This is a genomic window from Scopulibacillus daqui, from assembly GCF_016908855.1.
GTDB classification, from domain to species: domain Bacteria; phylum Bacillota; class Bacilli; order Bacillales; family Sporolactobacillaceae; genus Scopulibacillus_A; species Scopulibacillus_A daqui.
Genome location: NZ_JAFBER010000009.1, coordinates 57672 through 106037 on the forward strand (window position 1 = coordinate 57672; position 48366 = coordinate 106037).

The following is a 48366-nucleotide window of genomic DNA, read 5'->3' on the forward strand; positions in this document are numbered from 1 at the left end:
ACAAATGGAAAGACATTGTATTTTATTCAGCTCCTAAATTCCGGCAGTTGCAGTTTTCGCAGCATTTCTTTATACTAGACGTATGAACGGCATCTGGAAAAATGTTCATCCAGAAAAATATCCTTTAAAGTTGGTGGCGTGATGCCTGTATTTAAAATCCCTTTACATAACATATATTATAAAGAAAATGCCGACCATAAATACAAGGTCGGTTTTATTTTTGCCTTAAGGAAAATTAAATGAGGTGAATCAATCATGCTTTCGCAACAATCCAAACTGCTCGCCGCTTGGATTAGTCTTATCAGCAACTTTATATTAACCGTTTTGAAAATCGTTGTCGGAGCCATTTTTCACAGTACAGCACTTATTGCTGACGGTGTACATAACGGCGGTGACGTGATCGCCTCTATTGCAACTCTCAGTTCCATGAAGCTCTCTCATCAGCCGGCGGATAAAGAACATCCGTACGGCCATGGCAAAGCCGAAGACATTGCCTCAGGGATCATAGCGATCATTTTAGGCATTGCTGCTTTATTTCTTATATACGAATCGGTATTGGCCTTGTTTGAACCAGCTATTATTATAAGCCTTTGGGCTCTGATTGCTGCTTTTGTTTCGCTCGTTTGGAAGTATATCTTATATATTTATACAATCAAAATCGGCAAAAGAGATAAAAGCAAAAGCCTGATAGCTACAGCTTATGATCATCTTGCCGATGTCTATGCTTCGCTTGCTGCGGTTATCGGGCTCGGCATCGCTTGGATCGGCGACATGTTCAATATTTCATTAGCGTCATATGGCGATCCGATTGCCGGCATCATTGTCTCTATACTCATTTTAAAAGTTGCCTTTAACATGGGTGTAGAGTCGGTTAATGTACTTATGGAAAGCAATGTATCCCAAGAGAAACAAGATGAATTCAGCGACATTATTTTGTCATTTTCAGAAGTTAAACGCATTGACCGGCTCAGAGCCAGAGAACACGGCAATTATATTTTAGTAGATGTCAGAATTAGCGTACCCGGGAATATGACCATCCAAGAAGGCCATGATGTTACAAAGAAAATTAAAAATACAATCATGGAAAAAAATCAAGATGTCGAAGAAGTATTAATTCATTTGAACCCATGGTATCCAGAAAATCGAGCAAATAGATAGGACTGTTAACTCGCCTCTTAGCTCATAAAAAGAGGTAAATAAAAAACACAGCAGTAACAATACCGCTGTGTTTTTGAATACCTTACTCAGTTGTGTAAGGCAAGAGTGCCATTTGACGAGCGCGCTTGATTGCACGAGTCAATTGACGTTGGTACTTAGCGCTTGTACCCGTTACACGGCGTGGCAAAATTTTACCGCGCTCTGAAATGAATCGTTTCAAAAGGTCAACGTCTTTATAGTCAATATAAGTGATGTTATTCACTGTAAAGTAACAAACTTTACGACGTTTACCGCGTCCGCGACGTGCCATCTTTCCATTCCTCCTTTATTGTTTTTTTCCGTTCAAAATCAACTTATTAAAATGGTAAATCATCATCTGATATATCGATTGGTTTACCATCGTTCGCAAATGGATCATCATCAAACGGGTTTTTATAGTCCTGATTTTGATTATTGTTTTCTTTTGGAGGCATTGGTTGAAAGTCATTTCCGAAGTTATTGTTTTTAGAACTAGCACCCTTTGGCTCCAAAAATTGCACACTGTCAGCGACAACTTCTGTAACGTATACCCGACGGCCGTCATTATTTTCATAACTTCTCGTTTGCAAGCGGCCGTCCACACCCGCTAAACTTCCTTTGCTCAAGTAATTGGCTGCATTTTCAGCTTGTCTGCGCCACACGACAACTTGAATAAAATCAGCATCGCGCTCGCCCTGTTGATTTGTAAAAGGACGATTGACAGCAATGGTGAAATTAGCTACGGCAACACCATTCGGCGTATATCTAAGCTCAGGGTCCTTCGTCAACCGGCCAACCAATACCACTCGATTAATCATCAGAACCTCTCCCCATTAAATAAAAATTATTCGCGCTCATCTTTAATAACCATGAAACGCAGAACATCGTCATTGATTTTCACAAGACGATCAAATTCGTTAATAGCTTCAGCTCCAGCAGTAACATAAAGGACAGTATAAACGCCATTGTTGTAATCGTTGATTTCATAAGCAAGGCGGCGCTTGCCCATTTCCTCTACTTTATTGATTTCAGCACCGTTGTCAGTTAAGATTCCGGCTAGCTTTTCTTTTACTGCTTTCTCGCCTTCTTCATCAAGATCTGGACGAAGAATGTACATGATTTCGTATTTACGCACGTTAGTCACCTCCCTTTGGTCTAAACGGCTCCGATATGGAGCAGAGAGCAAGTCATCTTACTCACAGATAAATATTATAGCAAATCCCAAATGGTTCTACAAGTTTAGACCGCAAATTATACATTAAATCTAAAGTGGATAATATCTCCATCTTGGACAACGTAATCTTTTCCTTCGAGCCTTAACTTCCCTTTTTCCTTAGCACCAGCAAGCGAGCCGGCAGCAACCAAATCTTCATAAGAAACGACTTCAGCACGAATAAATCCCCGTTCAAAATCTGTATGAATAATGCCTGCTGCTTCCGGCGCTTTCATGCCTTGGCGGAAAGTCCAAGCTCGTACTTCTTTTTCGCCGGCTGTAAAATAAGTTGCAAGTCCTAGAAGGTGATAAGCTTTTTCTATCAGCTGATCAAGTCCGGAGCGTTCAATGCCGAGTTCTTCTAAAAAAGCCTTTTTTTCTTCGCCGTCTAATTCGGCAATTTCTGATTCAATTTTCGCTGAAATAACAACGACTTCTGAACCGTCCTTCTCAGCAAATGCTTTTACTTGTTTAACAAACTGGTTGTCTTCTGATGAAAGAACATCTTCTTCTGATACGTTGGCTACATACAATACAGGTTTTTGAGTTAACAGATTTAAATGTTTAACGGCATGCAGCTCGTCTTCTGTTAATTCAACACTGCGGGCTGTTTGTTCATTTTCGAACGCTTCCTTTAATTTCGAGAGTGCAGAAAACTCAACAACAGCTTCTTTATCTTTTTGTTTGGCTAACTTTTCAACACGATCTATTCTCTTATTAACAGATTCTAAATCAGCTAAAATTAATTCTAGATTAATGGTTTCGATATCATCAATAGGATCAACTTTACCAGAAACATGGGTAATATTTTTATCTTCAAAACATCTAACAACATGTGAAATGGCATCAACCTGACGAATATTGGCTAAAAATTGGTTTCCCAGCCCCTCACCTTTGCTGGCGCCTTTAACTAATCCGGCAATATCTGTGAATTCAAATGTTGTTGGAATGGTTTGCTTGGGCTGATACATCTCTGTCAGCTTATCCAGGCGGCTGTCAGGTACATTGACGATGCCGACGTTTGGATCTATTGTACAGAATGGATAGTTTGCTGACTCCGCACCAGCTTGAGTAATAGCATTAAATAAAGTTGATTTACCTACATTAGGCAAACCAACGATGCCCGTTGTTAACGCCATGGTCAACACTCCTTTATATCATCGCGAATAACAGTCCAACCCAATTATATGGATAGAATGAATAAAAAACAAGTTACAACTTAGCCGGGTATTTACAGAACAAAAAAGAGGGCTGATCACCCTCTTTTTGAGAAATATCTTGGCGGTTCGCTATTTCCCGGGAAATTTCGACTTCTATCATATTCCAAGAAGTCCACAGCCCATTTAGTGAAGAACCTTCAATTACTGCTCGTCTTCAATGACCCTTTTTAATTTTTTCTTGAATTGACTTCTTGGAATGAGAACACTGTGGCCACAGCCTTGACATTTAATTCTAATATCAGCACCCATTCGAATAATCTTCCATCTGTTTGTTCCACACGGGTGCGGCTTTTTCATTTCAACAATGTCATTTAAATCAAACGAAATCTCTTTTTGACTCATATAAGCTCACCCCAATAATATACGTGTTCAAAAATAGGCTGCATTAAAATTTAATTTTACTATCCAAGAAGGATTTGAGTTCACTAATCGGCATGCGGATTTGCTCCATTGTGTCTCTTTCGCGAACTGTTACTTGGCCGTCTTCTTTTGAATCAAAATCGTAAGTGATGCAGAAAGGTGTGCCTATTTCATCTTGTCTGCGGTATCTCTTGCCGATTGAACCCGTTTCATCATAATCGACCATGTAATCTTTTGAAAGGTCTTCAAAGACATGCTGTGCTTCGTCTTTTAACTTTTTAGATAACGGAAGAATAGCCGCTTTGTATGGTGCAAGTACCGGATGTAAATGAAGAACATTGCGGCTGTCATTTTCGCCGATTTCTTCCTGTTCAAAAGCATCGATTAAGAACGCTAGTGTAACGCGGTCTGCCCCTAATGCCGGTTCAATACAATAAGGGATATAACGTTCATTTGTTTGCTGATCAATGTAATTCATATCTTCGCCGGAAACTTCCATGTGGCGTTTTAAGTCAAAGTCGGTTCTTGAAGCGATTCCCCACAACTCTCCCCAACCAAATGGGAATTTATACTCAAAGTCTGTCGTTGCATTGCTATAATGCGACAATTCTTCTTCAGAATGGTCTCTTAACCTTAACATATCTTCTTTCATACCAAGAGAAAGCAGCCAACTTCTACAATAGGCTTTCCAATAATTAAACCATTCCATTTCTTCGCCAGGTTTGCAGAAAAACTCTAATTCCATTTGTTCAAATTCCCTTGTTCTAAACGTAAAGTTGCCTGGTGTAATTTCATTGCGGAATGATTTGCCGATTTGTGCGATACCGAAAGGAAGCTTTTTCCTCATCGTTCTTTGTACATTTTTGAAATTGACAAAAATGCCTTGCGCTGTTTCAGGGCGCATATAAATTTCATCCGTACTCGTTTCGGTAACACCTTGATATGTTTTAAACATCAGATTAAATTGGCGGATTGATGTAAAATCATGAGCGCCGCAATCAGGGCAATTAATATGATGCTCTTCAATCAGTTCTTCCATCTTTTCAAAAGGCAGGCCGTCAACAGGTTGATCGAGCTTGCCGTCCAACTGGCTTTCAATGAGTTTATCGGCACGGTGGCGGCTTTTGCATTGCTTACAATCAATCATAGGATCATTGAAGTTAGTAAGGTGACCGGATGCTTCCCATGTTTTAGGATTCATTAAAATAGCCGAGTCTAATCCGACATTATATGGAGATTCTTGGACAAACTTTTTCCACCAAGCTTTTTTTACATTATTTTTCAATTCAACACCCAGCGGTCCGTAATCCCACGTATTAGCTAAACCGCCGTAAATCTCAGAACCTGGAAAGATAAAACCTCTTTGTTTTGCAAGGTTTACAATTTGATCCATTGTCACTGACATTAAAATCACTCCTAATCATTTAGAAAAAATTGTCTTGCCGCCGACGCTTTACAGTAAAAGCGAGTGAAGCGCCGGCTTGAATAAACCCTTTTTACTGCTTTGAGCACCTTCCCTGAGTGTTTTCTCCGCGCAGGAGCGCCCTTCTATACTTTTTGCCAAAAGAAACGAAACTCAAAAGTATAAAATAAGCTCCCGCCCCAAGGCGCTCAGCCTAGGGACGAGAGCTTTTGCTCACGCGGTTCCACCCTAATTGATACACAAAAGTGTACCCTCTTTTTATTGGCGCAGTTCAAGAACGCCCTTCTCTAAAGTCTTGTCTAGGCTTCCACCATCCCTAGTCGCTTAAAAACAAGTTTACTTTAGATACTCTTTTCCGTCATCACTGCATCGTTATCGCTGCTTTTTTTGGATGCGTTAAGTCATTGGTATTGGCGATAAGGGCCGATTAATATAAAGTTCCTTACGCCTTCCTGCCTGCTAAAGTTTTTTCATTATAAAATGTATTATAAAACAAATTGCTAGAAATAATCAATTCCATTGTTATATTTTTAAGCGCATTCTATAAGTTATTTCTTACATTATTTAAAACGTTGGCAAACCGGCTTTTGATGCAGGTCATAAAAACACCAAGAAGCTTATACAGATTTAAAAAAATAAATCGGGTATAGAATTATAACTGCGGTAAACCGCCAATCGGTATAATCGGAAACATTCAATCATATGACTAAAGACAGCCGAGTCTCTCTCCAGCATTTGCAATTTCGCATGTATAGAAAACCAAGGAATTCCGTATAATATAAATATTATGACTAAGGGGAGAAACCTATGAATCTAAAACAAAAGCTTGCCGCATTAAAAAAATCTGATAACAAAATTCATTATAATGATTTTCCTTCACACGTTAAACTCATAAAAAATATCGAATCTCTTTTGCCTGATAGCGATGATCTGACTATTGTCGTTGTTTGTATCGGAACAGACCGTTCCACAGGCGATTCATTGGGGCCTCTTATCGGCACAAAATTAATCGAATTAAATGAGCATCAATATCCTGTGTATGGCACGTTAGAACAGCCGATTCACGCCATCAATTTGGACGAAAAACTGAAGGAAATTAATCATGCTTACCGCAAACCATTTATTATTGCTATTGATGCCTGTCTAGGCAAATACAATAATATTGGGACAATTTCAATTGGCGAAGGCCCTGTATTGCCCGGTGCAGGGGTCAACAAAAAACTCTCACCCGTAGGAGATATGCATATTACAGGAATAGTAAATGTTAGCGGTTATATGGAGTATTTCGTTTTGCAAAATACTAGATTAAGTCTTGTTATGAATATGGCAAAGGTTATTTCCGAATGCCTTCATCTTGCTATCTCCAGGCACATCAATAAATACACTAAAAGCGTTCATTTTAAAGGACACTTACCGATTAAAAAACATGAAGATAAAAGAACACCCAGCTAAAATTAAAAGACACCCATATATACATCATACATGGGTGCCGTTAAGAGAGGTGCCAGTAATAAACAGAAATTACAATCAATGCACAAATAATAATACTTGGTAAGAAATTGGCAGTTTTTACTTTAGTGATATTTAGAAGATTTAAACCAATAGCTATAATAAGTATCCCGCCGGTTGCTGTGATTTCGTCAATAAAACGACCCATTAATGGATCGGGAATAGCTTTTGCTATGTAAGTTGCAAATACAGCAATAAGTCCTTCATATATAAATACGGAAATCGATGAAAAAATGACGCCTATTCCTAACGTTGTTGCAAAAATCAGTGCCAAGAATCCATCCAAAACGGCTTTAGTGAACAAGAGACTATGATCGCCCCTTAATCCGCTGTTTAAGGCACCTACAATTGACATCGCTCCAACTACAAAAACTAGCGTACTAGTGACAAAGGCCTTTGCAATATTTCCATCTTTACTTGTCCCGACTTTTTGTTCAAGGAAATACCCGAAACGGTTTAACAGTCTTTCTAAATCAAGCCATTCGCCAATGAGGCCGCCAAGCACTATACTCCCTATTACATACATAGAATTTTGGGTCTTTAGACCCATTTGTATGCCCAGCAAGATAATGATCAGAGCCATTCCTTGAGTCACTGTTTGCTTTATCTTTTCCGGAATCCTTTTCAATAGATGTCCTAAAATAGAACCTAATATAATAGCTAATGTATTTACGATTGTTCCTAATAACACCATCATTCAAAAACCCTACTTTAAACCCCTGCTTTTTGAACTGTCGGGATACACACATACAGGCATTTGGACCCATAGAGAGTATGAAGCTGGCCATCTAAAGGCTGAAAGACAATTTATGGCCAAGTTTTTAGATACGCCCTTTACCTTTGGTGCTGTCCTTCGAGTATTTCAATTAATCTATTTAAATCATCTTCTGAGTAATATTCAATTTCTATTTTTCCCTTATCTTTATTTTTTACGGGTTTAATGGCAACGGATGTGCCGAACCTTTCCCTCAATAAAGAGATTTTTTGCTTTAATTCAGGATTAAGACTTACTTTATCCTTTTTCGATGTTTCACGTGCAGCATTTTGATTTAACTTTTGAATCAGCTGTTCTAATTGCCTAACATTCATTTGTTCTTTAATAATTTTATCTACTAACGCAGGCAGCTTCTTTTTATTTTTTAATCCTAGCAGCGCTCTGCCATGTCCCATTGATAATTTCCCATCAGCAATTAATGATTGCAGCGGTTGGGACAGTTGCAATAATCGAATATGGTTCGTAATATGAGGACGGCTTTTTCCTAATTTTTTAGCCAATTCCTCTTGAGTAATGTCTAATTCATCCATCAGTTTTTTATATGCTAAAGCTTCATCGATCGGATTCAGATCTTCCCTTTGAAGATTTTCGATGAGAGCAACTTCCATCATTTGCTTATCTGTAAAATCTTTGACCACCGCCGGGACTTCATTTAATTTTGCCTCAATAGCAGCTCGATATCTTCTTTCGCCGGCGACTATATCATAGCCTTTAATGCTTTTTCGAACAATAAGCGGTTGGATAATGCCATATTGCTCGATAGATGTTTTTAACTCATTAATCGTATCATCATCAAATTTTTTTCTCGGCTGATAAGGATTAGGCCGTAAATCCTTTATCTTTATGTGTTGAACAGTATCTTTGTCATCGACGACATTAGCGGGAAAAAAAGCATTTATGCCCTTGCCTAAGCCCCTACTCATCCATCATCACTTCCTTTGCCAATTCAAGATATACTTCAGCACCTCTTGACTTTGGATCGTAGATGATAATTGGTTTCCCGTAGCTTGGTGCTTCACCCAGCCTTACATTACGGGGAATAATAGTTTGATAGACTCTGTCTTGGAAATATTTCTTAACTTCTTCAATCACTTGAAGTCCAAGATTTGTTCTGGCATCCAGCATCGTCAAAAGCACACCTTCAATCTGAAGATGACTATTTAAATGCTTTTGGACTAACCGAACATTATTTAATAATTGACTTAAACCTTCGAGTGCATAATATTCGCATTGAACAGGAATCATTACTGCATCAGATGCCGTTAATGCATTGATGGTTAATAATCCAAGTGAAGGCGGACAATCAATAATAATATAATCATATTGATCACTAATTTTTTCAAGCGCACGACTAAGCCTTACTTCTCTAGATATAGTTGGTACAAGTTCTATTTCCGCACCCGCTAACTGAATTGTCGAAGGTATAATTTCGAGATTTTCAATTAAGGTTGGCCTGATAACATCTTCAGGATTAACATCTTCTATTAGAACATCATAAATGCATTCATCTATATCACCTTTGTCAATACCAACACCGCTGGTCGCGTTTCCTTGGGGGTCCATATCAACAAGTAAAGCTCTTTTTCCAAGGTATGCCAAACAAGCGCTCAAATTAACCGATGTTGTTGTCTTGCCAACACCGCCTTTTTGATTCGCAATGGCTAATATTTTACCCACTGCACAATGTCACCTGCCTTTATATTGCCCTTAAACTGTATAGTTAAGGAGACGGTTCATAAGAACTCTGTTCATTTCTTGCTGCTAAACGTTTTCTGGCAGCGCCTCATTATTTTTTAGGAATTCTTATAGTGAATTGATAATAATCTCCCATATCTTGTTCATCAGTGTCTACATTTAATCCGCTGTCTTCAACCATACCGACCGATTGCCTTATCGTGTTAACCGCTATTCTCATATCTTTGCTTAGTGACAAGCGTTTCTTTCTTTTAGGTTTGGCTGATTGATCTTCTTTTAACTTTTTGACTCTTTCTTCCGTTTGTTTAACATTAAGCTGCTTTTCGATAATTTCTTTAAGCAGTTTCTCTTGTTTTTCCTGATCTTTTAAACCAATTAAGGCACGGGCATGCCTTTCGGTAATTTGTTTGTCTAAAAGCGCATTTTGAACCATGTCCGGCAACTTCAATAACCTTAATTTATTTGCAATTGTTGACTGTCCTTTGCCAAGTTTTACGGCAAGACTCTCCTGTGTAAGTCCATGTATATCCATCAATTTAGCATAGGCCATCGCTTCTTCAATGGCTGTTAATTCTTCCCGCTGCAAGTTTTCAATAAGTGCAACAGCGGCCGTTTGAGCATCATCAAATTCTTTTATAATGGCAGGAACAGTTTTCCAGCCAAGAGAAGTTACTGCCCGCCAGCGCCGTTCGCCGGCAATGATTTCATATTTATCATCAATTTTTCTTAATACAATTGGTTGTATAATCCCATGTGTTTGAATAGTTTGTGCCAATTCTTCAATTTTTTCTTTATTAAAAACAGTTCTCGGCTGAAAACGATTGGGAATAATATCTTTTATATCAATTTCTTGAACATGTTCATGCTCAAGTTCATCAATAGCCTCGTCTCTTTCCCCTTGACCAAATATTTTGGAAAAAGGATGTTTCATAAATGTCACCACCCTTTTTGGTGTTTCCCCAATAATAATTTCGCTCTTTAAACAGTAAATCCTTCATTATACAGCCTGTTTCACGTGAAACCTGTTAAGCGGTAAACCCGGGCACAACAGTGAAGTCACCCATAAGCTAACCCTTTTTACGCCCGGAAAACACCGCTTCTTGCTTGACATTATAATGGGATTTTGCTCGGCGTTCCAGGCTTTCTTGGATATTTTTTAGGTGTCTTTTGCACTTTATCTATAAAAATAAGATGACGATGGCTTTGTTCCTCTGGTAAAAGCAAGGCTTGGACATCTTTTATCTTTCCGCCCAGAATGTCTATTGCCTTCTTTGAATCTTCGATTTCTTCTTCAGCGCTTGCTCCTTTTAAAGCAATAAATGTACCATTAATTTTCGTAAGCGGCAAGCAATATTCGCTAAGAACCGACAATTTGGCAACCGCTCTTGCAGTTACAATATCAAAGCTCTCGCGAATTTCGGGCTTTTTAGCAAACGTCTCTGCTCTATCATGATACAGTTTTATGTCACTTAAAGAAAGTTCTTTGGCTAAAGCCTCTAAAAAGGTCAGCCGTTTTTTAAGCGCATCGACAATGGCAATCTTAAGATTGGGAAATAAAATTTTTAATGGAATGCTTGGAAAACCGGCACCTGAACCAACATCACATAAGGTTAATTCGGGGGTTAGGTCAAAATAAAAACTTGGTGTGAGAGAGTCAAAGAAATGCTTTATGTATACTTGTTCCCGATCGGTTATTGCGGTTAGATTCATTTTTTCATTCCATTCAACTAAACATTCATAATACTTTTGGAATTGATTAATTTGATGAGGAGAAAGGGTTATTCCCTTCTCCTCTAAAATTTTAATAAACTTATTCATCGCTTCCTCCATTACTATTCAGCAACCTTAGCCAATTTTCCTTGTTCTAAATAAACAAGCAAAATCGAAATATCGCTTGGATTTACACCTGAAACTCGTGAAGCCTGCCCTACAGATAACGGTTTGACTTGACTAAGCTTTTGTTTAGCTTCTGTTGCAAGACCGTTAATAGCGGAGTAATCAAGATCTGAAGGGATCTTTTTATTTTCCATTTTGCGCATTCTCTCAACTTGTTGCAATTGCTTGCTTATATAGCCTTCATATTTCGTTTGGATATCAACTTGTTCGGCCGCTTCTTCACTGATTTCTTCGGGCGGTTCAGGAATAAATTTTAAAATATCATAATAAGTGAGCTCTGGACGTTTTAATAGATGATCGGCTTTAACGGGTTCCTTTAATTCGTTTGCTCCCTTTTCTTTAAGAAGAGCTTGCACTTCTTCTGTTGGCTTAATAGATATTTTCGACAAACGTTCACGTTCTTTTTTAATCATTTCTTTCTTTTTAGTGAACTTTTGATATCTTTCCTCAGAAATTAAGCCGATATGATACCCGATATCAGTCAATCTTAAGTCAGCATTATCATGACGAAGCAATAGACGATATTCGGCGCGTGATGTTAACAGACGATAAGGTTCATTGGTTCCTTTAGTTACAAGGTCGTCAATGAGCACACCGATATAAGCTTGGGAACGATCAAGAATAACCGGTTCTTTTCCTAATACAGCGCAAGCCGCATTAATGCCGGCCATAATGCCTTGTGCAGCCGCTTCTTCGTAACCTGAAGTGCCGTTAATTTGACCGGCAGTATATAAACCTTTAACCTTTTTGGTTTCAAGCGTTGGCCAAAGCTGTGTCGGAACAATGGCATCATATTCAATGGCGTAACCGGCACGAAGCATTTCAGCCTTTTCAAGACCAGGCACTGTTTTTAGCATTTCCCGCTGCACATCTTCCGGCAGACTTGTTGACAAGCCTTGCACATAAACTTCTTCTGTATTTCGGCCTTCCGGTTCCAAGAAAATTTGATGGCGCGGCTTATCATTAAAACGAACGATTTTATCTTCAATAGATGGACAATATCTAGGGCCTGTGCCTTTAATCATACCTGAATACATCGGTGAACGATGTAAATTACTATTAATGATTTCGTGCGTTTTTTCTCCTGTATAAGTCAGCCAGCATGGAATCTGATCTGTAATGAATTCCGTTGTTTCATAAGAAAACGCACGCGGCTCTTCATCTCCCGGCTGAATTTCCGTTTTGGAATAATCGATGGAACGGCTGTTAACACGAGGCGGTGTTCCTGTTTTAAAACGAACAATATCAAAGCCAAGTTCTTGTAAATGGTAAGACAAATTAATAGATGGCTGCATATTGTTCGGTCCGCTTTCGTAAGAGAGATCACCGATAATAATCTTGCCTCTCAAAAATGTGCCTGTCGTAATAATCACTTTTTTGGCGCGATATTCAGCATTAGTTTTTGTTATAACACCTTTACATACGCCGTCTTCAACAATTAGCCGTTCAACCATTCCTTGTTGAAGAGTGAGATTTTCCGTTTGTTCAAGCGTTTTTTTCATTTCTTGTTGATACAATACTTTGTCAGCCTGTGCTCGCAAAGCTCTGACGGCAGGCCCTTTTCCTGTATTCAACATGCGCATTTGAATGTGGGTTTTATCGATATTTCTTCCCATTTCTCCGCCTAGTGCGTCAATTTCCCGAACAACGACGCCTTTTGCCGGGCCGCCGACTGATGGATTACATGGCATAAAAGCAATAGCGTCCAAATTAAGCGTCAGCATGAGCGTCTTTGCGCCCATTCTTGCTGAAGCCAAACCTGCTTCAACGCCGGCATGACCGGCGCCGATAACGATAACATCATATTCGCCAGCTTTATATGTTTTCATCGCTTAAACCTCCTTTAAAGGATATTTTCAAAAAATAAGGGCTTCCCGCCCTTCATGTGTGTTGGTTTTTACTTTCCTAAACAAAATTGTGAAAACAACTGATCAATTAAACTTTCGGATACCGTATCTCCGACAATTTCACCAAGAATTTCCCATGTTCTGCGGACATCAATCTGTGCCATATCGACAGGAACGCCAAGGGACATACTGTTTATCGCGTCGTTAATCGCCTCTTTGGCTTGATTTAATAAAGTAATATGACGAATATTGGAAACATAAGTGATATCCTGCGTTTCTATGCCTTGTTCAAAAAACAAAGAGGCAATAGCTTGTTCCAAATCATTAACGCCTTCTTCTTTCAATAAAGATGTTGTGATAATAGGACGGCCATCAGCAAGTTTCTTTACATCATTAAGGGAAATGTTTTGTTCAAGATCCGTTTTATTGACAATAATAATGGCATCCATGCCTTCTATTGCTTTGAAAAGTTTGCGGTCTTCTTCAGTTAAGGCTTCATTATAATTCAGCAACAGAAGAATAAGATCGGCCTCTTTTAATACTTTTCGGGACCGCTCGACACCGATCCGCTCAACAATATCTTCGGTTTCCCTTATTCCTGCAGTATCTACTAAACGCAAAGGAACACCGCGAATATTAACGTATTCTTCGATGACGTCTCTTGTTGTTCCCGGAATATCAGTGACAATTGCTTTGTTCTCATGCACTAAACTGTTTAATAGCGACGACTTGCCAACGTTAGGCCTGCCTATAATAACGGTTGACAATCCTTCTCTTAATATTTTCCCTTGCTTTGCAGTCACTAATAACTCCTCAATTTTATCACGGACCATCTTTGCTTTTTCAAGTAAAATTCCGTTAGTTATTTCCTCTGCATCATATTCAGGATAATCTATATTAACTTCTACCGAAGCAATAATCTCCAATAACGTTTGCCGCAAGCTTTGCACCAGCTTTGACAAGCGGCCTTCCATTTGTCCCATTGCCACAGTCATCGCGCGGTCAGTTTTTGACCGGATAAGATCCATAACGGCTTCTGCTTGGGACAAATCAATCCGCCCATTCAAAAAGGCCCTTTTAGTAAATTCACCGGGTTCTGCAAGCCTTGCTCCGTTTCTTAACGTCAATTCAAGTACCTTATTAACCGACATAACCCCGCCATGGCAGTTAATTTCGACAACATCTTCACGAGTAAATGTTTTTGGAGCCCTCATGACAGATACCATGACCTCTTCAATAACCGCACCGTTCTCAGGATTGATCATCTTCCCGTAATGGATTGTATGCGTTTCGACCTCTTTAAGCTTGCTTTTACCCTTATATATTTTATCAGCAATCTCAATGGCATCGGGACCGCTTAATCTAATGATCGCAATAGCTCCCTCTCCCATTGGTGTTGATATTGCTGCTATTGTATCTATATCCATATGTCTCACCTCTTTCTAGCCTCGGTGAATCATCTATTCATGATGTTCATAAGTCTTGGAAAGTTATCCTGTATATTAAACATTCTCTATCAAACATTGTTATCCACATTTTTGTTCCCTAACAATATAGGATACCATAAATTTTACTGTGGATAAAGCATTTCCTTTTCTTTGCTTGTGGATAACTTTATTTATAACATAATTCACTTAAGTTATCCACAACCTTTTTTTGAATGTCGGTTTTTATACTCACTCAGCTAACCTGTTATAACGATTGCCAAATTTATATCTCCTTAATCGCAAAAAAAAAGCACACGCCTTAGCAGCGTGTGCTTTTCAGTCAGTTATTTATGATTTAGGGAAAACAATGACATAACGTTGAGGTTCTTCACCTTCAGACCTTGTCGTGACATGGTCGATATTTTGCAGGGCAGTATGAATAATTTTTCTCTCATAAGACGGCATCGGATCAAGCTTCACCGGACGGTTGAATGTCTTTACTCTTTCAGCTGTCCGATTCGCCAGCCGTTCAAGAGATTCTTTGCGCTTCAAACGATAATTTTCAACATCTAAAGTTAATTTTACTTTATGATCAGAGTGTTTGTTAATCATTAGATTCGCCAAAAGTTGAATGGCGTTAAGCGTTTGTCCTCTTTTTCCTATAATTAAGGCAGCGTCTTGTGACATCAATTGACATTCGACATTTCTTTCATCTTGGCTAATGACTTTAATATCACAAGAAATGCCCATTTTCGACATCATATTCTCTATATACTCAATGGTTTTATCTATAGGCTGGTATCTTAGCGTCACTTTAACGAGAGCCGGTTTAACCCCGATGACACCCAACAAACCCCTTTTCGGTTCCTCTAATACATCAATGATCACATTTTCTTTAGTTGTTTTTAAAGACTCTAACGCGGTCTGCACCGCCTCTTCTATCGTTTTACCCTGCGTGGTGACTTCCCTCACTTTTTCGCTCCCCCTGCTTCTTTTTCCTTATTTTTTTTCGTTAATCTGGAGCTGTATAAAATGTAGGTTTGGAAAATCATCCAGACGTTTCCGACAAACCAGTAAAGAGCTAAGGCAGATGGGAAGTAAATGGCCATACCGCCAATAATAATTGGATAGATATATGTCATCATTGCCATTTGCGGGTTGGTATTTCCAGTTTTACCGAGCAAAACTTTTTGCTGGATAAATGTAGCTGCAGCCACAACAATCGGCAAGATAAAGTAAGGGTCTGGATGACCTAAGCTAAACCAAAGAAAATTAGAATGTTTAATAGCCGTTGTTCGCATAATCGCATGATAAAGCGCTATGAGAACCGGCATTTGAATAATTAACGGCAAACATCCCGCTAACGGATTAATATTATGTTCTTGGAAAAGCTTCATTTGTTCTTGCTGCAATTTCTGCTGGGTCTTCTGATCTTTAGAACTATACTTTTCTTTTAATTTCGCTATCTTAGGCTGAAGTTCCTGCATAGCAATAGAATTTTTTGTTTGCTTGATCATTAACGGCATTAAAACAAGACGGACAATTAACGTCACAATAATGATCGCCAGTCCATAACTGCCGCTGAAAAAATTTGCTATGGACGTTATAAACCATGATAACGGCCATACAAAATATTCATTCCATATCCCCGTACTGTGAGCATTGATAGGCTGATTCATATCATTACACCCTGACAGTACGGCTATAAGGAGTAATAATAATGCCGTCACAGTTATTTTTCTTCGCACACCTTTACCTCCTTGATCGTCATTGAAACTATGATCAACGGTATCGTTTTGTTCGTTCATTTCTGTCAGGAACAGGGTCGAAACCTCCTGGGTGAAACGGATGACATTTTAATATTCTTTTTATCGTTAAGTATCCTCCTTTTAATATGCCGAAACGCGTGATTGCTTCAACCCCGTATTGGGAACATGTAGGCAGAAAGCGGCAAGTTGGCGGCGTTAAAGGAGAAATGAACCTTTGGTAAAAACGGATAAGCCCAACAAACAGCCACTTCAATCTATCACCTTCTATGACGCGATATAACGCCGGCACGTTTTAATACATGCTGGATACTCTTTAGAGACTCGCGATACCCCATATCGGCTGTCGGTTTTCTTGCAATAATAACAAAATCGCAGCCTGCTGGGAGCCTGTCCTCTAAATGTCTGATCGCTTCCCTTATGTATCGTTTAACCCGGTTTCTAGTAACAGCGTTTCCAATCTTCTTACTGACTGAAATCCCTAGTCTAGAATACTCCTGTTCAGGCTGTTTTAGAACATAAACGACAAACTGCCGATTTGCAGTTGACTCCCCTTTATTAAAAACCTCTTGAAAATCATAATTTTTTTTTAGTCTTTTCAATGTCTCCATATTGTCACTCCGGACAAGTCGTTCTTAATGAAAATATAGTTGGGCGCCATCATCAGATGGCTTCCTCCTGCCTTGCATCCTGCTTTTCCAACCGTTAAAAGTATTATAATATATGTTCAAAAAGGAAGACAAATATTCCTTAGTCCCCCTTTTCAAACATATCTTCCGTATCTAGCAAAAAAGACCACTGCGGGTCTAACAGTGGCCTTATGCTGAAAGTACTTTTCTGCCTTTGCGACGACGACGAGCTAGAACTTTACGTCCATTTTTTGTTGACATCCGTGAGCGGAAACCGTGTACTTTCTTTCTTTTACGATTATTTGGTTGATAAGTACGTTTCATTTATTACACCTCCCAGAGGATATATGCCTTACACAGTCTGGACTATTATATATGAGAGCATGGTTCGTTGTCAAGGATGCGAATGACCCCTTCTTTTTTTATTGACTCTTATAAACACTTCGCCGAAGCCTCTGGAATTTTTAAATTGGCCCCTCCTGTTGTTGACATATCTCACTCATTCTAAACACTTGTGGATAAAATTCGACGGCATTATTTTTTATCAACAACAGATATCGACAACTTTTACACAAATAAACCCATTGTGGACAACATTTTTTCACAGGATCTGTGCCTTGTGGATAACACACCTGAAACCGTTGCGCGACCTGTATTTTTTTGTTATGATTATTGTGTTTTATCACTTGAATAATATTTTCTCAAAATATCTTTTCCACAACCTGTGGATAAAAATGTGGACATCTATTAACAGGGTGTGAAAAGTACTATCCACAAATTTGTGATTCATGTCGACAATTTTTCTGATATACTTATATATCTGCTATTACTTTATACAGGGCTGTGGATAATATCTTTATAAAGGGGGGATACATCATTGGATAACATTCATGATTTATGGAAACAAGCCCTTTCTTTAATAGAAAAGAAACTTAGCAAGCCGAGTTTCGAAACATGGTTGAAGTCTACAACCGCACACTCTCTTGAAGACGATACTATTACTATTACTGCACCTAACGAGTTTGCTAGGGATTGGCTTGAAACCCGCTATTCTAATCTTATTACTGATACGATAAGAAATATTACCGGTTCAAACTTAAACGTTAAATTTATAATTCCGCAAAACAAGATGGATGATGATTCATTAAATTTTGATCAGCGGAGAAAACAGCCTCAAAAGCAAAAAGAAGATCAAAATGAAAAATCAAAAATAGGCATGCTTAATTCCAAAAATACCTTTGATAATTTCGTCATTGGCAGCGGCAATCGCTTTGCACATGCTGCTTCTTTAGCTGTGGCTGAAGCACCCGCTAAAGCTTATAACCCTTTATTTATCTATGGCGGAGTAGGATTAGGCAAAACTCATTTAATGCATGCTATCGGCCACTATGTCATAGAACATAATCCAGACGCAAAAGTTGTCTATCTTTCTTCTGAAAAATTTACAAATGAATTTATCAACTCTATACGGGATAATAAGGGCGACGAATTTCGCAATAAATACCGCAGTGTCGATGTTTTATTAATTGATGATATTCAGTTCCTTGCCGGAAAAGAATCAACTCAAGAAGAATTTTTCCATACCTTTAATACACTGCACGAAGAAGCAAAGCAAATTGTCATTTCAAGCGATCGGCCGCCTAAGGAAATTCCAACATTGGAAGACAGGCTCAGATCAAGGTTCGAGTGGGGCTTAATTACAGATATTACACCTCCTGATCTTGAAACAAGAATCGCCATTCTCCGCAAAAAGGCTAAAGCTGACGGTTTAGAAATGCCGAATGAAGTCATGCTCTATATAGCAAATCAAATCGATACTAATATCAGGGAACTTGAAGGGGCACTGATTAGAGTTGTTGCTTATTCATCTATGAACAACCTCGATATTAATGTTGATTTGGCCGCTGAAGCACTTAAAAATATTATTCCTTCATCAAAGCCGAAGGTGATTACGATTAAAGATATTCAAATGGCTGTAGGCGAGGAATATCAAGTAAAATTAGAAGACTTCGCAGCGAAAAAAAGGACAAAATCAATTGCTTTCCCAAGGCAAATCGCTATGTATTTATCAAGGGAAATGACGGACTATTCCCTGCCTAAAATAGGCGAGGAATTCGGCGGAAGAGATCATACAACTGTGATTCACGCCCACGAAAAAATTTCAAAGCTATTAGCGACTGATAGAGAGCTGCAAAAGAAAATTAAAGACATTGCTGAAAAGCTCAAGTCACCTATGAAAATCAAAAACTAAAGATTTGTTTACCCACAACTTTGTTGATAATTTGTTTTGATTCAGCGTTAATTATACACAGCCTATCCACATGTGGATAGGCCTTATTACCGGCTTGTTTTGAAAGTTATCCACAAACTCACATCGCCTACTATTACTACGGCTTTTTTTATTACTTGATATATATTAGGAGGTATTCTCATGCAAGATGTCATGAATTCAAACAACCATGACACAGCCCTTGCTATGAAATTTTCTATTACTAAGGATAAGTTAGTAGAAAATGTTAATCATGTCATGAAAGCAGTATCTTCAAAAACAACGATTCCCATTCTAACTGGCATTAAAATAACCGCTTCTCATGACGGTATTACATTAACAGGCAGCAATTCTGATATTTCGATTAAATCTTTTATCCCATTGGAAGAAAATGATGAAGAATATGCAACAATAGAAAAGACTGGAAGCGTTGTTCTGCAAGCAAGAGTTTTTTCTGATATTGTAAAAAAACTGCCGAGTGAATTTGTTAATATTGAGGTTGATTCCAGACTCATAACAAGAATTACTTCAGGATCGTCTGAATTTAATCTTAACGGCTTAGATGCTGAGGAATATCCTAGGCTGCCGCTTATTGAAGAAGGTAATGTCCTTCACGTGCGGACAGATTTATTGAAACACGTCATCCGTCAAACCGGCTTTGCGGTGTCCACCTCAGAAACACGCCCGGTGTTGACAGGTGTAAATTGGAATATCCAAAATGGCAATTTAAACTGTGTCGCAACGGACAGCCACAGGCTGGCGAGCAGAACGATTTCAATTGACGCAGATGAGAATGCGGAATATAAGAATATCGTTATTCCTGGAAAAAGCTTGAATGAATTATCAAAGATTCTTGATGACTCAAGCGGAGAATGGGTTGAAATTGTCATTACGGAGAGTCAAATTCTTTTTAAAACAAAACATCTTCAATTTTACTCAAGACTGCTTGACGGTAATTATCCTGACACAAATAGACTTATACCGACAGAGAGCAAAACCGATATTATTTTATCAACTAAAGCCTTACTGCAAGCCATTGACAGAGCTTCATTGCTTGCAAAAGAGGAAAGAAACAATGTCGTGAAATTTAGAACGCTTGAAGACAGCATTGAAATTTCTTCTCAGTCAGCGGAGTTGGGAAGGGTATTCGAAAATGTAGAGCTTCAATCGTTAGAAGGAGAAGAATTAAAAATCTCATTTAGCGCAAAATATATGATAGATGCCTTAAGCCGGATCGAGTCTCAAGAGATTCGAATAAGTTTTACAGGAGCGATGAGACCGTTTCTTATTCGCCCTGTAGAGGATGAAGGGATCTTGATGCTTATTCTTCCTGTAAGAACTTATTAATTTTATAAAGATGTTTAAAGGCCGTCATTCAACGGCCTTTTTCATCATTCTATTCCAGTGCTATGATCATTTTTAAAATACCTTGATCATTAAACTTATGATGAAAGTTGGTGAGAACTATGCAGCATGTTAAAATTCATTCAGATCAGGATTACATGACATTAGGACAACTGTTAAAATATATTGGTGCTGTAAGTACAGGAGGACAGGCCAAATGGTTTTTGTCCGAATACAATGTTAATGTAAATCATGAACCCGAAAACCGCAGAGGCAAAAAGCTTTATGATGGTGATCATGTCGAGATTGAAAATCATGGGGAGTTTATTATCGAAAAGTAAAAACTGATGTTCATGCTCTCGCTTTAGAACATCAGCTAAAAGGGGGGAATCCCTTTTGATCTTAGAATCCATCACTGTATCCAATTTCCGTAATTACAATAATGCTTCAATCAATCTATCTGATTCCGTCAATGTTTTTCTTGGCGAAAATGCCCAAGGGAAGACGAATCTTCTCGAAGCTATTTATGTACTGGCCATGGCTAAGTCTCATCGTACACCTAATGACAAAGAATTAATCAAATGGGACGAAAATTATGCTAAAATAGAAGGTAGGATTATAAAGAAAAACGGGATCATTCCCCTTGAGCTGACCATTTCAAAAAAGGGCAAAAAAGCAAGCGTTAATCATTTGGAACAAAAGAAGCTCAGTCAATATGTCGGCACGTGTAATGTTGTCATGTTTGCGCCTGAAGATTTGAATTTGGTCAAGGGCAGCCCCAGCTACCGCAGGCGCTTTATCGATATGGAGATAGGACAAATTCAACCCGTTTACATGCATACACTTAACCAATATCAAAAGGTGCTTCAGCAGCGAAATGCTTTATTAAAGGAACTTGCTAAACAAAAGATTAAGCAATTAACCATGCTGGACATTTTAACTGAACAAATGATTGACTTGGCTGCTGAAGTGGTTTTCCGGCGGTTTCGATTTATTCATCTGCTTAAAGAATGGGCTTTATCTATCCATTCCAGTATTACGAGAGGACTTGAAACATTAGATATCCGCTATCAATCAAGTGTCCCTCATGTATTAGAAGATATGGATTTGTCAAAAATAAAGGCAGAATATGAAAACACTTTCGAACGTATAAGAGAAAGGGAGATTGAACGGGGAGTTTCATTGTTTGGGCCGCATCGGGACGATTTGAAATTCTTTGTCAACGAAAGAGATGTCCAAACATATGGCTCTCAAGGACAGCAGCGAACAACGGCCCTTTCTTTGAAACTTGCAGAAATAGAATTAATCAACAGTGAAGTCGGTGAGTACCCGCTTCTTTTATTAGACGATGTATTAAGCGAGCTGGATGATTACCGTCAAACGCACTTGCTCCATACTTTCAAGGAGAAGGTCCAGACCTTTGTGACAACAACGAATATTGACGGCATCGATCATGAGATGATTCAGCAAGCTGCTTCTTTCAACGTTAATCAAGGACAGATTTTAGAGCCTTGTGACTGAGGTGATGACATTGTTTATCCATTTAGGCGAAGACACAATTGTACGGACCAGTGAAGTTGTTGCTATTTTCGATTATGAACGTATGAAAGAAGATCAAAGCAATCTTAGGTTATTAGAAAACCTAAAGAAGGATAAAAAAGTTAACAATGTCAGCGATCAATTAGCTAAATCGGTTGTTTTCACTGACCATACCGTTTACCTCTCTCCTTTTTCCCCGGCAACATTGAAACGACGGTCGCAACTAACGATAAATCCTTCCTGAAAGTCCGTGTTCATTATTGAACGTCTTCTAAAAATGCCAGGAGCTATTTAAGTGATGTGTTCAAAAGTGCATTCCATACTTTTGAACAACCTATAAAGGTTAGGTGAGGATTTAATGACAGAAAAAGATACAAATCAACAAACTTATGATGAGAGTCAAATACAGGTATTAGAGGGGCTTGAGGCTGTAAGGAAACGTCCGGGTATGTATATTGGCTCAACAGACGCCAAAGGGCTTCACCATTTAGTTTGGGAGATTGTTGATAATAGTATTGACGAAGCTCTTGCCGGCTACTGCGACACTATTGTGCTGACTATTGAAAAGGACGGCGGCATCACTGTCTCTGACAACGGACGCGGCATTCCGGTCGGCATTCATGAAAAGATGGGCCGGCCTGCGGTTGAGGTTATCTTAACTGTACTTCATGCAGGCGGTAAATTCGGCGGCGGCGGCTATAAAGTCTCGGGGGGACTTCACGGCGTAGGTGCTTCAGTTGTTAATGCTTTATCAAGCGAATTATGGGTAAAGGTCTCCCGCGATGGCCATGTCTATTATCAAAAATATCATCGCGGCGTTCCTGAAGCGGATTTAAAGATTATTGGAGATACAGACAAAACGGGTACGACAACTCATTTTATTCCTGACCCTGAAATTTTCACTGAAACAACAACATTTGATTTCGATATACTTGCCAATCATGTCCGGGAACTCGCCTTTTTAAACCGCGGTATTAAAATAATCGTTGAAGATAAAAGAGAAGAAGAGGGCAAAAAGGTTGAATATCATTACGAAGGCGGCATAAAGTCATATGTCGAATATTTGAACCGGAGCAAAAGCGTACTGCAAGAAGAGCCTATCTATGTTGAGGGAGAAAAAGACGGCATCAGCGTAGAAATTGCTCTTCAATATAACGATGGTTTTACAAGCCAGCTGTACAGCTTCGCAAACAATATTCATACCCATGACGGAGGAACGCATGAAATTGGCTTTAGGACAGCCTTAACAAGAGTGATCAATGATTATGCGAAGAAAAATCAATTATTTAAAGAAAGCGACCCGAATTTAACGGGTGAGGACGTCCGCGAAGGGCTAACAGCGATCATTTCCGTCAAGCACCCTGATCCTCAGTTTGAAGGACAGACAAAAACAAAGCTTGGCAATTCTGAGGTAAGAACGATTACTGAGTCAATATTTGCTGAGCAGTTTTCCAGGTTTCTCTATGAGAACCCTGATACGGCAAAGAAGATAGTTGAAAAAGGCATGATGGCTTCAAGAGCCCGTGCCGCTGCTAAAAGAGCTCGCGAACTTACAAGGCGAAAAAGCGCTTTGGAAGTCTCTTCATTGCCCGGCAAATTAGCTGATTGTTCTTCAAAAGACGCTTCAATATCTGAATTATATATTGTTGAGGGCGACTCTGCAGGCGGCTCGGCAAAACAAGGAAGAGATCGCCACTTCCAAGCTATTTTGCCTTTGCGCGGTAAAATTATAAATGTTGAAAAGGCAAGATTAGACAAAATACTGGCAAATAACGAGATACGCACGATTATAACGGCTCTTGGCACAGGCGTCGGCGAAGATTTTGATATTACGAAAGCCCGCTACCACAAAATCATTATTATGACAGATGCCGATGTTGACGGCGCGCACATTAGAACACTGCTTTTGACTTTCTTTTACCGTTATATGCGGCCGGTATTGGAGAAAGGTTATGTTTATATTGCGCAGCCTCCATTGTACAAAATTCAGCAGGGCAAGCGTGTTGAATACACTTACAATGATCGGGAGCTGGAGAAATTATTATCAGAGCTGCCGGATAATCCGAAGCCTTCCATTCAGCGCTATAAAGGTTTAGGGGAAATGAACCCTGCACAGCTTTGGGAAACAACGATGGACCCAGAAAATCGGACAGTTTTACAGGTGAGTTTAGAAGATGCAATGGAAGCTGACGAAGTGTTTGAAGTGCTGATGGGCGACCAAGTTGAACCGAGGAGGCAATTCATCCAGGAGAATGCCCATTATGTTAAGAATTTAGATATTTAGTCTGGGATATGTTTGAACGGGGGTTTAGTTAGGAGGACTTTGGGATGACAGAAGAGCATGATCAATTAAGAATAAAACCGGTAAATATAAGCCATGAAATGCGGACATCTTTCATGGATTACGCCATGAGCGTTATCGTCAGCCGCGCCCTGCCGGATGTCCGTGACGGGTTAAAGCCTGTACACCGGCGTATTTTATATGCAATGAACGAATTAGGCATGACGAGTGATAAGGCTTTTAAAAAGTCTGCAAGGATTGTTGGAGAAGTCATAGGTAAGTACCATCCTCATGGCGATTCAGCTGTTTATGAAACGATGGTGCGCATGGCTCAGGATTTTAGTTACCGTTATGAGTTAGTAGACGGCCATGGCAACTTCGGCTCCATTGACGGTGATTCGGCAGCTGCGATGCGTTATACAGAAGCTCGCATGTCGAAAATTTCCATGGAAATGGTACGGGATATTAAGAAAGATACTATTGATTTTCAAGATAACTATGACGGCTCAGAACAAGAGCCAATTGTTTTGCCAGCACGTTTCCCAAACCTTCTTGTTAATGGTGCATCTGGCATTGCTGTTGGAATGGCAACCAACATTCCTCCGCATCAACTTGGTGAAGTCATTGATGGAATTCTGGCATTAAGCAAAAACCCTGATATAAGCATTTCAGAATTAATGGAGTATATTCCGGGGCCTGACTTCCCGACAGCCGGCCTTATTTTGGGCAGGGAAGGAATAAGAAAAGCCTATCATAGAGGACGCGGCTCTATTATACTAAGAGCCAAGGTTGATATTGAGGAGAATAATAACGGCAAACAGACCATTATTGTCAGTGAATTGCCGTATCAGGTAAATAAGGCGAAGCTGATTGAACGCATTGCTGAGCTTGTCCGCGACAAAAAAATCGACGGCATCACTGACCTTCGTGATGAGTCTGACCGAAACGGCATGAGAATCGTCATTGAGGTTCGCCGTGATGCCAATGCTAATGTTTTGCTTAATAATTTATATAAACATACAGCCTTGCAAACCACTTTTGGCATTAACCTGTTAGCGCTTGTCAACGGCAGGCCTAAAGTCTTAAATTTAAAGGAATGCTTAAGCCATTATCTTGACCATCAAAAAGTGGTTATTACAAGAAGAACTCAATACGAATTAAATAAAGCGGAAGCACGCGCTCATATTTTGGAAGGATTAAGAGTAGCGCTCGATCACCTTGATGAAGTGATTAATCTGATCAGAAGTTCACGGACGACTGATATCGCCAGAGAAGGCTTGATGAAAAACTTTGACCTGACTTATGAGCAGGCCCAAGCCATTTTAGATATGCGTCTGCAGCGCTTGACCGGATTAGAACGCGATAAAATTGAAGGCGAATATCAAGATCTCGTTGCTAAAATTGCCGAATTAAAGGCTATCTTGGCTGATGAAGAAAAGGTTCTTGAGATAATCCGCAAAGAATTATTAGAGATCAAAGATAAGTATAACGATGAGCGCCGGACGGAAATTACTGTCGGCTTTGATATGATTGAAGATGAAGACCTCATTCCAAAAGAGAATGTAGTTATCACAATCACTCACCATGGCTATATTAAACGGATGCCGCTGGACACGTATAAAAGCCAAAATCGCGGCGGCCGAGGCATTCAAGGCATGGGAACCAATGAAGATGATTTTGTTGAACATTTATTCCCGACTAACACTCACCACTATATATTATTCTTTACCAATAAGGGTAAAGTATATCGCTTAAAAGGTTATGAAGTGCCTGAACTTGGCCGGACAGCAAAAGGGATTCCTGTCATTAATTTAATTCAAATTGAGAAGGATGAATATATTACTGCGGCTTTCCCTATCGAGGCATTTACCGAAGATAACTTTTTAATCTTTATGACCAAACACGGCATTACTAAGCGCTCAAGGCTTTCGGCATTCTCCAATATTCGCAAGGGCGGTCTATTCGCTATTAATTTGCGTGATGAAGACGAATTGATTGCTGCTCGCCTTACAAACGGCGAAAAAGAAATTATCGTGGGAACGAAAAAAGGCCTTGCCATCCGATTTAAAGAAGATGATGTACGTTCAATGGGGCGTACAGCAACAGGCGTTAAAGGCATTACCTTATCCGAAGATGATGAAGTCGTTGGCATGAGTTCTATTGAAGAAGACGAAGAAATTCTGATTGTGACCGAAAAGGGATACGGCAAGCGGACGCCGGTTAATGAATACCGCATCCAAACAAGAGGCGGAAAAGGTATTAAGACATGCAATATTACCGAAAAGAACGGTCAAATGGTTGCTCTCCGCACAGTCAAAGAAGACGAAGACCTTATGATTATCACAACCAGCGGCATTATTATTCGGACAGCAGTATCGGGTATCTCGCGGTTAGGCCGAAATACAATGGGCGTTAAACTGATTAGAATCAGTGAAGGCGACGAGGTTGCCACTGTCGCCAGGATTCAAAATAATGATGATGATATTGAAATAGACAGTGATGAAAATAATAAGGATCAAGAAAATATAGATGGTTAAGGGAATCAAGCGAGGCTTGATTCCTTTTTTAATATGCCAGGCTTGCACACATTTTAAGTTTTTCTTTGAAAGTATAAAAGCTCTTTAAATTATTTCTTCAAGATATTTGCAAATATAAAAAGGGATTTTATTTGCTGTCACATCCAAAAATGCATGGATAAAAGTTAGATCCGGAGACGCTTTCTGATAGTGAAGATCGTACCACCATTCTGTCTCATAACGGCTGATCATACTCAGGTTATATAAAATGAGGTAGTGAATCAGAATTTCCGGCAAATCGGCTTTTTCTTTCCGATTAGGCATCATGTATTCACCGCTTAGGCTGTATTGGAACGGTCCGGCGGAAATCGGAGTTAAACCTTCTTTAAAATTTAAAATAAAAAAGCCTTTTTCCGAAAGACATTGGAAAGGAATATCATATTGCTTTAATTGCTGGCTAAGTTTTTCCTCCGTCATATGAAGTTTATCAAGGCTGTTGATGGGGAGCATATATTGGTTATTTTCTATTGGTATTAACGGATAACAAATGGTTGTTTTTTTCATGCGCTTAAATAGTCCGTTTAGTTCCGGAATGTTTTTTAATAAATGTCCCATACAATATTTTTTTCCTTCCAAAGGTTTCATGTGAAACATGAGCTTAGCCAAATGTGAAAATAGGCCTGTTTTTTGGATTCTGACAGCATCATCAAAAAAGGCATAACCATATTTTTTAATTTTCCTCGAGGAAACGCCGTGCGCTAAGACGCTTGTTTGCTTGGGATAGTCTACATCCGCCGTTAACAGCCATGCTTTTAACAGCTGCACCATACCGTAAAATAATAATATCGGTCTTAATTCGTAAGGCGCTTGTTCTGCCTGCAAATAAAACATTTTTCCATGCTGAAGATAATAGCAAAAAGGATAGCCGTTTTTGTAGCTGTTCGCAGTCGGTTCAGGCAAATGTTGCTTTTCGTAGCAGGATTTTAGATAGTGTTGGCTATAATGAACGGATAAATAAGGATAAAAGTTGGACCAAATAGAAAAGAGATTACTCATTTTATAGCTCTCCTATTTTTTAGAATAATTGAACATCTGCTACTTATCTTGACAGTAGTATATCCAATTGATAAGCTACTAATAAAAATTTTCGACATGGTCCAATATAATAGCCAGAGGATGAGGTGACATAAATGTGGGAAAACAAATTTAAAAAAGAATCGTTAACTTTTGACGACGTGTTATTAATCCCTGCTGAATCAAATGTACTGCCGAGAGATGTCTCCGTTAAAACAAAGTTAACAGAGACCCTTCAGTTAAATATCCCGATTATCAGCGCTGGCATGGATACGGTGACAGAGGCGGAAATGGCTATCGGTATGGCGCGCCAAGGCGGGCTTGGTGTTATTCATAAGAATATGTCCATCGAAGAGCAAGCTGAACAAGTCGACCGCGTGAAGCGCTCTGAAAGCGGCGTTATAACAAATCCATTCTTTTTAACCCCTCAAAACCAAGTGTATGATGCTGAACACTTAATGGGCAAATATCGTATTTCCGGCGTACCCATCGTAGATGAAGAACAGCATTTAGTCGGTATTATTACTAACCGTGATTTGCGATTTGTTCATGATTATTCAACAAAGATTGAAGAAGTTATGACAAAGGAAAACCTCATTACTGCTCCTGTAGGTACAACCCTGGAAGAAGCTGAAGAAATTCTTGAAAAATATAAAATTGAAAAGTTGCCGCTTGTCGATGACCAAGGCATTCTGAAAGGCCTCATTACCATCAAAGACATCGAAAAAGTGATTGAGTTCCCTAACTCTGCAAAGGATGACCAAGGCCGTCTGCTTGTTGCTGCAGCTGTCGGCGTAACGAAAGATGCTATGACGCGTGTAGAAAAGCTTGTTGAAGCGGGCGTTGATGCTATTGTTATTGATACGGCGCATGGCCATTCCCAAGGCGTTATTGAGAAGTTAAAGGAAATTCGCCATGCTTACCCTGAACTCAATATTATTGCCGGGAACGTAGCAACTGCTGAAGCCACTCGCGCTTTGTTTGAAGCAGGCGCTGATGTCGTTAAAGTTGGTATTGGACCTGGATCGATTTGTACAACACGGGTTGTTGCCGGTGTCGGTGTACCGCAAGTGACAGCCATTTATGATTGTGCAACAGAAGCCAATAAATACGGAAAAGCGATTATTGCTGACGGGGGCATTAAATTCTCTGGTGACGTTGTTAAGGCGCTTGCAGCCGGCGGACATGCGGTTATGTTGGGAAGCTTGCTTGCTGGTGTAGAAGAAAGCCCTGGAGAGAAAGAAATTTATCAAGGACGGCAATTTAAAGTGTACCGCGGCATGGGATCAGTCGGCGCAATGGAAAAAGGAAGCAAAGACCGCTATTTCCAAGAAAATCAGAAGAAATTGGTTCCGGAGGGCATAGAAGGCCGGGTTCCTTATAAAGGGGAGCTCAGTGATACGATTCATCAATTAATCGGCGGCTTGCGTGCAGGCATGGGCTATTGTGGAACTGCAACCATTCAAGAACTTCGCGAGAATGCCCAATTCACACGTATTACCGGCGCAGGATTAGTTGAAAGTCATCCGCACGATATACAGATTACAAAAGAAGCACCTAATTATTCGCTTTAAAAGGTTGGCTTAAAGTCATTGTTCAAAAGAATGTTGAGGATCCTTGGACATTTTGAGCATACTTTTATTACCTTTTAGTGTCTTTTTTGTGGCAGAGGGTCCCCTCTGCTACTTTTTTTGACTTTAGTATGTTAAAATATCGGTTGTGTGAACTTTTTGGAGGTGTGTGGGGTGAATGTCAAAAAACGTTTACATCAAATAGCCATTAGCTGTTTAATTTGCTTATTGGCATTAACGACTGTCAGTCAATGGCCTAAACATGTACAAGCTGAATCAGGCAATGGCAATTCGCTTAATGTTAAGGCAAAATCAGCTATCCTTGTTGATGCAAACACAGGTCAAATATTGTATTCGAAAAATGCTGATGCCATGCTGCCGCCGGCAAGTATGACAAAAATAATGACTGAATACGTTGTGCTGAAAGAAATACATAGCGGAAAGATCAACTGGAATACAAAGGTTAACATCAGCGACAAAGTTTACTCAATCTCTCAGAACAGAGAGTTCTCTAATGTTCCGCTAAGAAAAGACTATCAATATACGATTAAAGACTTATATTATCCAATGGCTATTTATTCCGCTGACGGTGCTGCGGTTGCCTTAGCTGAAGCAGTCGGCGGCGGAGATGAAAAGAAATTTGTAGATTTGATGAACAAAACGGCCAAAGAATTAGGCATGAACCATACTAAATTTGTGAATAGTTCAGGGCTTGATAACGTCGATTTAAAGAAAAATCGCGCCTATGGCGGACCAAACAGCAGCAATCTTATCACAGCGCGCGACCTGGCTAAGTTAACATATCATTTGGTTCAGGAATACCCAGAGATATTGAAGATTGCCAGCATCCCTCAAATGAAATTTACTGCTGGTGTAGATAAACCGATTCAAATGGTAAACTGGGACTGGATGCTGCCGGGTCTCGGGAAAAATATGAAAAAATACGCTTATCCAGGTTTGGACGGTTTAAAGACGGGCCATACAGATTTAGCAGGTTATTGTTTTACCGGAACAGCTGAACGGAATGGCCATCGCCTCATATCTGTTGTCATGGGTACAGGTTCAGAAGATGCACGGTTCACTGAAACTAAAAAACTATTAGATTATGGATTTGATCAATTCAATCTAAAAACGATTTTGAAAAAAGGCCAAGCGGTAAAAGGACATGAAACGCTGCCAGTTTCAAAAGGCAAAGATAAAGAAGTTAAAATTGTTGCGGGAAAACCTTTAGAGTTAGCGGTAAAAAACAGTGAAAATGCAAATTATAAAGTCAGTGTACACCTTGATAAATCTAAATTAAATCAAGACGGCCAGTTAAAAGCGCCTGTTAAAAAAGGCGAGAAGGTCGGTTATTTAATGGTGTCTGATAAAGGTCAGCATGGCAATGACTTTATTTACAATGCCGGGGAGAAAGTGCCGGTTGTAACTGCTGATCAGGTCGATAAGGCAAATTGGTTTGTTCTGTCAATGCGATCTGTCGGCCATTTCATATCTGGCGCATTTGTAAGTGCATTTGACGCCGTAAAAGCCCTTTTTTAAATATATGTCCCCTTTAACATTGATGTTAGAGGGGATTTTTTGCACCCATTTTTAGGGTAGTTTGTGGTAAAATGAATGAAAAAATAAGAATAGGAAGTGAAATATGATCATCAGACAGGCTGAATATAATGATATTAATCAAATTCAGAAAATTGCTGATATAAGCTGGCATGATACGTATGACGGCATCATACCAATAACTGTCCAGGATCGTTTTCTTAAAGAGGCTTATTCCGAGAAGACGATGAAACATCGATTAAAGCATTCTTTAATGCTTGTTGCAGATTGCCAGGGCCAGCTGACAGGTTTTGCAAACTTTTCGTTTGTTAATCGGAAAGGCGAGTCGGAATTGGGAGCTATTTATCTGCTGCCTGAGCACCAACGAAAAAAAGCCGGCAGCCGCTTGCTTGAGAAAGGCATCCGGTCGCTTAAATCTGTAAAACGGATCATTGTTCATGTTGAAAAGGACAATCATAAAGGGCTGGCCTTTTATCAATCAAAAGGTTTTAAAGAAACGGATGTTTTTGAAGAGCAATTTTATGATTATAAACTTAAAACGGTAAAAATGGCATTAGACATTTAGAATGTCAGTAAAAGGGTTATAGAAACTATTTTTAGTGGTAGTCTTAAGGCGCATTTTCATGTAATATAGTAATATACAGCCAATTCATAATGGTATTTGTATTTGAATAATGGGGAGGAAATAGATATGGCACAAACTGGTACAGATCGAGTAAAACGCGGCATGGCTGAAATGCAAAAGGGCGGCGTCATTATGGACGTTGTTAATGCAGAACAAGCAAAAATAGCTGAAGAAGCAGGCGCTGTGGCCGTTATGGCGTTAGAACGCGTTCCGGCGGATATTCGTGCGGCAGGCGGCGTTGCCCGCATGGCAGATCCGACAATTGTTGAAGAGGTCATGAATGCGGTTTCAATACCAGTCATGGCAAAGGCAAGAATAGGCCATATTACCGAAGCGCGCGTTCTTGAAGCTATGGGCGTAGATTATATTGATGAAAGTGAAGTATTGACACCAGCTGACGATCAGTTTCATATAAATAAAAGCGATTATACAGTTCCTTTTGTTTGCGGATGCCGCAATCTTGGGGAAGCAGCGCGCCGTATCGGCGAAGGCGCTTCTATGCTAAGAACGAAAGGCGAGCCTGGAACAGGAAATATCGTTGAAGCGGTTCGTCATTTAAGATTAGTCAATGCACAAGTGCGCAAGGTTGTCGGCATGTCTGAAGATGAGTTAATGACCGAAGCAAAAGAACTTGGCGCTCCATACGAAATTTTATTGCAAATCAAGAAAGAAGGCCGTCTTCCAGTCGTTAATTTTGCAGCAGGCGGTGTCGCAACGCCAGCCGATGCAGCCCTTATGATGCAGCTAGGCGCTGACGGCGTGTTTGTGGGCTCTGGTATTTTCAAATCAGAAAACCCTGCTAAATTTGCAAGATCCATTGTCGAAGCAACAACACATTATGAAGACTACAAATTAATTGCTGAGTTGTCTAAAGGTTTGGGCACGGCGATGAAAGGCATCGAAATGTCTACATTAGAACCTTCACAACTCATGCAAGAACGCAGTTTCTAAGGAAGGGTTATGATGACAGTAAAAATTGGCGTCTTAGGCCTTCAAGGGGCGTTTCGAGAACATGCAAAGGCCCTTGAAGCAACAGATACAGAAATTTCAATCGTTAAAAGGGTTCATGAACTGGACGGTCTAGACGGTCTTGTGATTCCCGGCGGCGAGAGCACAACAATGAGGCGGTTAATGGATAAGTACGAGCTTTTTGAAGCTATAAAAGACTTTGCAAAGGACAAGCCTGTTTTTGGAACTTGTGCCGGTTTGATTTTAATGGCTAAAAAAATTGATGGACAAAAAGGGCCTCATCTTGGTTTAATGGACATCAATGTTAAGCGCAACGCCTTCGGCAGACAGGTGGACAGCTTTGAAGCCGAACTTCATATTAAAGGGGTTGCCGATAACTTTGCCGGCGTTTTTATCCGTGCGCCTTATATTACAGAAGTAGGCGAAGAAGTAGAAGTACTTGCAACATACGATAATAAAATTGTTGCGGCACAACAAGGCCATTTCTTAACAGCTGCATTTCATCCTGAATTGACCGATGACAACCGTTTCCACCAGCACTTTGTAGAGATGGTCAAGGGAAGGGTATTCGTATAACTTGTATAGAAGGATGACTAGAACTTTTAGAATCATCTTTAAGTATAACTTGAAAAATTCTCGCCTATAATGTAAATTAAATAAATAAAAACATCATCTTTTGCAACAGCGATGATGGGAAATAGTAGCGAATGCCGCTTTGCATAGAGAATCGGTGGTTGGTGCAAACCGATCAAAGCGCGTTGTGAATCCGTCCCTGAGTTGAAATGCTGATGTGGCTGTTCCATTTAGGCATTTCCGGTTAGCAGGCCGTTACCTGTTTAAGCGGTTAATGAAGCCATGCCTTCATTAACAACTAGGGTGGCAACGCGGGAAACTCTCGTCCCTTTTTATTAAGGGTACGGGAGTTTTTTTATTTTTTGAAGGAGGTTTTAGATGATATGCTTGATTTAAAATTTGTACGAGAAAATTACGATGAGATTAAGGAAAAGCTGAATAAACGCGGCGAAGACTTAACGGACTTTGATAAGTTTAAGGAATATGATGAAAAACGTCGGAAGCTGATTCGCGAAACAGAAGCATTAAAAGCCAAGCGCAATGAAGTATCTCAAGAAATAGCCAAGAAAAAACGTGAAAAACAGGATGCTGACAATATTATCAAGGAGATGCGCGAAGTCAGCGATAAAATCAAATCCCTTGATGAGGAGCTTCGCACTGTTGAAGCAGACCTGGAAAAACTAATGCTGTCTATTCCTAACCTCCCTCATGAGTCTGTACCGGTGGGTGAAGATGAAGAGGACAATATAGAAATTAGAAAATGGGGCAGCGTGCCAGAGTTCGACTTTGAAGCTAAACCGCACTGGGATTTGGCCCATGAACTTGACATACTTGATTTTGAAAGAGCAGCAAAAGTTACCGGCAGCCGTTTTGTATTCTATAAAGGACTTGGTGCAAGGTTAGAAAGAGCGCTTATCAATTTTATGATGGACCTTCATCAGGAAGAGCATGGCTATACTGAAATGCTGCCTCCTTATCTTGTGAACCGCACAAGCATGACGGGTACTGGACAGTTGCCTAAATTTGAAGAAGATGCATTTAAAATTCGCGAAGAAGACTATTTTCTTGTTCCAACAGCGGAGGTTCCTGTAACCAATTTTCACCGTGATGAAATATTAGATGGCAATGAGCTGCCTTACGCGTATGTTGCCTACAGCTCTTGCTTCCGTTCTGAGGCAGGTTCGGCCGGAAGGGATACAAGGGGGCTTATTCGCCAGCATCAGTTTAATAAAGTTGAATTGGTCCGTTTTGTAAAACCCGAGGATTCTTATGATGAGTTAGAAAAATTAACAGGGCACGCAGAAAAAGTTCTTCAGCTTCTCGGACTGCCATATCGTGTTATGAGTATGTGCACCGGTGATCTCGGTTTCACTGCTGCAAAAAAATACGATTTAGAAGTGTGGCTTCCAAGCTATAATACGTACCGGGAAATTTCCTCCTGCAGTAATTTTGAAGCTTATCAAGCGCGCCGTGCGAATATTCGCTTCCGCCGTGATCCAAAATCAAAGCCGGAATTTGTTCATACTTTGAATGGATCTGGTTTGGCAATCGGACGGACAGTGGCAGCTATCTTAGAGAATTATCAGCAGGCTAACGGCAGCGTTATTATTCCAGAGGTATTAAGACCTTACATGAGAAACGCTGAAAAAATTGAAGCGAAATAAAGGGCAAAAAAGCGCAGGCAAAGGCTTGCGCTTTATCTATAGGTAAAACTGTACAAGGGCTTGTATTAAGTGAAAAGATATATTATAATTCTATGTGTCATAAAGGAGGAGTACCCAAGTCTGGCTGAAGGGATCGGTCTTGAAAACCGACAGGGGCTTAACGGCCCGCGGGGGTTCGAATCCCTCCTCCTCCGCCATATGTAATGCCTAATGCAAATATAATGAAATCAATTAAGGTCATTCAGCTTTGGTTGAATGGCCTTTTTTTAATTTTTTACAGCAAATCATGCATAATTTTCGGGCGGCAAAGCTATATTATAAAAAAACCTGTTAAAGTAATGGCAGGGTTAAAAAGTATAAACTTTTTTAAGTGTTTGACAGTTGTTACGAAATGTGGTAAATTAGAATAAACCATTTTACTATTTATATATAAGGTTTGGATGTAAGAATGAAGTACCTTCGTTGAAGTGTAGCAATTTTTACTTCCTACACAAGAGCGGAGGTACTTTTTTAATCTATACTTATGTAAGTGGTTAAATGGTTTTTATTTCAAAAGCGCCAAGTGCGCAAGGTTTTAGGGAGGCATTACAGATGCAAAACGGTAAAGTAAAATGGTTTAATGCAGAAAAAGGATACGGCTTCATCGAAGTTGAAGGCGGAAACGACGTATTCGTTCACTATTCTGCAATCGAAGGTGAAGGCTTCAAAACGTTAGAAGAAGGCCAAGAAGTGAGCTTTGATATCGTTGAAGGCAACCGCGGCCCACAAGCAGCTAACGTTGTAAAAGCTTAATTATTTTACCTAAATCCAATGTGCTGGCAGTCCTGGTAAGGGCTGCTTTTTATATTGTCCATACCATGCGCTTTCTTTCTAAGGACTTTTCAAATGCAAAGAAATTTAGTATAATATGTTATGTCATTTTAAAAAGAGGGCCCCGTAGCTCAGGGGATAGAGCGTTGGTTTCCTAAACCATGCGTCGGGAGTTCGAATCTCTCCGGGGCCGCCATACATAGATAATGTACGATTTCATTTTTATCCCAAAAGATATATGTAAAGAAGCCCGATCCAAAAGCAGGATCGGGCTTTTCGAACTGCACTTCAACTGTTTTTTATAGTTTTTCACAATTATAATTAAAAAATATTGATAATAATGAAGGTTTTTTATACATAGAAAAAGAAGTATGTTATGTATTAAATTTTTGAGGAGGGCATGGACGATATGGAACAAAACACACTGAATATCAGCGAAAGGTTAGCAAGCTTTTTAAAAGGAACAAAGAAGCTGTATATTAACGGTGAATGGGTGGAAGCACAATCAGGAAAAACATTTGAAACACTAAATCCCGCAACTGGTGAAGTGCTGGCTGTTGTCAGCGAAGCGGATGCTGAGGATATTAACCTTGCTGTCGAAGCGGCAAGAAAGGCTTTCGATGAAGGCAAATGGTCAAAGATGAGCGCTGCTTCCAGAAGCCGATTAATTTACAAGTTAGCTGATCTAATGGAAGAGCACAAAGAAGAACTTGCCCAACTTGATACTCTTGATAACGGTAAACCAATCAGAGAAACGACGCACGGAGACGTTCCTCTTGCTATAGAACATTTTCGTTATTATGCCGGATGGTCCACTAAGATTGTCGGTCAAACGATTCCTGTTTCAGGTAAGTTTTTCAACTATACGCGGCATGAACCAGTTGGTGTCGTGGGCCAAATTATTCCATGGAATTTCCCTCTGCTTATGGCCGCTTGGAAACTTGGAGCAGCGCTTGCTACAGGCTGTACGGTTGTATTAAAGCCAGCGGAACAAACACCGCTTTCAGCCTTATACTTAGCTCAATTAGCGGAAGAAGCCGGATTCCCTAAGGGCGTCATTAATGTCGTGCCTGGATATGGTGAAACGGCTGGTGCGGCATTAGTTAAACATCCTAAAGTTAATAAGGTAGCCTTTACGGGTTCGACTGCCGTAGGCAAAGGCATTATGGCGGAAGCATCAAATACACTGAAGCGCGTGACACTTGAACTCGGCGGAAAGTCTCCGAACATTATTTTGCCTGATGCAGATATGTCAAGGGCTATTCCAGGCGCTTTCTCAGGAATTATGTTTAACCAGGGTCAAGTCTGCTGCGCAGGTTCGCGGTTATTTGTTCAGAAGAAGGCCTTCGATAATGTTGTTGCAGATCTTGTGACTCACTCGAAAACCGTTAAGCAAGGAGAAGGTCTTAATCCAGAGACAGAAATGGGGCCGCTTGTTTCAAAAGAACAGCAAAACCGTGTCGTTGACTATATTAATAAAGGGAAGAACGAAGGGGCAGAACTGCTGACAGGCGGTACATATTCTGATAAGGGTTATTTTGTTGAACCAACCGTTTTTGCAGATGTCAATGACGAAATGACGATTGCCAAGGAAGAAATATTCGGTCCGGTTGTTACAGCGATGCCTTTCGAAGATCTTGATGAGGTCATTGAACGGGCAAATAATAGTAATTACGGTTTGGCAGCAGGACTCTGGACTGAAAATGTTAAAACAGCTCATTACGTAGCTAATAAATTAAAAGCTGGGACCGTTTGGGTTAACTGTTACAATGCATTTGATGCAGCTTCTCCATTCGGCGGATATAAAGAATCCGGACTTGGCAGAGAAATGGGATCTTATGCATTAAATAACTATATGGAAGTTAAAAGCGTTTGGATTAACTTAGGATAATAAAGAAAGGGTGCCGATAAAAAAATTGGCACCCTTTTAATCATTTAACTAAAGTCCTTTTCTTTTATTAACTTTTTGAATTTAGGGTGATTGGCAATGACGTCGTGAAATTTAGGGCCATAAAAATCAATCCATTGTCTAATAATTTTTTCTGTTACAGCTTTATCTACATAGGAATGCCCGGCTTTAGCCCTTGTTACTTCAAAGTCTTCCCATAGTATTTCCACGAATGTCCAGGCTTCATCATAAGTTAATTTGTCATTTTTTTCTAATAATCTTTCCGCTAATTTAGAAAAAAGTTCATTCATACCTATCCATCCTTTTTCTCTTATGTGATGATCTTATCATGTTTTTATCAGATGTAAAATATTAACGTCATACTCAATCGTTAGAGTAACACATACTAAAAGTACCCTAATGAAAGGTGGTATGAAGCATGGTCGATCGCGATGAAAAACAATATAGTGTTCAAAATGAAAATTCCATTTTGCCAAGGGCAAAAGCAGAATTTTCATCTAAACGTGCTGATGGGAAAACTAGAGATCATCCTTATGAACGAATGTTTTTATCGAATCAATTGAGAAACGGCCATGACGACTAACTTATAATTAGGGGTGAATATCTTGGGTAAAAAAAGCGATTTGGGCTTAATTTTCCAAAAGTATGAAAATCCGTTTCAATCACCAAGAGCAAATCCAAAGCATGCTTATCACCAAGTAAACGGTGAAACACAGAAAGTTTTGACCGCGCATATCGTTGATACGTTTTTGACAAGAAAAAAATCCCTTTATTAAGGGCACATGGCTTTCCCAAGATAGCGAAAAGGCGGCGTCTGATAGCCGCCTTTTTTATGTTTCACGTGTAACAATACTTACATAGAGATTTAACGGTTAACATATTGATTCCATTAATACAACTGTCCTAAAGATGTGTGCGGCGGCGAATGTTTGACCTAAAAAACGAAAAGCTGATATTTCCCGGGTAAAGAAGAAGGCAGACAATGGTTTAATCAATTTCTAATGAGAGGGAAATTTTTTTGAGATCCCGTTGCTTTAAAAACCTTTTCTAAGTCAATGCTTCTGCTATAAATATTGAGGATTGTTGACGCATTAAATGGCATGGCCAATATCCTGCTGAAGCTGATGATACTATTAGGCTGCCGCTGTCTAAACAAACGATGTCTTTTTTTGAAATCATAAATGAAAAATTTTATAATGAATGAAACCTAAGCTTTGTTGATACGTATATATTGACAAGTTATTTATTTCAGAAGAAGGGGTGATTGTCTAATGCTATCTTCAACGAGTCATGTTGAACATCGGCCGTACGCAAAGTTATTTGCCGCGTTTTTTGCAGGTTTGTTAGTTGCAGCAGCCGGTTTGTACGCTGGGCAGTATGTTCCTCCGGCTTTGAGGCTGCCATTAATCATTTGCGAAATTCTCTTGATTATTGCAATGGTTATTGTAAGAAGGCGAAAAGCAGTCGGCTACGGGATGATGTTTGCCTTTATGCTTGTTTCGGGGCTTACGCTTTATCCTGTTATTGCTCATTATGTCAGTGTATTAGGTGCGGATGCTGTTCTCCGTGCTGTTGGCATCTCCGCCTTTGCCTTTGGCGGGACAGCTATTTTCGCCATGGTATCCAAACGTGATTTTACATTTTTGGGCAATTTCTTATTTGTATCGATTCTTGTTTTAATCGGTATGGGACTTTTAAGTATTTTCATCCCGTTCTCAAGTTCAACAGCCATGGTTGTTTCACTCTTTGGCATTTTGGTTTTTGTCGGCTATACCCTTTATGATTTCAGCCGATTGACGCTTTATGGATTTACTGAGAAGGATATCCCGATGATCGTTGTTTCTGTTTATCTTGACTTTGTAAATCTTTTTATTTATATCCTTCAATTTATGGGGATTTTATCAAAAGATTAACGATGAGCTGTCTTAGGACAGCTCATTTTTTTTATTCGCATATCAGCAAGAGGATAATTTAAAGAAGAACTGAAGGCGGCCTCGCAACAAAATTCTAATCATTGGATTGTGAAATGAAGAGAATCCTATATACTATAAAAGGATGAACTATATAAAACGAAGAAGGAGGATTATTTTGACACAGCGAATCATACAAGTTGATGAAAAGCCGCCGCTTTTAAAAAGTATTCCGCTGAGTTTACAGCATCTTTTTGCCATGTTTGGGTCGACGGTTCTCGTACCGCTGATGTTTCACATTGATCCGTCTACCATTCTTTTGATGAATGGCCTTGGCACGATCATTTATCTTGTTATTTGCCGGGGGCAAATTCCCGCTTATTTAGGGTCCAGTTTTGCTTTTATATCGCCTGTTTTAGTTGTGTTGGCACACCACAGTTATGGAAATGTATTAGGCGGATTTATTGTTTCAGGCATTATATTCGTTATTGTTTCTTTGATTATTCGTGCTGTTGGAACAGGCTGGTTAGATGTTATTTTTCCTCCTGCTGCCATCGGGGCGATTGTCTCTGTTATCGGTTTAGAAATGGCGCCAAATGCGGCACAAATGGCCGGCCTTATTAAGCCGGATGGTGCAGGCGCTGGATGGACGCAGGATCCTAAAGTATTAACAGTATCTATCTTCACTTTGCTTATTACAATGATAGGGTGGATTGTTTTTCGCGGATTTTTCAAAATTATTCCTATTTTAATAGGGATTATTTCTGGATATATCATTGCTGCTTTCATGGGGATGGTTGATTTCTCAACTGTGGAAAAAGCGCCTTGGTTTGCTCTTCCGCATTTTTATGCACCAACATTTGACTTGTCCAGCATACTGATTATTGCACCCGCAGCTTTGGTTGTTATACCGGAACATATCGGGCATTTAATCGTGACAGGAAATATTGTTGAAAGGGATTTAGTGAAAGAACCAGGTCTTGACCGTTCATTGTTTGGAAACGGTGTTTCAACGATTATTTCCGGCTTTTTTGGGTCTACGCCAAATACAACATATGGAGAGAATATTGGCGTTCTGGCCATTACAAGAGTCTATTCTACTTGGATCATAGGCGGCGCAGCTGTCATGGCGATGATTTTATCTGTTATTGGCAAGCTTTCCGCATTGATCTCTTCTATTCCGCAACCTGTTATGGGCGGGATATCAATCATGTTATTTGGAGTTATAGCGGTTTCCGGTCTCCGAATCCTTGTGGAGTCAAAAGTAGATTATGCCAAACCGCAGAATATCATTTTGACAGCTGTTATTCTCGTTATTGGCATCAGCGGAGCCGCTGTAAACTTTGGGCCTGTAACGTTAAAAGGCATGGGGCTTGCTGCAGTCATTGGCATTGTGATTAGCTTATTTTTTAAATGCATTAGCGTACTTGGGATATCAAATGAAAAAGAAGAAATATAAAAAAGCCGGGGTGCAGTACTAAAATGTCCTTTACAAAGGGTACACTTTAGTACCGCCTTGGCTTTTTTTATCTATAATTTGTTATTGATTTAACGGGAAAATACCTGTATACTTTAATTCACTAATACAATAATAAATTAACATAATGAAAGATTATATAGATTAATAGCCGATTGGGACATCTTTGGAAGAGGAGACAATAATGATGGCTAATCACAAATTAAATGTATGGGTTTTGACAGCTTTAGTTGTTGGAAATATGGTTGGATCTGGTATATTTATGCTGCCAAGGTCTTTGGCTGAAGCGGCTAGCCCCGGCGGAGTTTTGTTTGCTTGGTTGCTCACAGGCCTTGGGGTGCTGTTTATCGCTTTCGTATACGGGATTTTATCTGTTAGAAAGCCTGATGTTATCGGAGGTCCGCAAATTTATGCCAAAAAGCTTTTCCCCGAAGGCAGTCAGGCATCTAGATTATGCGGTTATCTAGTATCATGGGGTTATTGGGTCGCCAATGTAGCGGGGATTATCGCTGTTATTACCACCTTTACCGGTTATTTGTCTACATTTTTTCCAATTATGAATAGTGCTTATCCGCTATTTCAAATCGGCGGGATGACAGTCACGGCCGGACACTTTTTAAATTTTCTTGTCTGTTCTATTATGCTTTGGGGCATTTACTTTCTTGTTCTCAAAGGTGTTGAAGAGGCTGGAAAAGTAAACTTTGCAGCAACTGCCGCTAAAGTGCTTGGCTTTATCCTATTTATTATTGTGACATTGTTTGCTTTTCAATCCAGCAACATGATTCCTTTTATTGCTGATAAAGCGGGCCGTAACGGCGAATCTGTCGGCTTGTTCGCACAAGTCCACCAAGCAGCCCTTACAACATTATGGGCTTTTATAGGTGTTGAGTCTGCGGTTGTTTTCTCATCGCGTGCTAAAAGCAGTCAAGATATTAAGAAGGCTACCGTTTTCGGTTTGTTAATTGCACTGGCGATTTATATCGGCATTACAATGCTTGTGATGGGAACGTTAAGCCAAGATCAGCTTATTCATTCATCAAAGCCTCTTGTTGATGCACTTTCGGCTGTTATTGGAGATGCCGGGGGATACGTTCTTGCGGCTCTTGCATTAATCAGTTTGCTGGGGTCAACGATAGGCTGGGTATTGCTTACGGCTGAGGTTCCTTATCAATCGGCAAAGCAAGGTTTGTTTTTAAAAAGCTTTATGAAGGAAAATGAATCAAAAACGCCCGTAACATCGCTCATAATTACTGTGATGATGTGCCAGTTGTTTATATTTTCAACTATCTCCCAATCAATATCCGGGGCCTTTGACTTTGTTGTTTATGTAGCGACATTAGCCTATCTCATACCTTATATTATTGCATCGTTATATTTATTAAAGATAGTGATTAAAGGGGAAAATTATCAATTAAGCAGAAAAAAACGCTGGATAGACGGTATCATCGGCTTCATTGCGGCTGCCTATTCCTTATGGATCATTAAGGCGGGCACTGCTGATTTAAAAACGTTTCTATTTGGCATGGGGCTTATCGTTTTGGGGATTGTGTTCTATCCGTTAGTTTTAAAAAATCATTCTGCAAAATCCAAAGTTCACAGGGCGTAGCCTTGTGAACTTTGTGCTTTAGATAAGTTACAATAGGTGTACATAACAGTATAAACGGGGTGGGAAGGTATGCGTTGTCCTGTTGTCCTAGTCACAGGGGCGTCGAGCGGTTTTGGTCTGCTTACATCAATAGCCTTAGCCAAACAGGGTTTTTATGTGCTGGCTGGCATTCGCGATTTAAGTAAAAAAGGAGAACTGCAAGAAAAGGCAGCTGCTGAAGGTGTTGAAAATAACATAGAATATTTATTATTAGATGTAACAAAGGAATCGGATATTGCCCAAGCGGCAGAAATAGTAGAAAATCAGTTTGGATATCTGGATGTGCTGATCAATAATGCGGGCATAGCTGTTCCTGATTTCGCCGAATGTCTGTCTGTTGGTGACTATCGAAAACAATTCGAGACGAATGTCTTTGGTGTGATTCAAATGACGCAAGCTTTCCTCCCGTTAATCCGCCGATCAAAACAAGGACGGATTATTAATGTCAGCAGTATCAGCGGTTTGGCAGGCTTTCCGGGTCTATCAGCATATACGGCATCCAAGCACGCTGTTGAAGGCTTTAGTGAAAGCTTATTTTTTGAGGTTAAACCTTTTGGGATAGATGTCATTCTCATTGAACCCGGCTCCTTTGCAACGAAAATTTGGGAGAAGAGTCTATCATTTTTAAAAAATAATCATCCGCAATCCGGTTATTATCAAGCCCTAAAGGAGCGTTTGCTGAGCCGTTTTATGAATAATGCTCCGGGAATGGCTGATCCCGGGATAGTTGTTAAAGTGCTGACCCATGCTGTCACTGTAAGAAAACCAAAATTTCGTTATATCATTGGGAAAAATAGCCGTCTGATGCTTATTATTAAAAGATTGTTCCCGTGGAAAATTTGGGCGGCTCTTGTTTTTAAAGAGATCGAGAAAAACCGTTAATGCTGCTTGACATCTGCATTGGCTTTTTTTTAAATGAAGTGAGAGACATATGGCTGCTTCAAAAAGACCCTGATTTTTTGAACAACCTTAGAAGATGAGGTCCAAAAAAATGGAAAAACATGAATATTACATGAAAAAGGCGATAGAGGAAGCGAAAAAAGCAGAGGAAATAGGCGAAGTACCTATTGGTGCTGTCATTGTAAAAGATAACGAGGTGATTGCGGCCGCCCATAATTTAAGAGAGACGACTCAAGAGCCGATGGCACATGCCGAATGTTTAGCGATAAGGGAAGCGAGCAGGAAGCTTGGAACTTGGCGGTTAACAGGCTGTCAGTTGTACGTTACGCTTGAGCCTTGTCCGATGTGTGCCGGAGCAATTATCCAATCGCGGCTTGATGCCGTTATCTTTGGAGCGTATGATCCGAAAGCAGGCTGTGCCGGCACACTGATGAATTTAGTTGAAGATCAACGGTTCAACCATAGAGCAGAAGTTATTTCTGGTGTATTAGAAGATTCATGCGCCCATATCTTAACATCGTTTTTTAAGAAGCTCCGGGAGAAGCGCCGCGGCTAAGCCTTCGTTATGTTGATATAAAGACAAAAATGTGGTATATTTAACACTGTCGGAATTCGGAGGCGTACCCAAGTCTGGCTGAAGGGGACTGACTCGAAATCAGTTAGGGCGTTCACGCGCCGCGGGGGTTCAAATCCTCTCGCCTCCGCCATTTTCCATTAATTGCTATTGCTATTCTTTAGAAAAACATATATACTGTTATATACGCTGATCAAACAGCGTAGCTAAATTTGTTATAAACTTTGCCGTGCTAGGCGGGGAGGTAGCGGTGCCCTGCACTCGCAATCCGCTGTAGCGAGGCTGAATCCCTTCCAGAGGCTTTGGCTTTGTAAGGCAGCCTTAAGTAAGTGGTGTTGACATTCGGGTCCTGCGCAACGGAAACTCATGAACCCTGTCAGGTCCGGAAGGAAGCAGCAGTAAGTGAGACCTTTCGTGTGCCGCAGGGTCGCCTGAATCGAGCTAACTGCTTAAGAAGCGCTTATGAAACCATAGTCGACGGAAGGTGCACGGCGTTAAATACATAATGACTCAGAGACTGTTGATCATTCAATCGACAGTCTCTTTTTCTTTTTGGAATTCATTTTATTATAAGGTATAATAAAGAAAACTCGGTTGCCGTTTTTGATAGCCTTAATTATTCTTTTGCTTTCTCCTTGTACAATAACAATTTGAAAGTATAAAGAAAATAGGGTTATCATCTATGGCAACGGTTTACACCCAAATGGAAAGCGAAAAAATATATCTTGGAACAGGAGGGAGCACATGGGTTATCAAGCGTTATATAGAGTATGGCGGCCGCAGACATTTCATGATATGGCTGGGCAAGAACACATCACGAAAACGCTGCAAAATGCCTTAGTCAAAGAAAAGTTTTCCCATGCGTATCTTTTTAGCGGTCCGCGGGGCACTGGAAAGACCAGCGCCGCAAAAATTATTGCTAAAGCCATTAACTGTGAACGCGCTCCTGTTTCCGAACCTTGTAATGAATGTGAAGCCTGCCGGGGAATTACCGATGGCAGTATATCGGATGTTATTGAAATTGATGCGGCTTCTAACAATGGTGTTGATGAAATAAGGGAAATTCGAGACAAAGTAAAATATGCGCCAAGTTCTGTCCGTTATAAAGTCTATATTATTGATGAAGTGCATATGTTATCGACAGGCGCTTTTAATGCATTATTAAAGACGTTAGAAGAACCGCCGAAACATGTGATTTTTATATTAGCGACAACTGAACCGCATAAAATTCCTTTAACTATCGTTTCGCGGTGTCAAAGGTTTGATTTTAAGCGAATTCCTCTTTCATCTATTATCCAAAGGCTTCAATACATTGTTCAAAATCAGCATATTCATGCAGAAGAAGATGCTTTGGCTTTAATTGCTAAAGCATGCGAGGGCGGCATGCGGGATGCTTTGAGCATTCTTGATCAAGTTGCAGCATACAGCGAAGACAAAATTACCGTAGACGATGTATTAGAAGTGACGGGCATGGTGTCCCAAGAATTTGTTTCCGATTGTGTATCTGCAATTGAACAGCAAGATGCAGCAGGCGCTATCCAAAAAATTAATGAATTAATAGATAGAGGAAAAGACCCCGTAAAATTTGTCGAGGATTTGATTTATTATTATCGCGACTTATTGCTTTATCAAACATCTCCCGGACTGGAAGAGCTGTTTATGCGTCCTGATATCAATGAAACATTTAAGCAGCATGCTGATCAAATTAGCGTTGATCGGCTTTACAAAGTCATTCAGCAATTAAATGAGGCGCAAACGGAAATGAAATGGACGAATCATCCGCGCGTGTTTATTGAAATGGCTGTTGTTAAGCTTTGTCATAGTCCCTCGCATGAGCATTTAACGGGCGGCAGCGCTCAGATCCAAGAATTGCAGAATCGATTAGCGGAGTTGGAAAATAAGCTGGAAAATATGCCAAAAGAGCCGTTGGCTGCGAAGGAGACGAAAGAGAACCGCCCCCAAAAGCAGCGTGCTGTCAAACAAAAAGATCTTTCCCTTCCATTAGGCGATATGAAGAAGGTTTTATCAGAAGCAACAAAGGAAGATCTGAAACGGTTGCGTAGCTCATGGCCTGATATAATGGATCGCATTCGAACAAAAAATGTAGCGGCTCATGCTTGGCTTTTGGAAAGCAAACCGGTGGCTAGTTCAAATAACGGTTTCCTCCAGGCTTTCAAATACGATTTTCATTGCCAAATGGTATTGGATAATAAAAGCAATATTCTGCAAATGGTAGAGCAAATCATGCAAGAAGTGATTGGCGAAAAACGCAAGATGTTTCCTATTCCTTTCAGGCAATGGGAAAAGCTTAAGGAAACCTATATACAAGAGAACAAAGCCAATGTTCAGAAAGAATCTGACCCAGCCGAGGATGATGATCCGCTGATCGCTGAAGCAGAAAAGCTTGTCGGGTCAGATTTATTAGAAATTAGAGATTGATTTTTTAAGGAGGAAAAAGGAAATGATGAGAGGAAATATGAATAACATGATGAAGCAAATGCAAAAAATGCAAAAACAAATGGCAAAGGCTCAAGAAGAACTTAAAGAAGAGATTGTCGAAGGAACTGCCGGCGGCGGTGTAGTTGTCGTTAAGGCCAACGGCCATAAAGAAGTTGTGGAAGTAAATATTAAGGAAGAAGCAGTGGATCCTGATGATATTGAAATGCTTCAAGACCTTGTTTTGGCTGCAATTAACGATGCTCTCGCTAAAGTTGATGAATTAACGAACAAACGATTGGGCCAGTTTACAAAAGGTTTGAATATCCCTGGAATGTTTTAGGAGGCCTTGGGCATGCACTACCCAGAACCTATAGCCAAGCTTATAGATAGTTTTATGAAATTGCCAGGAATAGGACCGAAAACTGCGGTTCGACTGGCTTTTTTCGTTATAGATATGAAAGAAGACGACGTCTTGGAGTTTGGAAAGTCGCTTGTAAATGTTAAACGGAAGCTGGTGTATTGCTCTGCTTGCCAAAATATCAGCGACCGGGATCCTTGTTATATATGTGATGATTCTTCCCGTGATCCTTCAACGATTTGTGTTGTTCAAGAACCGAAAGACGTTATAGCTATTGAGAAGATGAAGGATTACAATGGACTATATCACGTCCTTCACGGTTCGATATCCCCGGTTGACGGCATTGGGCCTGAAGATATTAAAGTGACGGAGTTGATTCAACGTTTGGAAGATGAACGAGTAAAAGAAATTATTTTAGCGACCAACCCGACAATAGAAGGTGAAGCCACAGCGATGTATATCTCTCGTCTCGTTAAGCCGATTGGTATTAAAGCAACGCGTATCGCTCACGGACTTCCGGTTGGCGGCGATCTTGAATATGCAGATGAAGTAACCTTGTCTAAAGCTTTAGAGGGACGAAGGGAATTGTAGGTTAGGGGTTGTTATAAAATGTTCAAACGCAAACAGAAACTTAGAAGAGAAATTAATGAACAATTACTTAACACCTTAACGAAGTGTAAGAACGATTGGTTAAGACAAAAAAGAATTGTAGAAGGAAGCATAGAGCCTTCAGAAGAAGTTATTTACCAACTTAAACTTTCAGAAGCAAAATATTTATTTCTTTTGAAAGAAGTGCGCCACCTCAATTTATCCTTTAATAAAAAGCTATAAGTTCATGTTCTAAAAAAGACGAGCCTCCCATATATTTTATAAAAAACCTGGGGGGCTGATCTTGGATCCAGTTATCACTGTCTCAATAGTTGTTGGATTAGTGCTTATTTTACTGCTTGTCGGTGCGCCGCTTAAGCCAGTGAGGTGGTTAGGGAAAGGCGTTATTAAGGTTCTGATTGGAGCGTTAATGCTCTTTTTATTAAATACAATTGGGACATCCTTTAATATACATATACCAATCAATGTCATTACAACTTTTGTGAGCGGTTTTTTAGGCGTTCCTGGTTTAGCCGCGCTCATTATTATTAAATATGCGATTCTTCCGTAAGGCTGCGAAGCGGCCTTTTTTTATTAAAAAAATGTTGACTTAATGAATTTACGATGGTATTATATATCTTGTCGATTCGATATATGTTCACGAAAACGACGAAAAAACAACAAAAAAGTTGTTGACAAGACGTTAACGACTTGATATAATGAAAAAGTCGCTGTCAAACGACAAAGACTTAAAAATAACGATTGTTCTTTGAAAACTAAACAAAAGCCAAGCGTGATTGAAAGGGCAACTTTCAACAACAGCTAAGGATCATAACGA

General features: G+C 39.9%; 49 protein-coding genes, 3 tRNA genes, 1 other RNA gene and 1 other annotated feature. Of the genes, 33 read left to right on the forward strand and 20 right to left on the reverse strand.

Annotation, left to right across the window (positions count from 1 at the left end; translation table 11 throughout):
- The first annotated feature begins 252 nt into the window (after positions 1–252).
- Positions 253–1158, forward strand: a complete 906-nt coding sequence (locus JOD45_RS08415; protein ID WP_205003495.1) for a cation diffusion facilitator family transporter — start codon at positions 253–255, stop codon at positions 1156–1158.
- A gap of 82 nt (positions 1159–1240) precedes the next feature.
- Here the strand turns inward: JOD45_RS08415 and rpsR are convergent, their stop codons facing one another.
- The 6 genes from rpsR to JOD45_RS08445 form a co-directional block, all read right to left on the reverse strand.
- Positions 1241–1468, reverse strand: coding sequence for a 30S ribosomal protein S18 (gene rpsR / locus JOD45_RS08420; protein WP_205003449.1), 228 nt, complete (start codon positions 1466–1468; stop codon positions 1241–1243).
- A 46-nt stretch (positions 1469–1514) separates the two neighbouring features.
- Positions 1515–1994, reverse strand: coding sequence for a single-stranded DNA-binding protein (ssb, locus tag JOD45_RS08425; RefSeq protein WP_205003450.1), 480 nt, complete (start codon positions 1992–1994; stop codon positions 1515–1517).
- A gap of 26 nt (positions 1995–2020) precedes the next feature.
- On the reverse strand, positions 2021–2311 hold the full coding sequence (gene rpsF / locus JOD45_RS08430) for a 30S ribosomal protein S6 (RefSeq protein ID WP_205003451.1): 291 nt from the start codon (positions 2309–2311) through the stop codon (positions 2021–2023).
- 116 nt (positions 2312–2427) lie between these two features.
- Positions 2428–3528, reverse strand: a complete 1101-nt coding sequence (gene ychF, locus JOD45_RS08435) for a redox-regulated ATPase YchF (protein WP_205003452.1) — start codon at positions 3526–3528, stop codon at positions 2428–2430.
- 222 nt (positions 3529–3750) lie between these two features.
- Positions 3751–3951, reverse strand: a complete 201-nt coding sequence (locus tag JOD45_RS08440) for a DUF951 domain-containing protein (protein ID WP_205003453.1) — start codon at positions 3949–3951, stop codon at positions 3751–3753.
- A gap of 43 nt (positions 3952–3994) precedes the next feature.
- A complete protein-coding gene (locus tag JOD45_RS08445; protein ID WP_205003454.1) occupies positions 3995–5374 on the reverse strand; it encodes a glycine--tRNA ligase in 1380 nt (459 codons plus the stop codon).
- An 825-nt stretch (positions 5375–6199) separates the two neighbouring features.
- On the opposite strand from JOD45_RS08445, the gene yyaC reads away from it, so the two are divergent.
- Entirely contained in the window at positions 6200–6844 is a 645-nt protein-coding gene (gene yyaC, locus JOD45_RS08450; RefSeq protein ID WP_205003455.1) for a spore protease YyaC, read from the forward strand.
- A gap of 40 nt (positions 6845–6884) precedes the next feature.
- Here yyaC and JOD45_RS08455 read toward each other — a convergent pair whose 3' ends face one another.
- From JOD45_RS08455 to rpmH, 12 genes are all read right to left on the reverse strand, one after another.
- Positions 6885–7595: a DUF554 domain-containing protein gene (locus JOD45_RS08455; protein WP_205003496.1), complete on the reverse strand. Its 711-nt coding sequence runs from the start codon at positions 7593–7595 to the stop codon at positions 6885–6887.
- A gap of 140 nt (positions 7596–7735) precedes the next feature.
- A complete protein-coding gene (locus JOD45_RS08460) occupies positions 7736–8599 on the reverse strand; it encodes a ParB/RepB/Spo0J family partition protein (RefSeq protein ID WP_205003456.1) in 864 nt (287 codons plus the stop codon).
- Positions 8592–9353: an AAA family ATPase gene (locus JOD45_RS08465; RefSeq protein ID WP_205003457.1), complete on the reverse strand. Its 762-nt coding sequence runs from the start codon at positions 9351–9353 to the stop codon at positions 8592–8594. The genes JOD45_RS08460 and JOD45_RS08465 overlap by 8 nt, the downstream gene beginning before the upstream one ends.
- A gap of 109 nt (positions 9354–9462) precedes the next feature.
- Positions 9463–10302 (reverse strand): nucleoid occlusion protein, encoded by an 840-nt coding sequence (gene noc / locus JOD45_RS08470; protein WP_205003458.1) that lies wholly within the window; start codon positions 10300–10302, stop codon positions 9463–9465.
- A 179-nt stretch (positions 10303–10481) separates the two neighbouring features.
- Positions 10482–11189, reverse strand: coding sequence for a 16S rRNA (guanine(527)-N(7))-methyltransferase RsmG (gene rsmG / locus JOD45_RS08475; RefSeq protein WP_205003459.1), 708 nt, complete (start codon positions 11187–11189; stop codon positions 10482–10484).
- 14 nt (positions 11190–11203) lie between these two features.
- Positions 11204–13096 carry a tRNA uridine-5-carboxymethylaminomethyl(34) synthesis enzyme MnmG gene (gene mnmG, locus JOD45_RS08480; RefSeq protein ID WP_205003460.1) on the reverse strand — a complete coding sequence of 631 codons (1893 nt, stop codon included), beginning with the start codon at positions 13094–13096 and terminating at the stop codon, positions 11204–11206.
- A gap of 68 nt (positions 13097–13164) precedes the next feature.
- Complete coding sequence (gene mnmE, locus JOD45_RS08485) at positions 13165–14535, reverse strand: tRNA uridine-5-carboxymethylaminomethyl(34) synthesis GTPase MnmE (RefSeq protein WP_205003497.1); 1371 nt, start codon at positions 14533–14535, stop codon at positions 13165–13167.
- Positions 14536–14889: 354 nt separating this feature from the next.
- On the reverse strand, positions 14890–15513 hold the full coding sequence (jag, locus tag JOD45_RS16550; RefSeq protein WP_205003461.1) for an RNA-binding cell elongation regulator Jag/EloR: 624 nt from the start codon (positions 15511–15513) through the stop codon (positions 14890–14892).
- Positions 15510–16289: a YidC family membrane integrase SpoIIIJ gene (gene spoIIIJ, locus JOD45_RS08495; RefSeq protein ID WP_205003462.1), complete on the reverse strand. Its 780-nt coding sequence runs from the start codon at positions 16287–16289 to the stop codon at positions 15510–15512. The genes jag and spoIIIJ overlap by 4 nt, the downstream gene beginning before the upstream one ends.
- A 34-nt stretch (positions 16290–16323) precedes the next feature.
- Positions 16324–16563 (reverse strand): membrane protein insertion efficiency factor YidD, encoded by a 240-nt coding sequence (yidD, locus tag JOD45_RS08500; RefSeq protein WP_205003463.1) that lies wholly within the window; start codon positions 16561–16563, stop codon positions 16324–16326.
- A 4-nt stretch (positions 16564–16567) separates the two neighbouring features.
- Complete coding sequence (gene rnpA, locus JOD45_RS08505) at positions 16568–16918, reverse strand: ribonuclease P protein component (RefSeq protein WP_205003464.1); 351 nt, start codon at positions 16916–16918, stop codon at positions 16568–16570.
- Positions 16919–17125: 207 nt separating this feature from the next.
- On the reverse strand, positions 17126–17260 hold the full coding sequence (gene rpmH / locus JOD45_RS08510; protein WP_021290274.1) for a 50S ribosomal protein L34: 135 nt from the start codon (positions 17258–17260) through the stop codon (positions 17126–17128).
- A gap of 553 nt (positions 17261–17813) precedes the next feature.
- Between rpmH and dnaA the strand changes: the two genes are divergently transcribed.
- The 7 genes from dnaA (at position 17814) to gyrA (ending at position 26906) form a co-directional block, all read left to right on the forward strand.
- Positions 17814–19187: a chromosomal replication initiator protein DnaA gene (gene dnaA / locus JOD45_RS08515; protein WP_205003465.1), complete on the forward strand. Its 1374-nt coding sequence runs from the start codon at positions 17814–17816 to the stop codon at positions 19185–19187.
- A gap of 225 nt (positions 19188–19412) precedes the next feature.
- Positions 19413–20552 carry a DNA polymerase III subunit beta gene (gene dnaN / locus JOD45_RS08520; RefSeq protein WP_205003498.1) on the forward strand — a complete coding sequence of 380 codons (1140 nt, stop codon included), beginning with the start codon at positions 19413–19415 and terminating at the stop codon, positions 20550–20552.
- Between the two features lie 119 nt (positions 20553–20671).
- Positions 20672–20890: a S4 domain-containing protein YaaA gene (gene yaaA, locus JOD45_RS08525; RefSeq protein WP_205003466.1), complete on the forward strand. Its 219-nt coding sequence runs from the start codon at positions 20672–20674 to the stop codon at positions 20888–20890.
- Between the two features lie 55 nt (positions 20891–20945).
- Complete coding sequence (recF, locus tag JOD45_RS08530; protein ID WP_205003467.1) at positions 20946–22070, forward strand: DNA replication/repair protein RecF; 1125 nt, start codon at positions 20946–20948, stop codon at positions 22068–22070.
- A gap of 10 nt (positions 22071–22080) precedes the next feature.
- Complete coding sequence (gene remB / locus JOD45_RS08535) at positions 22081–22332, forward strand: extracellular matrix regulator RemB (RefSeq protein ID WP_205003468.1); 252 nt, start codon at positions 22081–22083, stop codon at positions 22330–22332.
- 114 nt (positions 22333–22446) lie between these two features.
- Positions 22447–24372, forward strand: a complete 1926-nt coding sequence (gene gyrB / locus JOD45_RS08540) for a DNA topoisomerase (ATP-hydrolyzing) subunit B (RefSeq protein ID WP_205003469.1) — start codon at positions 22447–22449, stop codon at positions 24370–24372.
- A 44-nt stretch (positions 24373–24416) separates the two neighbouring features.
- Positions 24417–26906, forward strand: coding sequence for a DNA gyrase subunit A (gene gyrA, locus JOD45_RS08545; RefSeq protein WP_205003470.1), 2490 nt, complete (start codon positions 24417–24419; stop codon positions 26904–26906).
- A gap of 84 nt (positions 26907–26990) precedes the next feature.
- On the opposite strand, the gene JOD45_RS08550 is transcribed toward gyrA, so the two are convergent.
- Entirely contained in the window at positions 26991–27941 is a 951-nt protein-coding gene (locus tag JOD45_RS08550) for a YaaC family protein (protein ID WP_205003471.1), read from the reverse strand.
- A 134-nt stretch (positions 27942–28075) separates the two neighbouring features.
- On the opposite strand from JOD45_RS08550, the gene guaB reads away from it, so the two are divergent.
- From guaB to JOD45_RS08600, 10 genes are all read left to right on the forward strand, one after another.
- Positions 28076–29533 carry an IMP dehydrogenase gene (guaB, locus tag JOD45_RS08555; protein ID WP_205003472.1) on the forward strand — a complete coding sequence of 486 codons (1458 nt, stop codon included), beginning with the start codon at positions 28076–28078 and terminating at the stop codon, positions 29531–29533.
- A gap of 171 nt (positions 29534–29704) precedes the next feature.
- Positions 29705–31069 (forward strand): serine hydrolase, encoded by a 1365-nt coding sequence (locus tag JOD45_RS08560; protein ID WP_205003473.1) that lies wholly within the window; start codon positions 29705–29707, stop codon positions 31067–31069.
- A 103-nt stretch (positions 31070–31172) separates the two neighbouring features.
- Positions 31173–31652 (forward strand): GNAT family N-acetyltransferase, encoded by a 480-nt coding sequence (locus JOD45_RS08565; protein WP_205003474.1) that lies wholly within the window; start codon positions 31173–31175, stop codon positions 31650–31652.
- A 126-nt stretch (positions 31653–31778) separates the two neighbouring features.
- Complete coding sequence (pdxS, locus tag JOD45_RS08570) at positions 31779–32663, forward strand: pyridoxal 5'-phosphate synthase lyase subunit PdxS (RefSeq protein ID WP_205003475.1); 885 nt, start codon at positions 31779–31781, stop codon at positions 32661–32663.
- 12 nt (positions 32664–32675) lie between these two features.
- Positions 32676–33257 (forward strand): pyridoxal 5'-phosphate synthase glutaminase subunit PdxT, encoded by a 582-nt coding sequence (gene pdxT / locus JOD45_RS08575; protein ID WP_275583939.1) that lies wholly within the window; start codon positions 32676–32678, stop codon positions 33255–33257.
- 102 nt (positions 33258–33359) lie between these two features.
- Positions 33360–33587 (forward strand) — a binding site (T-box leader).
- A 50-nt stretch (positions 33588–33637) separates the two neighbouring features.
- Complete coding sequence (gene serS, locus JOD45_RS08580) at positions 33638–34918, forward strand: serine--tRNA ligase (RefSeq protein ID WP_205003499.1); 1281 nt, start codon at positions 33638–33640, stop codon at positions 34916–34918.
- Between the two features lie 104 nt (positions 34919–35022).
- Positions 35023–35115, forward strand: a tRNA-Ser gene (locus tag JOD45_RS08585).
- Positions 35116–35509: 394 nt separating this feature from the next.
- Entirely contained in the window at positions 35510–35710 is a 201-nt protein-coding gene (gene cspD, locus JOD45_RS08590; RefSeq protein ID WP_205003477.1) for a cold-shock protein CspD, read from the forward strand.
- 138 nt (positions 35711–35848) lie between these two features.
- Positions 35849–35924: transfer RNA gene (locus tag JOD45_RS08595), tRNA-Arg, on the forward strand.
- A 213-nt stretch (positions 35925–36137) separates the two neighbouring features.
- Positions 36138–37619: an aldehyde dehydrogenase family protein gene (locus JOD45_RS08600; protein ID WP_205003478.1), complete on the forward strand. Its 1482-nt coding sequence runs from the start codon at positions 36138–36140 to the stop codon at positions 37617–37619.
- A gap of 44 nt (positions 37620–37663) precedes the next feature.
- Here JOD45_RS08600 and JOD45_RS08605 read toward each other — a convergent pair whose 3' ends face one another.
- A complete protein-coding gene (locus JOD45_RS08605; protein WP_205003479.1) occupies positions 37664–37927 on the reverse strand; it encodes a YfhJ family protein in 264 nt (87 codons plus the stop codon).
- 128 nt (positions 37928–38055) lie between these two features.
- On the opposite strand from JOD45_RS08605, the gene sspK reads away from it, so the two are divergent.
- The 14 genes from sspK (at position 38056) to JOD45_RS08675 (ending at position 48099) form a co-directional block, all read left to right on the forward strand.
- Positions 38056–38220 (forward strand): small acid-soluble spore protein K, encoded by a 165-nt coding sequence (sspK, locus tag JOD45_RS08610; protein ID WP_205003480.1) that lies wholly within the window; start codon positions 38056–38058, stop codon positions 38218–38220.
- 22 nt (positions 38221–38242) lie between these two features.
- Positions 38243–38413 (forward strand): YpzG family protein, encoded by a 171-nt coding sequence (locus tag JOD45_RS08615; RefSeq protein ID WP_239549167.1) that lies wholly within the window; start codon positions 38243–38245, stop codon positions 38411–38413.
- Positions 38414–38908: 495 nt separating this feature from the next.
- The gene (locus JOD45_RS08620) at positions 38909–39550 is read left to right on the forward strand and encodes a Bax inhibitor-1/YccA family protein (protein WP_205003481.1); all 642 of its coding nucleotides are present in this window, start codon (positions 38909–38911) and stop codon (positions 39548–39550) included.
- Between the two features lie 175 nt (positions 39551–39725).
- Complete coding sequence (gene uraA, locus JOD45_RS08625; protein WP_205003482.1) at positions 39726–41006, forward strand: uracil permease; 1281 nt, start codon at positions 39726–39728, stop codon at positions 41004–41006.
- 205 nt (positions 41007–41211) lie between these two features.
- Positions 41212–42630: an amino acid permease gene (locus JOD45_RS08630; RefSeq protein WP_205003483.1), complete on the forward strand. Its 1419-nt coding sequence runs from the start codon at positions 41212–41214 to the stop codon at positions 42628–42630.
- Between the two features lie 69 nt (positions 42631–42699).
- Positions 42700–43551: an SDR family oxidoreductase gene (locus JOD45_RS08635; RefSeq protein ID WP_205003484.1), complete on the forward strand. Its 852-nt coding sequence runs from the start codon at positions 42700–42702 to the stop codon at positions 43549–43551.
- A gap of 109 nt (positions 43552–43660) precedes the next feature.
- Positions 43661–44125, forward strand: a complete 465-nt coding sequence (gene tadA / locus JOD45_RS08640) for a tRNA adenosine(34) deaminase TadA (RefSeq protein ID WP_205003485.1) — start codon at positions 43661–43663, stop codon at positions 44123–44125.
- Positions 44126–44183: 58 nt separating this feature from the next.
- A tRNA-Ser gene (locus tag JOD45_RS08645) sits at positions 44184–44276 on the forward strand.
- A gap of 94 nt (positions 44277–44370) precedes the next feature.
- Positions 44371–44635: signal recognition particle sRNA large type (ffs, locus tag JOD45_RS08650), an RNA gene on the forward strand.
- Positions 44636–44887: 252 nt separating this feature from the next.
- Positions 44888–46582 carry a DNA polymerase III subunit gamma/tau gene (dnaX, locus tag JOD45_RS08655; protein ID WP_205003486.1) on the forward strand — a complete coding sequence of 565 codons (1695 nt, stop codon included), beginning with the start codon at positions 44888–44890 and terminating at the stop codon, positions 46580–46582.
- Positions 46583–46604: 22 nt separating this feature from the next.
- Complete coding sequence (locus tag JOD45_RS08660) at positions 46605–46922, forward strand: YbaB/EbfC family nucleoid-associated protein (RefSeq protein ID WP_380896956.1); 318 nt, start codon at positions 46605–46607, stop codon at positions 46920–46922.
- Between the two features lie 12 nt (positions 46923–46934).
- Positions 46935–47531, forward strand: a complete 597-nt coding sequence (gene recR, locus JOD45_RS08665) for a recombination mediator RecR (RefSeq protein ID WP_205003487.1) — start codon at positions 46935–46937, stop codon at positions 47529–47531.
- An 18-nt stretch (positions 47532–47549) separates the two neighbouring features.
- Positions 47550–47771: a YaaL family protein gene (locus JOD45_RS08670; protein ID WP_205003488.1), complete on the forward strand. Its 222-nt coding sequence runs from the start codon at positions 47550–47552 to the stop codon at positions 47769–47771.
- Between the two features lie 61 nt (positions 47772–47832).
- Positions 47833–48099, forward strand: coding sequence for a pro-sigmaK processing inhibitor BofA family protein (locus JOD45_RS08675; RefSeq protein WP_205003489.1), 267 nt, complete (start codon positions 47833–47835; stop codon positions 48097–48099).
- Positions 48100–48366: the final 267 nt, after the last annotated feature.

Coding starts and splice junctions, on each gene's coding strand:
- gyrB (WP_205003469.1), top strand. CDS start 22,447: ATGACAGAAAAAGATACAAATCAACAAACTTATGATGAGAGTCAAATA.
- serS (WP_205003499.1), top strand. CDS start 33,638: ATGCTTGATTTAAAATTTGTACGAGAAAATTACGATGAGATTAAGGAA.
- ssb (WP_205003450.1), bottom strand. CDS start 1,994: ATGATTAATCGAGTGGTATTGGTTGGCCGGTTGACGAAGGACCCTGAG.
- tadA (WP_205003485.1), top strand. CDS start 43,661: ATGGAAAAACATGAATATTACATGAAAAAGGCGATAGAGGAAGCGAAA.
- JOD45_RS08660 (WP_380896956.1), top strand. CDS start 46,605: ATGATGAGAGGAAATATGAATAACATGATGAAGCAAATGCAAAAAATG.
- JOD45_RS08440 (WP_205003453.1), bottom strand. CDS start 3,951: ATGAGTCAAAAAGAGATTTCGTTTGATTTAAATGACATTGTTGAAATG.
- JOD45_RS08635 (WP_205003484.1), top strand. CDS start 42,700: ATGCGTTGTCCTGTTGTCCTAGTCACAGGGGCGTCGAGCGGTTTTGGT.
- JOD45_RS08460 (WP_205003456.1), bottom strand. CDS start 8,599: ATGAGTAGGGGCTTAGGCAAGGGCATAAATGCTTTTTTTCCCGCTAAT.
- yaaA (WP_205003466.1), top strand. CDS start 20,672: ATGCAGCATGTTAAAATTCATTCAGATCAGGATTACATGACATTAGGA.
- JOD45_RS08620 (WP_205003481.1), top strand. CDS start 38,909: ATGCTATCTTCAACGAGTCATGTTGAACATCGGCCGTACGCAAAGTTA.
- pdxT (WP_275583939.1), top strand. CDS start 32,676: ATGACAGTAAAAATTGGCGTCTTAGGCCTTCAAGGGGCGTTTCGAGAA.
- JOD45_RS08550 (WP_205003471.1), bottom strand. CDS start 27,941: ATGAGTAATCTCTTTTCTATTTGGTCCAACTTTTATCCTTATTTATCC.
- gyrA (WP_205003470.1), top strand. CDS start 24,417: ATGACAGAAGAGCATGATCAATTAAGAATAAAACCGGTAAATATAAGC.
- pdxS (WP_205003475.1), top strand. CDS start 31,779: ATGGCACAAACTGGTACAGATCGAGTAAAACGCGGCATGGCTGAAATG.
- yyaC (WP_205003455.1), top strand. CDS start 6,200: ATGAATCTAAAACAAAAGCTTGCCGCATTAAAAAAATCTGATAACAAA.
- JOD45_RS08630 (WP_205003483.1), top strand. CDS start 41,212: ATGGCTAATCACAAATTAAATGTATGGGTTTTGACAGCTTTAGTTGTT.
- JOD45_RS08565 (WP_205003474.1), top strand. CDS start 31,173: ATGATCATCAGACAGGCTGAATATAATGATATTAATCAAATTCAGAAA.
- ychF (WP_205003452.1), bottom strand. CDS start 3,528: ATGGCGTTAACAACGGGCATCGTTGGTTTGCCTAATGTAGGTAAATCA.
- noc (WP_205003458.1), bottom strand. CDS start 10,302: ATGAAACATCCTTTTTCCAAAATATTTGGTCAAGGGGAAAGAGACGAG.
- dnaX (WP_205003486.1), top strand. CDS start 44,888: ATGGGTTATCAAGCGTTATATAGAGTATGGCGGCCGCAGACATTTCAT.
- guaB (WP_205003472.1), top strand. CDS start 28,076: ATGTGGGAAAACAAATTTAAAAAAGAATCGTTAACTTTTGACGACGTG.
- recR (WP_205003487.1), top strand. CDS start 46,935: ATGCACTACCCAGAACCTATAGCCAAGCTTATAGATAGTTTTATGAAA.
- rnpA (WP_205003464.1), bottom strand. CDS start 16,918: ATGGAGACATTGAAAAGACTAAAAAAAAATTATGATTTTCAAGAGGTT.
- cspD (WP_205003477.1), top strand. CDS start 35,510: ATGCAAAACGGTAAAGTAAAATGGTTTAATGCAGAAAAAGGATACGGC.
- mnmG (WP_205003460.1), bottom strand. CDS start 13,096: ATGAAAACATATAAAGCTGGCGAATATGATGTTATCGTTATCGGCGCC.
- sspK (WP_205003480.1), top strand. CDS start 38,056: ATGGTCGATCGCGATGAAAAACAATATAGTGTTCAAAATGAAAATTCC.
- JOD45_RS08455 (WP_205003496.1), bottom strand. CDS start 7,595: ATGGTGTTATTAGGAACAATCGTAAATACATTAGCTATTATATTAGGT.
- JOD45_RS08445 (WP_205003454.1), bottom strand. CDS start 5,374: ATGTCAGTGACAATGGATCAAATTGTAAACCTTGCAAAACAAAGAGGT.
- JOD45_RS08605 (WP_205003479.1), bottom strand. CDS start 37,927: ATGAATGAACTTTTTTCTAAATTAGCGGAAAGATTATTAGAAAAAAAT.
- rpsR (WP_205003449.1), bottom strand. CDS start 1,468: ATGGCACGTCGCGGACGCGGTAAACGTCGTAAAGTTTGTTACTTTACA.
- rpmH (WP_021290274.1), bottom strand. CDS start 17,260: ATGAAACGTACTTATCAACCAAATAATCGTAAAAGAAAGAAAGTACAC.
- rsmG (WP_205003459.1), bottom strand. CDS start 11,189: ATGAATAAGTTTATTAAAATTTTAGAGGAGAAGGGAATAACCCTTTCT.
- JOD45_RS08600 (WP_205003478.1), top strand. CDS start 36,138: ATGGAACAAAACACACTGAATATCAGCGAAAGGTTAGCAAGCTTTTTA.
- JOD45_RS08670 (WP_205003488.1), top strand. CDS start 47,550: ATGTTCAAACGCAAACAGAAACTTAGAAGAGAAATTAATGAACAATTA.
- dnaN (WP_205003498.1), top strand. CDS start 19,413: ATGAAATTTTCTATTACTAAGGATAAGTTAGTAGAAAATGTTAATCAT.